General features: G+C 64.2%; 57 protein-coding genes and 2 pseudogenes (2 of these 59 only partly in view). 31 read left to right on the top strand and 28 right to left on the bottom strand.

Translation table 11 applies throughout. From position 1 onward, the window contains the following. A protein-coding gene (locus tag U5A82_RS21220; RefSeq protein WP_326292824.1) for a M61 family metallopeptidase crosses the window boundary here: on the top strand, positions 1-495 show its 3' end. The gene continues 1425 nt to the left of window position 1, outside the view; 495 of the gene's 1920 nt are visible here — the last part of the coding sequence; its start codon lies beyond the left edge, outside the window; the stop codon is at positions 493-495. Positions 496-532: 37 nt separating this feature from the next. Then, entirely contained in the window at positions 533-1075 is a 543-nt protein-coding gene (ppa, locus tag U5A82_RS21215; RefSeq protein WP_326292823.1) for an inorganic diphosphatase, read from the top strand. A gap of 133 nt (positions 1076-1208) precedes the next feature. Here the strand turns inward: ppa and U5A82_RS21775 are convergent, their stop codons facing one another. Together U5A82_RS21775 and U5A82_RS21210 are read right to left on the bottom strand one after the other, a co-directional pair. Next, positions 1209-1709 (bottom strand): aminotransferase class I/II-fold pyridoxal phosphate-dependent enzyme, encoded by a 501-nt coding sequence (locus U5A82_RS21775; protein WP_442802226.1) that lies wholly within the window; start codon positions 1707-1709, stop codon positions 1209-1211. Continuing rightward, positions 1595-2674, bottom strand: a complete 1080-nt coding sequence (locus U5A82_RS21210) for an aminotransferase-like domain-containing protein (RefSeq protein ID WP_442802198.1) — start codon at positions 2672-2674, stop codon at positions 1595-1597. The genes U5A82_RS21775 and U5A82_RS21210 overlap by 115 nt, the downstream gene beginning before the upstream one ends. An 89-nt stretch (positions 2675-2763) precedes the next feature. Between U5A82_RS21210 and yczE the strand changes: the two genes are divergently transcribed. Together yczE and U5A82_RS21200 are read left to right on the top strand one after the other, a co-directional pair. Then, positions 2764-3375, top strand: coding sequence for a membrane protein YczE (gene yczE, locus U5A82_RS21205; RefSeq protein WP_326292822.1), 612 nt, complete (start codon positions 2764-2766; stop codon positions 3373-3375). Positions 3376-3515: 140 nt separating this feature from the next. Beyond that, positions 3516-4727 (top strand): NHL repeat-containing protein, encoded by a 1212-nt coding sequence (locus U5A82_RS21200; RefSeq protein WP_326292821.1) that lies wholly within the window; start codon positions 3516-3518, stop codon positions 4725-4727. 4 nt (positions 4728-4731) lie between these two features. Here the strand turns inward: U5A82_RS21200 and U5A82_RS21195 are convergent, their stop codons facing one another. Continuing rightward, positions 4732-5226 carry a hypothetical protein gene (locus U5A82_RS21195; protein ID WP_326292820.1) on the bottom strand — a complete coding sequence of 165 codons (495 nt, stop codon included), beginning with the start codon at positions 5224-5226 and terminating at the stop codon, positions 4732-4734. 86 nt (positions 5227-5312) lie between these two features. Here U5A82_RS21195 and gyrB point away from each other — a divergent pair, with 86 nt between their 5' ends. Genes gyrB through U5A82_RS21175 form a run of 4 tightly spaced genes read left to right on the top strand, consistent with a single transcriptional unit; the run spans position 5313 to position 9685 of the window. Continuing rightward, complete coding sequence (gene gyrB, locus U5A82_RS21190; RefSeq protein ID WP_326292819.1) at positions 5313-7814, top strand: DNA topoisomerase (ATP-hydrolyzing) subunit B; 2502 nt, start codon at positions 5313-5315, stop codon at positions 7812-7814. Position 7815: 1 nt separating this feature from the next. After that, the gene (locus U5A82_RS21185) at positions 7816-8388 is read left to right on the top strand and encodes a DNA-3-methyladenine glycosylase I (RefSeq protein WP_326292818.1); all 573 of its coding nucleotides are present in this window, start codon (positions 7816-7818) and stop codon (positions 8386-8388) included. Further along, the gene (locus tag U5A82_RS21180; protein WP_326292817.1) at positions 8385-8900 is read left to right on the top strand and encodes a COG3650 family protein; all 516 of its coding nucleotides are present in this window, start codon (positions 8385-8387) and stop codon (positions 8898-8900) included. Before U5A82_RS21185 ends, U5A82_RS21180 begins: the two co-directional genes overlap by 4 nt. Before the next feature lie 38 nt (positions 8901-8938). After that, a complete protein-coding gene (locus U5A82_RS21175; protein WP_326292816.1) occupies positions 8939-9685 on the top strand; it encodes a DJ-1/PfpI family protein in 747 nt (248 codons plus the stop codon). 4 nt (positions 9686-9689) lie between these two features. On the opposite strand, the pseudogene U5A82_RS21170 reads toward U5A82_RS21175, so the two are convergent. After that, positions 9690-12100: pseudogene (locus U5A82_RS21170) on the bottom strand (ligase-associated DNA damage response DEXH box helicase). Positions 12101-12267: 167 nt separating this feature from the next. On the opposite strand from U5A82_RS21170, the gene U5A82_RS21165 reads away from it, so the two are divergent. The 3 genes from U5A82_RS21165 to U5A82_RS21155 all read left to right on the top strand — a co-directional run bounded on the left by U5A82_RS21165 (position 12268) and on the right by U5A82_RS21155 (position 14905). Continuing rightward, complete coding sequence (locus U5A82_RS21165) at positions 12268-12465, top strand: hypothetical protein (RefSeq protein ID WP_326292815.1); 198 nt, start codon at positions 12268-12270, stop codon at positions 12463-12465. Between the two features lie 136 nt (positions 12466-12601). Continuing rightward, positions 12602-13954: a cystathionine gamma-synthase family protein gene (locus tag U5A82_RS21160; protein WP_326292814.1), complete on the top strand. Its 1353-nt coding sequence runs from the start codon at positions 12602-12604 to the stop codon at positions 13952-13954. A gap of 3 nt (positions 13955-13957) precedes the next feature. Beyond that, positions 13958-14905, top strand: coding sequence for a 2-hydroxyacid dehydrogenase (locus U5A82_RS21155; protein ID WP_326292813.1), 948 nt, complete (start codon positions 13958-13960; stop codon positions 14903-14905). Between the two features lie 284 nt (positions 14906-15189). On the opposite strand, the gene U5A82_RS21150 is transcribed toward U5A82_RS21155, so the two are convergent. Continuing rightward, positions 15190-15924 (bottom strand): hypothetical protein, encoded by a 735-nt coding sequence (locus U5A82_RS21150; RefSeq protein ID WP_326292812.1) that lies wholly within the window; start codon positions 15922-15924, stop codon positions 15190-15192. Positions 15925-16168: 244 nt separating this feature from the next. On the opposite strand from U5A82_RS21150, the gene U5A82_RS21145 reads away from it, so the two are divergent. The 6 genes and pseudogenes from U5A82_RS21145 to U5A82_RS21120 all read left to right on the top strand — a co-directional run bounded on the left by U5A82_RS21145 (position 16169) and on the right by U5A82_RS21120 (position 23725). Then, positions 16169-16615: a DUF3576 domain-containing protein gene (locus tag U5A82_RS21145; protein WP_326292811.1), complete on the top strand. Its 447-nt coding sequence runs from the start codon at positions 16169-16171 to the stop codon at positions 16613-16615. 94 nt (positions 16616-16709) lie between these two features. Continuing rightward, entirely contained in the window at positions 16710-19286 is a 2577-nt protein-coding gene (leuS, locus tag U5A82_RS21140) for a leucine--tRNA ligase (RefSeq protein WP_326292810.1), read from the top strand. Between the two features lie 130 nt (positions 19287-19416). Further along, positions 19417-19916 (top strand): annotated as a pseudogene (lptE, locus tag U5A82_RS21135) (LPS assembly lipoprotein LptE). Then, the gene (gene holA / locus U5A82_RS21130; protein WP_326292809.1) at positions 19913-20953 is read left to right on the top strand and encodes a DNA polymerase III subunit delta; all 1041 of its coding nucleotides are present in this window, start codon (positions 19913-19915) and stop codon (positions 20951-20953) included. Before lptE ends, holA begins: the two are co-directional and overlap by 4 nt. 31 nt (positions 20954-20984) lie before the next feature. Then, positions 20985-21389, top strand: a complete 405-nt coding sequence (msrB, locus tag U5A82_RS21125) for a peptide-methionine (R)-S-oxide reductase MsrB (RefSeq protein WP_326292808.1) — start codon at positions 20985-20987, stop codon at positions 21387-21389. A gap of 227 nt (positions 21390-21616) precedes the next feature. Then, on the top strand, positions 21617-23725 hold the full coding sequence (locus U5A82_RS21120) for a transglycosylase domain-containing protein (protein ID WP_326292807.1): 2109 nt from the start codon (positions 21617-21619) through the stop codon (positions 23723-23725). Between the two features lie 42 nt (positions 23726-23767). Here U5A82_RS21120 and U5A82_RS21115 read toward each other — a convergent pair whose 3' ends face one another. After that, the gene (locus tag U5A82_RS21115) at positions 23768-24028 is read right to left on the bottom strand and encodes a hypothetical protein (RefSeq protein WP_326292806.1); all 261 of its coding nucleotides are present in this window, start codon (positions 24026-24028) and stop codon (positions 23768-23770) included. A gap of 211 nt (positions 24029-24239) precedes the next feature. Beyond that, positions 24240-25214, bottom strand: a complete 975-nt coding sequence (locus U5A82_RS21110) for an aspartyl protease family protein (RefSeq protein ID WP_442802225.1) — start codon at positions 25212-25214, stop codon at positions 24240-24242. Between the two features lie 303 nt (positions 25215-25517). On the opposite strand from U5A82_RS21110, the gene rho reads away from it, so the two are divergent. The 3 genes from rho to U5A82_RS21095 are packed head-to-tail and all read left to right on the top strand — an operon-like array spanning position 25518 to position 27796. Then, positions 25518-26774 carry a transcription termination factor Rho gene (gene rho, locus U5A82_RS21105; protein WP_326292805.1) on the top strand — a complete coding sequence of 419 codons (1257 nt, stop codon included), beginning with the start codon at positions 25518-25520 and terminating at the stop codon, positions 26772-26774. Between the two features lie 12 nt (positions 26775-26786). Beyond that, positions 26787-27077, top strand: a complete 291-nt coding sequence (locus U5A82_RS21100; protein ID WP_326292804.1) for an antibiotic biosynthesis monooxygenase family protein — start codon at positions 26787-26789, stop codon at positions 27075-27077. After that, positions 27074-27796 carry a YjbE family putative metal transport protein gene (locus tag U5A82_RS21095; RefSeq protein WP_326292803.1) on the top strand — a complete coding sequence of 241 codons (723 nt, stop codon included), beginning with the start codon at positions 27074-27076 and terminating at the stop codon, positions 27794-27796. The genes U5A82_RS21100 and U5A82_RS21095 overlap by 4 nt, the downstream gene beginning before the upstream one ends. A gap of 205 nt (positions 27797-28001) precedes the next feature. Here U5A82_RS21095 and U5A82_RS21090 read toward each other — a convergent pair whose 3' ends face one another. Both U5A82_RS21090 and U5A82_RS21085 read right to left on the bottom strand, forming a co-directional pair. Then, positions 28002-28970, bottom strand: a complete 969-nt coding sequence (locus U5A82_RS21090; RefSeq protein WP_326292802.1) for a quinone oxidoreductase family protein — start codon at positions 28968-28970, stop codon at positions 28002-28004. Further along, entirely contained in the window at positions 28970-29662 is a 693-nt protein-coding gene (locus U5A82_RS21085) for a dienelactone hydrolase family protein (RefSeq protein ID WP_326292801.1), read from the bottom strand. Before U5A82_RS21085 ends, U5A82_RS21090 begins: the two co-directional genes overlap by 1 nt. A 152-nt stretch (positions 29663-29814) precedes the next feature. On the opposite strand from U5A82_RS21085, the gene U5A82_RS21080 reads away from it, so the two are divergent. The 7 genes from U5A82_RS21080 (at position 29815) to pepN (ending at position 38311) form a co-directional block, all read left to right on the top strand. Further along, complete coding sequence (locus tag U5A82_RS21080; RefSeq protein ID WP_326292800.1) at positions 29815-30066, top strand: DUF6489 family protein; 252 nt, start codon at positions 29815-29817, stop codon at positions 30064-30066. A 5-nt stretch (positions 30067-30071) separates the two neighbouring features. Continuing rightward, on the top strand, positions 30072-31364 hold the full coding sequence (gene mnmE / locus U5A82_RS21075) for a tRNA uridine-5-carboxymethylaminomethyl(34) synthesis GTPase MnmE (RefSeq protein WP_326292799.1): 1293 nt from the start codon (positions 30072-30074) through the stop codon (positions 31362-31364). A 59-nt stretch (positions 31365-31423) separates the two neighbouring features. Further along, entirely contained in the window at positions 31424-33274 is a 1851-nt protein-coding gene (mnmG, locus tag U5A82_RS21070; protein ID WP_326292798.1) for a tRNA uridine-5-carboxymethylaminomethyl(34) synthesis enzyme MnmG, read from the top strand. After that, positions 33271-33915 (top strand): 16S rRNA (guanine(527)-N(7))-methyltransferase RsmG, encoded by a 645-nt coding sequence (gene rsmG, locus U5A82_RS21065; protein WP_326292797.1) that lies wholly within the window; start codon positions 33271-33273, stop codon positions 33913-33915. Before mnmG ends, rsmG begins: the two co-directional genes overlap by 4 nt. Then, positions 33912-34694 (top strand): ParA family protein, encoded by a 783-nt coding sequence (locus U5A82_RS21060; protein ID WP_326292796.1) that lies wholly within the window; start codon positions 33912-33914, stop codon positions 34692-34694. The genes rsmG and U5A82_RS21060 overlap by 4 nt, the downstream gene beginning before the upstream one ends. Continuing rightward, positions 34691-35632 carry a ParB/RepB/Spo0J family partition protein gene (locus U5A82_RS21055; RefSeq protein WP_326292795.1) on the top strand — a complete coding sequence of 314 codons (942 nt, stop codon included), beginning with the start codon at positions 34691-34693 and terminating at the stop codon, positions 35630-35632. The genes U5A82_RS21060 and U5A82_RS21055 overlap by 4 nt, the downstream gene beginning before the upstream one ends. Positions 35633-35710: 78 nt before the next feature. Then, positions 35711-38311: an aminopeptidase N gene (gene pepN, locus U5A82_RS21050; protein WP_326292794.1), complete on the top strand. Its 2601-nt coding sequence runs from the start codon at positions 35711-35713 to the stop codon at positions 38309-38311. Positions 38312-38442: 131 nt separating this feature from the next. Here the strand turns inward: pepN and U5A82_RS21045 are convergent, their stop codons facing one another. From U5A82_RS21045 to U5A82_RS21030, 4 genes are read right to left on the bottom strand one after another with little or no spacing between them, the layout of a single operon-like run. Beyond that, positions 38443-39069, bottom strand: a complete 627-nt coding sequence (locus U5A82_RS21045; protein ID WP_326292793.1) for an ABC-type transport auxiliary lipoprotein family protein — start codon at positions 39067-39069, stop codon at positions 38443-38445. A gap of 32 nt (positions 39070-39101) precedes the next feature. Further along, the gene (locus tag U5A82_RS21040) at positions 39102-40064 is read right to left on the bottom strand and encodes an MlaD family protein (RefSeq protein ID WP_326292792.1); all 963 of its coding nucleotides are present in this window, start codon (positions 40062-40064) and stop codon (positions 39102-39104) included. A 3-nt stretch (positions 40065-40067) separates the two neighbouring features. Then, positions 40068-40952 (bottom strand): ABC transporter ATP-binding protein, encoded by an 885-nt coding sequence (locus U5A82_RS21035; RefSeq protein ID WP_326292791.1) that lies wholly within the window; start codon positions 40950-40952, stop codon positions 40068-40070. Beyond that, positions 40952-42061, bottom strand: a complete 1110-nt coding sequence (locus tag U5A82_RS21030) for an ABC transporter permease (protein ID WP_326292790.1) — start codon at positions 42059-42061, stop codon at positions 40952-40954. Before U5A82_RS21030 ends, U5A82_RS21035 begins: the two co-directional genes overlap by 1 nt. A gap of 98 nt (positions 42062-42159) precedes the next feature. Between U5A82_RS21030 and U5A82_RS21025 the strand changes: the two genes are divergently transcribed. Beyond that, positions 42160-42837, top strand: a complete 678-nt coding sequence (locus U5A82_RS21025; RefSeq protein ID WP_326292789.1) for an HAD family hydrolase — start codon at positions 42160-42162, stop codon at positions 42835-42837. Positions 42838-42857: 20 nt separating this feature from the next. On the opposite strand, the gene U5A82_RS21020 is transcribed toward U5A82_RS21025, so the two are convergent. After that, the gene (locus U5A82_RS21020) at positions 42858-43424 is read right to left on the bottom strand and encodes a thiamine phosphate synthase (RefSeq protein ID WP_326292788.1); all 567 of its coding nucleotides are present in this window, start codon (positions 43422-43424) and stop codon (positions 42858-42860) included. 23 nt (positions 43425-43447) lie between these two features. Between U5A82_RS21020 and U5A82_RS21015 the strand changes: the two genes are divergently transcribed. Next, positions 43448-44185 (top strand): YggS family pyridoxal phosphate-dependent enzyme, encoded by a 738-nt coding sequence (locus tag U5A82_RS21015; RefSeq protein ID WP_326292787.1) that lies wholly within the window; start codon positions 43448-43450, stop codon positions 44183-44185. Here the strand turns inward: U5A82_RS21015 and U5A82_RS21010 are convergent. Together U5A82_RS21010 and pdeM are read right to left on the bottom strand one after the other, a co-directional pair. Beyond that, a complete protein-coding gene (locus U5A82_RS21010) occupies positions 44163-46988 on the bottom strand; it encodes a TonB-dependent receptor (protein ID WP_326292786.1) in 2826 nt (941 codons plus the stop codon). The genes U5A82_RS21015 and U5A82_RS21010 overlap by 23 nt on opposite strands. Positions 46989-47177: 189 nt before the next feature. Next, entirely contained in the window at positions 47178-47837 is a 660-nt protein-coding gene (gene pdeM, locus U5A82_RS21005) for a ligase-associated DNA damage response endonuclease PdeM (RefSeq protein WP_326292785.1), read from the bottom strand. A 66-nt stretch (positions 47838-47903) separates the two neighbouring features. On the opposite strand from pdeM, the gene trhO reads away from it, so the two are divergent. Then, complete coding sequence (gene trhO / locus U5A82_RS21000) at positions 47904-48731, top strand: oxygen-dependent tRNA uridine(34) hydroxylase TrhO (protein WP_326292784.1); 828 nt, start codon at positions 47904-47906, stop codon at positions 48729-48731. Between the two features lie 166 nt (positions 48732-48897). Here the strand turns inward: trhO and U5A82_RS20995 are convergent, their stop codons facing one another. From U5A82_RS20995 to U5A82_RS20980, 4 genes are read right to left on the bottom strand one after another with little or no spacing between them, the layout of a single operon-like run. Then, on the bottom strand, positions 48898-49158 hold the full coding sequence (locus U5A82_RS20995; protein WP_326292783.1) for a hypothetical protein: 261 nt from the start codon (positions 49156-49158) through the stop codon (positions 48898-48900). A 4-nt stretch (positions 49159-49162) separates the two neighbouring features. Beyond that, positions 49163-49879 carry a M48 family metallopeptidase gene (locus U5A82_RS20990; protein WP_326292782.1) on the bottom strand — a complete coding sequence of 239 codons (717 nt, stop codon included), beginning with the start codon at positions 49877-49879 and terminating at the stop codon, positions 49163-49165. Continuing rightward, complete coding sequence (locus U5A82_RS20985) at positions 49860-50297, bottom strand: YcgN family cysteine cluster protein (protein WP_326292781.1); 438 nt, start codon at positions 50295-50297, stop codon at positions 49860-49862. The genes U5A82_RS20990 and U5A82_RS20985 overlap by 20 nt, the downstream gene beginning before the upstream one ends. Continuing rightward, positions 50285-50980 (bottom strand): SCO family protein, encoded by a 696-nt coding sequence (locus U5A82_RS20980; protein ID WP_442802197.1) that lies wholly within the window; start codon positions 50978-50980, stop codon positions 50285-50287. Before U5A82_RS20980 ends, U5A82_RS20985 begins: the two co-directional genes overlap by 13 nt. A gap of 41 nt (positions 50981-51021) precedes the next feature. Here U5A82_RS20980 and U5A82_RS20975 point away from each other — a divergent pair, with 41 nt between their 5' ends. Continuing rightward, positions 51022-51633, top strand: a complete 612-nt coding sequence (locus U5A82_RS20975) for an ankyrin repeat domain-containing protein (protein ID WP_326292779.1) — start codon at positions 51022-51024, stop codon at positions 51631-51633. A gap of 47 nt (positions 51634-51680) precedes the next feature. On the opposite strand, the gene U5A82_RS20970 is transcribed toward U5A82_RS20975, so the two are convergent. The 8 genes from U5A82_RS20970 to coaE form a co-directional block, all read right to left on the bottom strand. Continuing rightward, positions 51681-52175, bottom strand: a complete 495-nt coding sequence (locus U5A82_RS20970; RefSeq protein WP_326292778.1) for an MmcB family DNA repair protein — start codon at positions 52173-52175, stop codon at positions 51681-51683. A 108-nt stretch (positions 52176-52283) separates the two neighbouring features. Continuing rightward, positions 52284-52949 (bottom strand): cell wall hydrolase, encoded by a 666-nt coding sequence (locus U5A82_RS20965; RefSeq protein ID WP_326292777.1) that lies wholly within the window; start codon positions 52947-52949, stop codon positions 52284-52286. A 174-nt stretch (positions 52950-53123) separates the two neighbouring features. After that, positions 53124-53477: a DUF1491 family protein gene (locus U5A82_RS20960; RefSeq protein WP_326292776.1), complete on the bottom strand. Its 354-nt coding sequence runs from the start codon at positions 53475-53477 to the stop codon at positions 53124-53126. Continuing rightward, the gene (locus U5A82_RS20955) at positions 53467-53937 is read right to left on the bottom strand and encodes a PaaI family thioesterase (RefSeq protein ID WP_326292775.1); all 471 of its coding nucleotides are present in this window, start codon (positions 53935-53937) and stop codon (positions 53467-53469) included. Before U5A82_RS20955 ends, U5A82_RS20960 begins: the two co-directional genes overlap by 11 nt. Further along, a complete protein-coding gene (locus U5A82_RS20950; RefSeq protein ID WP_326293014.1) occupies positions 53924-54391 on the bottom strand; it encodes a PTS sugar transporter subunit IIA in 468 nt (155 codons plus the stop codon). The genes U5A82_RS20955 and U5A82_RS20950 overlap by 14 nt, the downstream gene beginning before the upstream one ends. Positions 54392-54562: 171 nt before the next feature. Beyond that, complete coding sequence (hpf, locus tag U5A82_RS20945) at positions 54563-55159, bottom strand: ribosome hibernation-promoting factor, HPF/YfiA family (protein WP_326292774.1); 597 nt, start codon at positions 55157-55159, stop codon at positions 54563-54565. Positions 55160-55244: 85 nt separating this feature from the next. Further along, a complete protein-coding gene (gene dnaQ, locus U5A82_RS20940; protein WP_326292773.1) occupies positions 55245-55937 on the bottom strand; it encodes a DNA polymerase III subunit epsilon in 693 nt (230 codons plus the stop codon). Between the two features lie 33 nt (positions 55938-55970). Then, positions 55971-56063, bottom strand: the end of a protein-coding gene (coaE, locus tag U5A82_RS20935) for a dephospho-CoA kinase (RefSeq protein WP_326292772.1). The gene runs 501 nt beyond the window's last position; 93 of the gene's 594 nt are visible here — the last part of the coding sequence; its start codon lies off the right edge, out of view — the gene reads right to left on this strand; it ends in the stop codon at positions 55971-55973.

Below are 56063 nucleotides of genomic sequence, written 5' to 3'. Positions count from 1 at the left end.
GATGTCATCAAGACGCTGAACGCCATCGCGCCCTATGACTGGGCGGGCTTCTTCGGGAAATATGTCGATTCGACCACGAAGGAGACGCCCAAGGGCGGCTTCATCCTGGGCGGCTACAGCCTTGTCTATGGCGAGGAGCCGGGCGCAATCACCAAGGCGGCCGAGGGCGCGAACAAGATGGTCGACCAGAGTTTCGGGATCGGCGCGATCGTCAAGAATGACGGCGAAGTCAGCGGGGTCATCTGGGACAGCGCGGCGTTCAAGGCGGGCCTGGTGACGGGCGCGAAGATATTGGCGGTCAATGGCGACGAATTTTCGGGCGACGCATGGAAAGCGGCGATCAAGGCCAAGACGCCGATCCAGATTATCCTGAAACAAGACAAGTATTATCGCACTTTGACTCTCGATTATTCGGGCGGGCTGCGCTATCCGCGCCTCGACAAGACCGGGGAGGGTGAGGGCAGCCTCGACAAGCTGCTGAAGCCCAGAACGTGATGTATCCGCAACGCAACATGAATCAGAAGGCGTTTCCATGAATATCGAACTGATCCCGGTCGGCGACGATCCGCCCAACAGCCTGAACGTCATCATCGAAGTGCCGGTCGGCGGCGAGCCGGTGAAATATGAATTCGACAAGGCCAGCGGCGCGCTGTTCGTGGACCGCATTTTGCACACGCCGATGCGCTATCCCGCAAACTATGGATTCGTGCCGCACACGCTGTCGCCCGATGGCGATCCGCTGGACGCGCTGGTCATCGCGCGCTCGCCCTTCGTGCCCGGCTCGGTCGTGCGCGCGCGCCCGATCGCGGTGCTGAACCTGGAAGACGAAGCGGGCGGCGACGAAAAGCTGGTCTGCGTGCCCGACAACAAGACCTTCCCCTATTATGCGGACATCAGCGAGAAGGACGACCTGCCCGGCATCGTGATGGAGCAGATCGAGCATTTCTTCACCCATTATAAGGACTTGGAAAAGACCAAGTGGGTCCGCGTCGGCACCTGGGGCGGGGCGGACGACGCCAAGCAGATCACGCTGGAAGCGATCGCCCGCTATCAGGCGGCGAAGAAAAGCGAATGAGGTCGGTTTCTTTCGAGCTTTGAAAAGGCCGCGCGGAGCGATCCGCGCGGCCTTTTTTTATCATCGCTGTTTCCCGGCGAAGGCCGGGGTCCAGCCCGACGCTGGAACTGGACCCCGGCCTTCGCCGGGAACATTATATGAGACGATCCGCGTCCAGCGCCATGGCAAGCGAATCCCGGCCCTTGGGCATCCTGGCGTGGAGCCGCGCGTCGGCTTCGACCAGTCGCTCGACGCCCATGTCGAGTTGATCCTCGGGCAGGGTGAAGGGCAGACGCAGGAAGCGTTCGAACGCGCCGCTGACGCCGAAGCGCGGCCCTGCGGCGATGCGCACGCCCAGACTCTCCGCCAGCGCCGCGAGCGCCGTCGCCTCCGCGCGGGGCAGTTCGGCCCAGAGCGAGAGGCCGCCCGCAGGCGATTCGACGCGCCAATGGGGCAGGCGTCGCGCGATGAGGCCCAGCAGATGGTCGCGCCGCGCGCGCAGCAGGTCGGCCCGTTCGCCAAGTCCCACATCCGCGTCGATCAACTGGGCGACCGCAATCTGTTCGACCACGGGGCTGGCCATGTCCATCGTCGTGCGCAACCGGCCGAGCGCCGCAACCGTTTGCGGATCGGCGCGAATCCAGCCGACGCGCAGCCCGCCCCAGAAAATCTTGCTGGCCGATCCCAAAGTGATGACCTGACGCCCGGACAGGTCGTGCAACGCGACCGGCGGGGGGGCGCGAAGTCGAGGCCCATCGCGACCATCGTTTCATCGACGATCAACGGCGTGTGGCTGCGCGTGGCAGCCGCGACCAGCGCGCGGCGCGTGGCCGGGTCCATGCTGCGCCCGGTGGGATTGTGGAAATCGGCGATGACATAGGCGAAGCGCGGGCTGGTCTGGCGGAAGGCCGCCTCCATCGCGTCGACATCCCAGCCTTGGGCGGGCAGGCCGACCGGCACCGGCACGACATGGGCGCGTTGCAGCGCCTGGATCGCGTTATGATAGGTCGGATGGTCGATCACCACCCGGTCGCCCGGCCCGGCCAGCCATTTGAGCAACAGCGAAAAGCCCTGCTGCGCGCCGTTGGTGACCATGATCTGGTCGGGGCTGGTGGGGCAGCCGCGCCGTTCATAATGGGCCGCGATCGCCCGGCGCAGCACCATGATGCCCAGCGGATCGTAGCCGAGGTCGCTGAGATAGGCGGGCAAGGCCTCCACCGCATGGGCATAGGCGCGCGCAACGCCGGGCGCGGCGGGCAATGCGGCGTGGGTCCAGTTGAGCAGGTTGCCGCTGCTGCCGCTCAGATCGCGATCGTCCACGGGCGCTTCCGCCCGGCCCGGGGGCAGGCGGGTGACGCTGCCCGACCCCTGCCGACTTTCCAGAAAGCCCTCATCGCGCAGCCGATCGAAGGCCGCGGCCACGGTGGTGCGCGACAGGCCCAGCGCGGCGGCCAGTTCGCGTTCGCCCGGCAGCCGCACGTTCAGACCCACCCGCCCGTCCAGCACCAGCATCCGCAACGCCTGCGCCAGTTGGCGATAGGCGGGTTCGGCGCTGTCCTGTGCGCGCCAGGCGCCGAGCAGGCGGAGCAGGGATGGCGGACGGAGCAGCGAAGTGGACATGGCATAGATTCCATCAGGACGGTTGGTGAAGGCCATTTATCCCCGATTGGTCCTTTTTGAAAAGGCCAATTGTGCGGAAGAAGCATGGCATGATGCACCGCCACCACGCCCTTCGTTTATGGCAGCTCCTATGGGGCCTTGCCCTCTACGGCTTTTCCATGGCGCTGATGCTGCGCGCCCATCTGGGGCTCGATCCCTGGGACGTGCTGCACCAGGGGCTTGCTCCCAAATTGGGCCTCAGCTTCGGCATGACCGTCAATCTGGTCGGCGGACTTGTGCTGCTCCTGTGGTGGCCGCTGCGCCAGCGACCGGGCTTTGGCACGATCGCCAATATCCTGGTGATCGGGACTGCGGTGGACCTGTCGCTGATGATCCTGCCGACGCCCGAAGGTTACGTGCTGCGCGCAGCCTGGCTGGTCGCTGGGATCGTCCTCAACGGCATAGCGGGCGGGGCCTATATCGGTGCGGGCATGGGACCGGGGCCGCGCGACGGGCTGATGACGGGGCTGTGCCGCCACAACGGCTGGCCGGTCAAATGGGTCCGCACGGGCATAGAGATCGGCGTACTGGCGATCGGCTGGCTGCTGGGCGGCACGGTGGGGGTGGGCACCATCCTCTATGCCGCGACCATCGGCTGGATCGTCCATCACGCGCTGCCCTGGTTCCGCATCGCCGCCATCGAACGACAGACAAGCGCCTGATCCCGACGCCCCCTGACCGGTCGATGCGCCACGCGTCGGCCGGTCCTTTTTCCCTTGAAAATGGACGGATAGCCATTGACCGGGCGAGGCAGACGGGCAAGATCCGCCGCGCCGTTCCTCCGATCAAAGAGCATCTTTCCATGCGCCCCTTCCTCGCTATCGCCTTATTGCTACCCTTGACCGGCGCATCCACGCCATCGGAGCAGGCAGCACGACAGGCATCCGTTCAGGCGCTCGCCCCGCTCGCCTTCGAACAGGTCGCACCGGCCGGCACGAAGATGCCGCGGTTCAAGGTCGATGCCGCCTGGCCCGCCATGCCCGACGACTTGCTGCTGGGCCAGGTGAGCGGGGTGGCCGTGGGACCGGACGATTCGGTATGGGTCGTCCATCGCCCCAACAGCCTGACCGCGACCGATACGGGCTTGGCCCAAAGCCCGCCGATCGCCGCCTGCTGCAAGCCCGCGCCGCCGGTGGTGCGCTTCGGCAAGGACGGTCGCTATATCGGCGGCTGGGGCGGGGCGGACATCGCCCCCACGGTGGATGGCGTGAACCAGTGGCCGACCAGCCTGCACGGCATCTTCGTGGACAAGGACGGCTCCGTCTGGTTCGGCGGCAATGGGAAGGGCGATCATGTCGTCATGAACTATACCGCCGACGGTCGATATATTCGCAGCTTCGGGCGGCGGGAGAAGACCGGCGGCAATGATGCGACCGACCAGTTGGGCAATCCGTCAGACGTCAATCATTCGGACGGCATGGTCCTGATTTCGGACGGTTATGTGAACCGCCGGGTGATCGGCTTCGACGCGAAAAACAACGGCTACAAGGGGCGCTGGGGCGCCTATGGCAAGCCGCCCAGCGGGCCGGTGCTGAAGGGCGATTTCGACCAGAGCCATGCCGTCGACCCCAGCCGCGTCGCCGATCCCAAGGCCCCGATCTTCAACAGCATCGTCCATTGCGTGGTGCCGACGAAAGATGGCCATGTCTATGTCTGCGACCGCAACAACAACCGCGCGCAGCTGTTCAGGCGGGAGAAGAATGGCGGCCTCACCTTCGTCCGCGACTTGGCGATCGCGCCGGATACGGGCGGCACGCATACGGTCACCGACATCGCCTTTTCACCCGATCCGCAGCAGACCTATCTGTACGTCGCGGACATGATGAACGGGCGCGTCTGGATATTGCTGCGCAAGACGCACGAGGTGCTGGGCGCAGTCGGCCGGGTGGGACGGCAGGCGGGGCAATTCACCTGGCTGCACAGCATCGACACCGACAGCGAGGGGAATATCTACACCACCGAAGTGAATACGGGACGGCGGGTGCAGAAGCTGGTGTTTACCGGAATCGAATGAGGCGTCAGTCGCCGATCGACCGTATATAGGCACTGGCGACCCAGCCGCTGACGCAGGGACCGGCATAGGGCTGCTTGCGTTCCACGGGGGACGCGACGCCGCAATCCACGCTTTCCGCAGCTTCGCCCACGATGCGGGCGGGCGGCACGACGACGCCGAGCCATTTCTGATCGATGCTGCGGGTGCATAGCCAGGTGCGCTGCCCCTCTGCCAGGCGCGCAATTGCCTTTGCATCGTCGAAGGGCGCGGCGCGCAGGGCCAAGCCGCCCGGACCAGCGCGGGCGACCTGGCCCAGACCGCCGCAGGCATCGAGCCTGGCCCCGTCTTCGCCGATGATGACGGGCCGGGCGATCGGCGCATCCATGCGGGTTTCGGGCACGTCCGCGCGCGGCGCACCCGCAAGGGAGGAGTTGGGCAATTCCTCATAGACATCGTTGCTTTTGGAGCAGGCGCTCAGCAGCAGCAGCGAAGACAGAAGGAGGGCAGGGACGGTGCGCATGAAAGCCGTGATAGACCGCGCCTGTCCCCAGCGGAAGACGCCATGTTTCGCTTTAGTTTTGGGGGCGCTTTCCCTATATGCTCGGCATGAGCGAAGAACCCGTCAATACCCCGAACAACAATGAATATGGCGCCGACAGCATCAAGGTGCTCAAAGGCCTGGACGCCGTGCGGAAACGCCCCGGCATGTATATCGGCGATACCGACGATGGATCGGGCCTGCACCATATGGTGTTCGAGGTTTCGGACAACGCGATCGACGAAGCGCTGGCGGGCCATTGCGACCGCATCACCATCACGCTGAACCCCGACGGATCGGTCAGCGTCGAGGATAATGGGCGCGGCATTCCGACCGGCATCCACAAGGAAGAAGGCGTATCGGCGGCCGAGGTCATCATGACCCAGCTGCATGCGGGCGGGAAGTTCGAAAATACCAGCGACGACAATGCCTATAAGGTGTCGGGCGGCCTGCACGGCGTGGGCGTGTCGGTGGTCAACGCGCTGTCCGAATGGCTGGACCTCAACATCTGGCGCGATGGCAAGGAACATTGGATGCGCTTCGCCTATGGCGATGCGACCGCGCCGCTGAAAGTGATCGGCGATGCCCCGGAAGGGAAGAAGGGGACGCGCGTCACCTTCCTCGCGTCGACCGAAAAGACGCCCGGCGACGGCGGCACGTTCAAGAATCAGACCGAGTTCGACTTCGAAAAGCTGGAGCATCGCTATCGCGAGCTGGCCTTCCTCAACAGTGGCGTGCGCCTGTTCCTGGTCGATGCGCGCCATGAGGAAAAGAAGGAAATCGAGCTGTTCTACGAGGGCGGGATCGCGGCCTTCGTCAAATATCTCGACCGCAACAAGTCGGCGATGATGCCGGAGCCGATCGCGATTTCGGGCACGCGCGACGATGTGACGATCGACGTCGCGCTGGAGTGGAACGACTCCTATTATGAGAACGTCCTGTGCTTCACCAATAACATCCCGCAGCGCGACGGCGGCACCCATCTGGCCGCGTTCCGCGCGGCGCTGACCCGCACGCTCAACAATTATGCGGAAAAGTCGGGCGCGCTGAAGAAGGAGAAAGTCTCCCTCACCGGCGAGGATATGCGTGAGGGGCTGACCGCGATCGTATCGGTCAAGCTGCCCGATCCCAAATTCAGCTCGCAGACCAAGGACAAGCTGGTGTCTTCCGAAGTCCGCCAGCCGCTCGAAAGCCTGATGGCCGACAAGATGGCTGAATGGCTGGAAGAAAATCCGGCACATGGCAAGATGATCGTCCAGAAGGTGATCGACGCCGCCGCTGCCCGCGAGGCTGCCAAGAAGGCGCGCGAACTGACGCGGCGCAAGGGCGTGCTGGACATCGCATCGCTGCCCGGCAAGCTGGCCGACTGTCAGGAACGCGACCCCGCCAAGTCCGAACTGTTCCTGGTCGAAGGCGATTCGGCGGGCGGGTCGGCCAAGCAGGGCCGCAACCGGCATAATCAGGCGATCCTTCCTTTGAAGGGCAAGATCCTGAACGTCGAGCGCGCACGCTTCGACAAGATGCTGTCGTCCAAGGAAGTCGGCACGCTGATCCAGGCGATGGGCACCGGCATCCGGGACGATTTCAACCTGGAAAAGCTGCGCTACCACAAGATCGTCATCATGACCGACGCGGACGTCGACGGCGCGCATATCCGCACGCTGCTGCTGACCTTCTTCTATCGCCAGATGCCGCAGATCATCGAGGGCGGGCATCTCTATATCGCCCAGCCGCCGCTCTACAAGGCGACGCGCGGCCGGTCGGAAGTGTACCTCAAAAACGAAGCGGCGCTGGAGCAATATCTGGTCGACAATGGCGTCGAATCGATGGCGCTGGAAACCGGCAAGGGTCCGCGCACCGGCGAGGATCTGCGCAGCCTGATCGAACATGCGCGCCGGATGCGGGCGGTGATGCGCTATGTGCCGCGCCGCTACAATCCCGCGATTATCGAAGCGCTGAGCCTCAACGGCGCGCTCGACCCCGAACTGGATCAGGATAGCCAAGCCGAGCGGCTGGCGGCGACCGTCGCCTGGATGGGCGCGCAGGATGCCGAAGGGCGCTGGACCGGCAGCGTCGCGGAGGAAGGCGGCTTCCACTTCCAGCGCCTGTGGCGCGGCGTCACCGACCATCATGTGATCGAGGGCGGCTTCGTCGGATCGGCCGAGGCGCGCAAGCTGCACAGCATCGCGGCCGAAGATGCGGGCAGCTATCTGACGCCCAGCCGCCTGATCACGGTCAAGGCGCTGGCAGCCGAAGCAAGCGACGACGATCTGCCCGTCGCGCCGACCAAGGGCGCAATGGTGACCCGGCCGAGCGAACTGCTGGACGCCATCCTGGCGGCCGGGCGCAAAGGGCTGGCGATCCAGCGCTACAAGGGGCTGGGCGAGATGAATGCGGAACAGCTGTGGGAAACCACGCTGGACCCGGACAATCGCTCCATGCTGCGCGTCGAGGTCGAGCAGGCAGACGTGGCCGACGAAATCTTTACCCGGTTGATGGGCGACGTGGTCGAACCGCGCCGCGAGTTCATCCAGGACAATGCGCTGAACGTCGCCAATCTGGACGTCTGACATGACGGGTTCGGACCAGCCGCGTTGCGCCTGGGCCGGGACGGACCCGCTCTATTGCGCCTATCACGACCGCGAATGGGGCGTGCCCGAACGCGATTCGCGCATGTTGTGGGAAACGTTGATGCTGGAGGGGTTTCAGGCGGGCCTGTCCTGGATCACCATATTGCGCAAGCGAGAGGGGTTTCGCGCCGCCTTTGCCGGGTTCGATCCCGATACGGTGGCGGCCTTTGGCCCTGATGATGTCGAACGGCTGATGGGCGATCCTGGCATCGTGCGGGCGCGGGCGAAGATCGAAGCGACGATCGCGGGCGCGCGGATATTTTGCGCGATGCGCGATGCGGGCGAGGATTTCGCCACTTACGTCTGGTCCTTCGTCGACGGCGTCCCTCTGCGCGGCGATGGCATTACCGTGCCCGCCCAGACGGATTTATCCGCCGCCATATCCAAAGATCTGAAACGGCGCGGCTTCAAATTCGTCGGGCCCACGATCGTCTATGCCTGGATGCAGGCGATCGGCATGGTGAACGACCATGTCGCGGCCTGCTTCCGCCGGGATGCCGTGGCCGTGAGATGAGGCGGCCTTGGCTCATCCCCCTCTTCGCGATGATTACGGGCTGCGGCGACGATGCGCCGCCGCCGGTCAGTAATGCGGCAGAAGCCGTTACGGCCGCGCCGATCGTCAGCAACGCCGCGATTGATTCGCCAAGCATCGAAAATCATTTGGAAAAGGTTCCACGTGAAACAGGTAGAGAGACGCCCCAGGCGGAGGCGCGCCATATCCATCCTGACGCCGATCGCTACAGCGCCATCGGCACGGAGCCTTTCTGGGCCGTCACGGTCGAGGGATCGACCGTGACGCTGGAACGGCCGGACAAGCCGCCGCTCCGCTTTGCGGTGACGCGCAGCGACGATGTCAGGGCGATTCGCTATCTGGGCGCAGGCTTCACCATGACGCTGACCGAGGGGCCGTGCGGCGATGGCATGAGCGACGCGATCTGGTCCGACCGGGTGGCGATCGCATTTGGCGAAGGCACGCTCAAGGGATGTGGCGGCCTGCGCGAGGATATGCGGGATGACGCGCCCTGATCGTTTAGGATAGGATATCCCTGGCAAGGAGGCACGCCATGACCGACAAACGCCCAGATGCATCGCGCCGGACCCTGTTGATCGGCGGCGCCACGGCGCTCTCGCTGGCGGCCCTGTCCAAACCGTCCGAGGCTGCGATTTCCATCCAGCCACCCGTCCCGCCAAGCGGGCCGAAGAAAAAGCTGGGCATGGTTTTGTTCGACGGGTTCGAACTGCTCGACGTGTTCGGGCCGCTGGAAATGTTCGGGATGATCAAGGACCGGGTCGAGATCGTCATGATCGCGCAGAAGGCGGGTCCGATCAAGAGCGGTGCGGGGCCGTCCGCGCTCGCCGATGTCGGCCTTGCCGATGCGCCTCCCCTCGACATCGTGATGATCCCGGGCGGCATGGGCACGCGGCGGGAGGTCGACAATCCCGGCTTCATCGCGGCGATCAGGGCGTTGGCCGACGCCACACCGCAGGTCGCGACCATCTGCACCGGATCGGGATTGTTGGCCAAGTCCGGCCTGCTCGACGGCATCAAGGCCACCAGCAACAAAATGGCATGGAAATGGGCGACGGCCCAGGGCGCGAAGGTCGTCTGGCTGCCCAAGGCGCGGTGGGTCGAGGATGGGAAGTTCACATCCTCTTCCGGCATTTCGGCCGGGACGGACATGGCGCTGGCCCTGATCGCGAAACTCTATGGCAAGGACATGGCGCATTGGGTCACCCACCGCGCTGAATATCGCTGGAACGAGGATGCGACCGACGATCCCTTCGCGGCGATGAACGGCTTGCCCGGATAGGGGATCAGTCCGCGCGCATCGCTTCGGCGACCAGCGCTTCGGCCTCGATCAGTAGCGCGTCCTCCGCGGCGGACTGGGCGACATGCTCGCGGCCGATCAGGATCAGCACCGGCACCGCCAGCGGACTGACGCGGTCGAGCGTGACGTGCAGCATGGTCTGGCTGGCCCGATCGATGAGGTCGCCCAGGCGCCCGACATCGGTCATGCGTGCGCGCGCGTCGGCCCAGGCGGCCTTGAGCAACAGATGGTCGGGCTGATATTTGCGCAGCACGTCATAGATGAGGTCGGTGGAGAACGTGACCTGCCGCCCGGTCTTACGCTTGCCGGGATGCTGCCGCTCGATCAGGCCGGAAATCACCGCCACATCGCGGAAGGCGCGCTTCAAGAGACTCGACTGTTCGACCCAGTCGACAAATTCATGGTCGAGAATATCCGCAGAAAACAGGCTCTGCGGGTCGGTGATCGGTTTCAGCCCATAGACTGCCAGCGCATAGTCGTTGGAGACGAAGCCCAGCGGCATCAGGCCCTGGCTCTCCATTCGCCGGGTCAGCAGCATGCCGAGCGACTGGTGCGCGTTCCAGCCTTCGAAACTGTAGCAGACGAGATAATGGCGCCCTTCATGCGGGAAGGTTTCGATCAGAAGCTGGCCGGGCTGGGGGAGGGCGGAACGCAGTTTCTGCATCTCCAGCCAGTCCCGCACATCGGGCGGGAATCGCGGCCATTCCTGCGGTTCGGCCAGGAAATGGCGTACTCGGTCGGCCAGACGCGTGGACATCGCCATGCGGCTGCCGCCCCAACTGGGAATACGCGCCTGTTTGGACGTCGCGCGCACGGTCAGGTCCGACGTGTCCATCCGCACCACTTCCAGCGCCATGCCGGAAAAGAAGAAACTGTCGCCGGGACGCAATTGCGCGGCGAAGCCTTCCTCCACCGTACCGAGCTTGCGGCCATTGGCGAAGCGCACGGCGAGTGCGGGCTGATCGACAATGATGCCCGCGTTCAGCCTGTGCTGCTGGATGAAGCGGGGATGGGACACGCGCCAGCGCCCGTCTTCATCCTGCGCCAGCCGTTTGAACCGGTCATAGGCGCGCAGGGCATAGCCCCCCCTTCGATGAAATGCAGGACATGGTCGAACGCTTCTGCGGTCAGCGCGCTATAGGGGGTGGCGGAGCGTACTTCCTCCAGCAGTTCTTCCGCCCGGAATGGCCCGGCACAGGCCAGACCCATCACATGCTGGGCCAATACGTCCAGACTGCCAGGCCGGAAATCGTCGGCATCGCGCTCGCCCGCCTCCACCGCATCCAGCGCCGCGCGGGCCTCCAGATATTCGAACCGATTGCCGGGGATCAGGATCGCCTCGCTCGCCTGGTCGAGCCGGTGATTGGCGCGCCCGATCCGCTGGAGCAGGCGGGACGACCCCTTGGGCGCCCCCATCTGGATCACGCAATCGACATTGCCCCAGTCGACGCCCAGGTCCAGCGAAGCGGTCGCCACCAGCGCGCGCAGCTTGCCCGCCGCCATGGCCGATTCGACCTTCCGCCGTGCCTCGATCGACAGGCTGCCATGGTGGATGGCGATCGGCAGGTTCGCGTCGTTCGCCGACCAGAGTTCCTGAAAGATAAGTTCGGCCAGGCCCCGCGTGTTGCAAAAGACGAGCGTCGTCTGCCGCGCCTCTATCTCCGCCATCACCTGTTTGGCCGCATATTTGCCCGAATGGCCGGACCAGGGGACGCGCCCTTCGGGGATGAGGATGGCGACGTTCGGCGCCGCGCCCGCTTCGCCCAGCACCGCCGTTACCGTGTCGATATCCCCATCGGGCGCCAGCCAGGCCCGATAGGCGTCGATGTCCGCGACCGTGGCGGACAGCGCCACGCGGCGCAGCGCCGGATTGATCGTCTGCAAGCGCGCCATGGAAAGGCTCAGCAGATCGCCGCGCTTTTGCGTGGCGAAGGCGTGGACCTCATCCACGATCACCGTCTTCAGGTCCGAAAAGAGCAGGGCGGCATCGGGATAGCTGAGCAGGAGCGACAGCGATTCGGGCGTGGTCAGCAATATCTGCGGCGGGCGGACGCGCTGGCGCGCCTTGCGATCGGAGGGAGTATCGCCGGTGCGCGTTTCGACGCTGATCGGCAGCCCCATTTCCTCGATCGGGGTCAGCAGATTGCGGCGAACGTCCACCGCCAGCGCCTTCAAGGGGGAGACATAGAGGGTGTGCAGCCGATCCGTGGGATGGCTGATGAGGTCCGCCAGCGTCGGCAGGAAGCCCGCCAGCGTCTTGCCCGCGCCGGTTGGCGCGACCAGCAATGCATGGTCGCCCCGGTCCGCCGCCGCCAGCATGTCCAATTGGTGGGCGCGCGGCTGCCATCCGCGCGTCGCAAACCAGTCGTCGACGATGGCGGGGAGACAAAGCTGCATCGTCCGGATGTAGGTCGCCATGGTGCGTCTGTCACGGTCTGCCTGTTTTGCTATCCCGTTGCCGCGCTGTTAGATTGCGCAACGCCTTCACGCCGGTGCAGCGCCCTGCTTTTTGGAACCTATAAGGGGGCTGCACGATATAGGCTCAGCGAGAGAGGAAGTGGCCCATGACCGAGACTCACAGCCCAGCACCCACGCCGGATGTCCTGTTCGATATCTGGTTCATGCCTGCGGTCTTCTGGACGCAATGGTGGGGTTTCTATGCGCAGACGCTGAATGTCGCGCGGATTTGCCCGACGCATCCCGTGCCCACGCCTGACAAAGCCCCCGTTGATGTCGAAGTGGAGGAGGGGCTGGTCGCCTGATCCGGTGGCGAGCACGGAATAATCATATAGCGCCAAGAAATAATCTTACCCAGCCTCTGGCCCTTGGGTCCCACCCTGCATAGACTCCTGTTCATGACAGCGACGCAGCAGATGCCGCTACAGCAGGAGATATGATATGACCGGCGACACCCCGCCCGATCTTTCGCCCGATCTTTCGGAAGCCGACCTCACCGGCGTGGAAGCCCCGCGCAACCGCCGCCGCCCCAAGGCCCCGATCATGGAAATCGACGGCCGCAAATTGAAGCCCGCCACCTTGATGATGGGTCATGGCTATGACCCGACCCTATCGGAAGGGTCGCTCAAGCCGCCCATCTTCCTGACCTCCACTTTCGCTTTCGAAAGCGCGGCCGCAGGCAAGCGCCATTTTGAAGGCGTCACCGGCATCCGCCCTGGCGGGTCGGAAGGTCTGGTCTATTCCCGCTTCAACGGTCCCAATCAGGAGATTTGCGAGGATCGCCTGTCGGTCTGGGAAGAGGCGGAGGACGCGCTCCTCTTTTCCAGCGGCATGTCGGCGATCGCGACGACCTTGCTGGCGCTGGTCCAGCCCGGCGATGTCATCGTGCATAGCGCGCCGCTTTACGCTGCGACCGAATCGTTGATCGGACGCATATTGGGCAAGTTCGGGGTGCAATGGCTCGATTTCCCTGCGGGCGCGACCGAAGACGAGATTGGCGCGGTGATCGAAAAGGCCAAGGGATTGGGCCGTGTCGCCCTGCTCTATCTGGAAAGCCCGGCCAATCCTACCAACGTGCTGGTCGATGTGGAGGCCGTGGTCGCGCAGCGCGACTTGCGGTTCGCGGGCGACGCCCATGTGCCCCCGGTCGCGATCGACAACACGTTTCTGGGGCCATTGTGGCTCAAGCCCCTGGCCCATGGCGCCGACCTCGTGATCTACAGCCTGACCAAATATGCTGGCGGCCATAGCGATCTGGTCGCGGGCGGGGTGCTGGGCACCAACGCGCTGATCAACAGCATCCGCCTGATGCGCAACACGATCGGCACCATCCTTGACCCGCATAGCGCCTGGATGCTGCTGCGCAGCCTGGAGACGCTGGAATTGCGGATGAGCCGGGCGGGAGAGAATGCGCAGAAGGTCTGCACCTGGCTGAAGGACCAGCCGCAGGTGGAGAAGATCGTCTATCTGGGCTTTCCTGAAACCGAGAGGCAGGCCGACATCTATCGCCGCCATTGCACCGGCGCGGGATCGACCTTCTCGCTTTACCTGAGAGGCGGCGAAGCGGAAGCCTTCGCTTTTCTCGATGCGCTCAAAATCGCCAAGCTGGCCGTCAGTCTGGGCGGCACCGAGACGTTGGCCAGCCATCCCGCCGCAATGACCCACCTGTCCGTTCCCGCGGAGCGAAAGCAGGCACTGGGCATCGGCGACAATATGGTGCGCATCTCGATCGGCTGTGAGGATGCGGACGATCTGATCGCCGACTTCGCTCAGGCCTTGCGGCAGGTCGGTTGAGCCATGGGCCGTCCTTTGCTGTTGGTGGGCCAGCCCTTGCTGGCGCCGCTATTGCCGCTGTTGCGTGCGGATCATGACGTCATCGCCCTATGGGAGGAGCCTGCGGCCGATCGGTTGGGCGACGTCGATGCGCTGGTGTGGGCCGGGGAGTTTCCGCTGGGGCGCGACCTTCTGGATGCGATGCCAAGGCTGCGCCTCATCGCCTGCTTCACCGTGGGTTATGACGGCGTCGACCTCGACCTCGCGCGGCAACGCGGCATAGCCGTCTGCCATGCCGGCAATGCCAATGCGGAGGATGTCGCCGACCATGCCATCGGCCTGATGCTGGCCCACCGCCGCTGGATCGTGGGGGGCGATCGCCAGTTACGGGCCGGTGGCTGGACGATGGAGGCCAAAACGCGCACCCGGTCCATGGGCGGGGCGCGGTTGGGCATCGTCGGCATGGGTGCGATCGGCCTGGCGGTGGCGGTGCGCGCGCAGGCGATGAGGATGGCGATCGGCTGGTGGGGGCCACGACCCAAGCCGTCCCTTCCGTGGGTGCGCGCCGATAGCCTGGAGGCGCTGGCGCGGGATAGCGACATATTGGTGGTGGCCGCGCGTGCCGACGCCAGCAACCGGGGCATGATCGATGCCCGGATCATCGACGCGCTGGGGCCGGAGGGGTTGCTGGTCAATGTCGCGCGAGGGCAATTGGTGGCGGAGGCGGCCTTGATCGAAGCGCTGAAGGGCGGGCGGCTGGGTGGCGCGGCGCTGGACGTGTTCGATCCCGAGCCGACCGATCCGAAACGCTGGGCCGATGTGCCCCATGTCGTGCTGACGCCGCATACGGGTGGCGCGACGCATGAAGCGGTGGGGCGGATGGCGGCGACGTTGAAGGCGAATCTGGCCGCGCATTTTGCCGGTGCGCCGCTGCCTTCTCCGGTGCCGGAAATCGCACACGCCACCAGATGACCATGCCGGTGCCGGGTGCGGGAAAGCTAAAGACTCTCCCGCACCCGGCCTAGGACCAATCGACATTTAGCCCTGACGGCCTGCAAATGGCTGTTTTCCGTGCTTCCGGTGCTCACGTACTTTTAGTACGCTGCGCTCCGGGTCACGAAAAACAACCATTTTCGGCTCGTCATCATCTAAATGTCGATTGGTCCTAAAACAGGCGCGACTTTGCAAACGGGGTTCGACGGGCCGATCCACGAACCGCGCATCAATTCAATCGCAGGCATGCGACCGTCAGCGAATCAGAATTTGAAGATGGTGCCCAAATAGACGGCCTGGCTATCCCGACGGTCGTCCGTCATAGGCGTCAGGCGACCGGCCACGCTATTATTATAGCGTATGCCAGCGGTCACGTTCAGATTACGCGTCAGCGAATAGGAACTGGCCAGATCCAGCGAATAATCCCTGTCCGCCGTCGGGTTGCGCTCCGTCGAAGCTGGGCCAGCGTCGCGACGGTTTTCCAGCAGGACCTTGGTGCTGAAACGGTCCTTCTTGCCGTCGTTCAGCGAGAAATTCTTCGCATCGACCATCGTTTCGACCGAAACCGGGTCGAGCGCCTTGCGGCCCACCGCATCGGGCAGGGCGAACTTGCGCCAGTTATGCGCGCCGCTCAGGCTGAAAGCCATCGGCTTGATATCGATCGTATCGACCGCGCCATCGGGCACCGCATGATCGCCGCCCGCCGCGCGCACCATCACGGTGACGGAGCGCCGACCGCTCAGCGAACCGCTGGTCGGGGTGAAGCGGAAACCACGCTGACCTGCCGATGCTGCGATCTTCGCATAGGCGGCGGCAAGGCGCGGGTCTTTGATGGTCGGCGTGAAGGAGGAGATGCTGCCCAGTGCGCCAAGCGACACGGGCGCTTCAGCGCGCAGGCGAACAAGGTCGGTCGCCGCGCCGAACGCGGGAGACAGCATGAAGCCAGCGACGGCCAGCGCCGCGCCCGTTCCTGCCAAAATGCCCCTGTTCACACGCATGACCCGATTCTTTTCCCCGCCGTTATATATTGCATAACGCTTTACACCCGCAAAGCCGCCATTGGCTAGGGGCACAACGCCTTTTTGTCGGAGCTGTTGCATGGAATACACATAAGGCGATGCGAAAGAAGTGAGCGTTACCAAAGCAGCCTGACACGGCTTTGCATCGCGGCCCTTGCCCCAGCCCGCACGACCACTATAGAAGCGGGCAGTTTTTCGTCTTTTTCAAGCTAGGACATGCCTGATGGTCCGCCGCCTTCCCACCACTGCAACCGCCGGCCTGCTGCTGGCCGCGCTCCTACCGCTTGCCGCCTGCGGCGGCGGCGCCAAGGACCGGCCCAAGGCCGACCTGGCCGCGTCGAAGGTCACGACGATCGGCGTCAACGCCTATCTGTGGCGCGCCTCGCTGGACACATTGTCCTTCATGCCGATGGTGCAGACCGATTCGAACGGCGGCGTAATCGTCACCGACTGGTACGCCAATCCGAACACGCCGGGTGAGCGGATGAAGCTGACCGTGACGATCCTGGACCAGGATCTGCGCGCCGACGCGCTGCGTGTCGCCGCCAGCCGCCAGGTCAACCAGGGTGGCCAGTGGGTCGATGCGCCTGTAGCCGCCGCCACCGTGCAGAAGCTGGAGGAAGTGATCCTGACCAAGGCGCGCGACCTGCGCCGCACGGCGATCGGCTGATCCAACCCTTTCGGGCGTGACCGGCGCCCTGTTTCAAACCCTCCGGGCTGGGCTTTTTCAAGGTCCAGCCCGATCGCATTTGTAAGGACATGAGATGCAAAGGCGCTTCAACCCGCTGGAGGCCGACGCCCGCTGGCAGGCGACATGGGACAGCCAGCAGAGCTTCAAGGCCGACGACGCGTCGACCAAGCCGCGCAGCTATGTGCTGGAGATGTTTCCCTATCCGTCGGGCCGCATCCATATCGGCCATGTCCGCAACTATTCGATGGGCGACGTACTGGCGCGATTCCGCCGGATGACGGGGCATGAAGTGCTGCATCCGATGGGCTGGGACGCCTTTGGCATGCCGGCCGAAAATGCGGCGATGGAAAAGAAGGTGCATCCGGGCAACTGGACGCGCGAGAATATCGCCAACATGCGCGCGCAGTTGAAGAAGCTGGGCTTTGCCATCGACTGGAGCCGCGAACTCGCCACCTGCGAGCCGGACTATTATGGGCATGAACAGGCGCTGTTCCTGGATATGCTGGAAGCGGGCCTGGTCTATCGCAAGGAGTCGGCGGTCAATTGGGACCCGGTCGACATGACCGTGCTGGCGAACGAGCAGGTGATCGACGGGCGCGGCTGGCGGTCGGGCGCGCTGGTCGAGAAGCGCAAGCTCAGCCAGTGGTTCCTCAAGATCACCCAGTTCGCGGACGATCTCGTGGCGGGCCTGGCTACGCTGGACCAGTGGCCCGACAAGGTGAAGCTGATGCAGGAAAACTGGATCGGCAAGTCGGTCGGCCTGCAATTCAAGTTCGAAATGACGACCCCGCTTTTTGTCCTTGACGATCAGCAGCCCGATCGCTCGAACAACATGAGCGAGCCAGGGTATATTGAGGTATATTCGACGCGCCCTGACACAATTTTTGGCGCCAGCTTCGTAGCAATTGCTGCTGATCATCCCCTGGCTCAGCTTGTTGCTGCAGACAGTAACGATGCAGCGGCTTTTATTGTAAAGTGCAAGGAAGGCGGCACCACCGCCGCCGAACTGGAAACAGCCGAAAAGCTGGGATTCGACACCGGCCTGACGGTCGCGCATCCGTTCGACCCCGACTGGCAGCTGCCCGTCTTCATCGCCAATTTCGTGCTCATGGACTATGGCACCGGCGCGGTCATGGGCGTGCCTGCGCATGACCAGCGCGACCTGGACTTCGCGCGCAAATATATGTTGCCGGTCGAGCGCGTCGTCGCGCTGGAAGGGGAGGCCGACACGCCGATCCACGACGAAGCCTATACCGGCCCCGGCCATCTGGTGAACTCCCGCTTTCTGGATGGGATGAGCGTAGAAGCCGCCAAGGCCGCCGTCATCGCCCGCGCCGAATTGGAAGGCTGGGGCGCGGGCAAGACCGTGTTCCGCCTGCGCGACTGGGGCGTGTCGCGCCAGCGTTACTGGGGCACGCCGATCCCGGTGATCCATTGCGAAAGCTGCGGCCCGGTGGGCGTGCCCAAGGAGCAGTTGCCGGTCGTGCTGCCCGAAGACGTCAGCTTCGACATTCCCGGCAATCCGCTGGACCGCCACCCGACCTGGAAGCATGTGGACTGCCCAAGCTGCGGCCAGCCTGCCGTGCGCGAAACCGATACGCTCGATACCTTCGCCGATTCGAGCTGGTATTTCATCCGCTTCGCCAGCCAGCCCAAGGACAAGCCGTTCGATCGCGCCACGGTCGAACAATGGTTGCCGGTCGGCCAGTATATCGGCGGCGTGGAACATGCGATCCTGCATCTTCTCTACGCCCGTTTCTGGACCCGCGCGCTCCAGCATATGGGGCAGCTGGGTTTTGCCGAACCGTTTACCGGCCTGTTCACGCAGGGGATGGTGACGCATGAAACCTATAGCCGGGAGCAGGGCGAAGGGATGCCCCCCGTCTATTTCGCGCCCGGTGAGATCGCGCGTACGTCGGAAGGCGCGACGCTGATCGCCGACGCTGCACCGGTCGAGGTCGGCCGGGTCATCAAAATGTCCAAGTCCAAGAAGAATGTCGTCGATCCCGACGATATCATCGCCCAATATGGCGCGGATGCGGTGCGCTGGTTCATGCTGTCGGACAGCCCGCCCGAACGCGACCTGCCCTGGACCGAAGCCGGGATCGAAGGATCGTGGCGTTTCGTCAACCGCGTCTGGCGGCTGTTCGGGGAGGCGGATGCCAGCGCTGAGGGGCAGGACAAGGCTTTGGACCGCAAGCTGCACCAGACCGTCGACGGCGTGGCGAAGGATATCGAGGCGCTGGGCTTCAACAAGGCCGTCGCCAAGATCTACGAACTCACCAATGCGATCGAGAAGGCCAAGCCATCCGCATCGCGCACCGCCGCGATTCGTGCGCTGGCGCTGCTGGTCGCGCCGATGACCCCGCATCTGGCCGAGGAAGGCTGGGCGGAGATGGGCGGAGAGGGCCTGATCGCCGACGCGGCCTGGCCTGCAGTGGACCCGGCGCTGCTGGTCGATGATGAGGTCACCATCGCCTGCCAGGTGATGGGCAAGCTGCGCGACACCATCACCGTGCCCAAGGGAACGCCGAAGGACGAACTGGAAAAACTGGCCCTGGCCGCGCCCAATGTGATCCGCATCCTGGACGGCGCGACGCCCAAGAAGGTGATCGTGGTGCCGGACCGGCTGGTGAATCTGGTGATTTAACCCTCGAACGTGCTCCCGCGCAGGCGGGAGCCCAGTCCTGGCCTTGTGTCTTGATGATACAATGGGACTGGGCTCCTGCCTGCGCAGGAGCACGGTTCAATTTGGCTCCGACAGTGCTAAGGGAAGATATATGAAGCGCATCCTCCCCCTGTTCGCCATCCCGCTGCTCCTCACCGCATGTGGCCTGCGCCCCGTCTATGGCGGGGGGCGCATGGCGTGGTGGCGCAGGGGTTGGGCAATGTCACGGTCGAGCCGATCGAGGGCAAGGGCGGCTGGCTGATGCGCAATGCGCTGAACGACCGGTTGTCGGCCATGAGCCAGGGCAGCGGCCCGCGTTACAAGCTGGTGGTGAAGCTGGACGACAATATCAGCGGTTTCGGTCTGCGCGCCGACGCCGCCATCACCCGCGAGCGCCGTACGCTGCGCGCCCGCTATCAGCTGGTGGATGAAACGACCGGCGCGCAGTTGCTGGACGACACGGCCGGATCGGACGCCGGCATCGACGTGACGTCCAGCGAATATGCGACGATCGCGGCCGAGGATACGGCGCTGGAACGGCTGTCGCAAACGGTGGCGGACCAGATCGTCACGCGCCTGGCGCTCTTTTCGCGCAAGGCTGCCAATCCTTGAAGGCCAATCGCGGCCAGATCGAACGCGCGCTCGACGCGCCGGGTCAGGGGGCTGCGGCCGACATACAATTCTTCCTGCTCTACGGTCCCGATGAAGCGGGCAGCCAGTCGCTGGCCAAGCGGCTGGAGCGCGCCATGGGGCCGGGCGCGGAGCGGGTGGACCTGGACGGGCCGACCCTGCGCGACGATCCCGCCCGCCTGACCGACGAAGCCGCCGCCTTCTCCATGTTCGGGGACAAGCGCTGGGTCCGCATCAGCGGCATGGGCGAGGAATCGGTGCCCGCTTTGACCGCGCTTCTCGAAGCCGAAGCGGTTGGGAACCCGGTGATCGCGGTCGCCGGGGCGCTCAAAGCCACGTCGAAGCTGGTCAAGCTGGCGCTGGATCACAAAGCGGCGATGGCCTGCATATCCTACCAGCCCGATGCGCGCGAATCGGAACAGATCGCTGTCGGCATCGCGCGCGACGGCGGGTTGCGGCTGTCGTCCGACCTGGCCCGGCGGATCGTGGCGCTGGCCAATGGCGACCGGGCGCTGATGACAGGTGAGATCGAGAAGCTGATTCTCTATCTCGACGCCGCGCCCGACCGGCCAAGCGAAGCGACGGCGGAGGCGCTGGACGCCCTGTCCGCCGACAATCCCGATACGGAGGTCGGCCCGCTGGTCAACGCCGTGCTGGGCGGCGACCTGAAAACCATGCACCGCGAACTGACCAGTCTTGGCGAAACCGGCACCGCCATGGCGTCCGTTATTCGACCGCTGCTCAACCGCGCCATGCTGATCGCCCATATCCGCATCGATTTCGACGCCAGCGGGCGGCTGGAAGGCGCGGTGGAGGCGGCAGGCAAGGCGGTTTTCTGGAAGGAAAAGGGTCTGGTGTCGCGCCAGGTGAAGCTGTGGGACGCGCCCGGCATCGCACGCGTGCTCCAGCGGCTGCTGGAGGCGGAACGCGCCACCCGGTCGGGCCGGGGGACGGGCGATCTGATGGTCCGCCACGAACTGTTGACGATCGCGCGGCAGGCGGCGCGGGAGCGGGCTTGAAGCCCCGGGCGGACAGAACCATATAGACGCGATGGACAAGCTGACCCTGAGCGAAGCCGAATGGCGCGACCGCCTTTCCCCCGAACAATATCATGTGCTGCGCGAAGCGGGCACGGAACGCGCCTTTACCGGCAAATATAATGGCAACAAAGCGGACGGCGTCTATTTTTGCGCCGGTTGCGGCGCCGAACTGTTCGACGCGGAAGAAAAATATGACAGCGGATCGGGCTGGCCCAGCTTCACCGCGCCGGTCGATATCGACGCGGTCGAGGAAATTCGCGACGCCAGCCATGGCATGATCCGCACCGAAGTCCGTTGCGCCGCGTGCGAAGGCCATCTGGGCCATGTCTTCCCGGACGGCCCGGGCGTCAACGGCCTGCGTTATTGCATGAACAGCGCCAGCCTGGACTTCAAGCCGCGCGACGAGACGGAATAGCGCGGCCTCACCATGCCCCGTTCGGGCTGAGCCTGTCGAAGCCTCTTTCTTTATAGAAGCTTCAACAGGATCAGGGCGAAAACGTGGGTGGCGTTGTAGGACATGCTTGCCCATTCATCCCCGGTAAAGCGCCCATGCGCATGGAGGCCGCGACGGTCTTTTTCCGCGCCGGACGCATGATTTGCGCTGGCAGGGGCCGGGATTAGCGCGTATCCGGGGCGGCACAGATGGCAGGATCAGGCAAGAGCAAGGGCGCGCCGCGTGGCCGCGCGAAAACATGGGCGCTGCGCGGGCTGAAGATCGGCCTGGCGGCAGCGGTGGCCGGGCTGCTGGCCGTCGTCGTCGCGGTGGTGATCGCGATGCAATCCCTGCCCGACTATGACAGCCTGAAATCATCCCCCAACGGCCAAATGATCCGCGTCCACGCCGCCGATGGCAGCGTGATCGTGTCCCTGGGGCCGAGTTTCGGCCAATGGCTGCGCTTCGATCAGATTCCGCAGGTCATGGTCGACGCGATGGTGTCGACCGAGGACCGGCGCTTCTACCTGCACCCCGGCGTCGATCCGATCGGCATGGCGCGCGCTGCCTGGGTCGCGGTGGAGCGGCGCGGGTCGGGCCGCCGCTGGCAGGGCGCATCGACCATCACCCAGCAGGTGACGCGCAACATCTTCCTGAACAACAGCTATAGTTTCGGGCGCAAGATCCGCGAAATGGTGCTGGCGCTGGCGCTGGAACGCAAATTTACCAAGCGGCAGATCCTGGAACTCTACCTCAACAAGGTCTATTTCGGCGGCGGCGCCTATGGCATCGACGCGGCCAGCCGCAAATTTTTCGGCCACCCCGCCACCCGCCTGAGCCTGCCCGAAGCTGCGATCGTCGCTGGCCTGGTCAAGGCCCCATCCAGCTATTCCCCCACGGCGGACGCGGATGCCGCGATCGGCCGGGCCGGCGTCGTGCTGGACCTGATGCAGGCGAATGAGGCGATTTCCGCGTCGCAGCGCGCCGAGGTCGATCTGGCCAGCGTCAAGATGGCGCCAGAGCCGCCGCAGAACAGCGTGCGCTATTTCACCGACTGGGCGCTGCCCCAGCTCGACCTGCTGATCGACGAACCGAACGAACCGCTGGAAGTCTATACCACGATCGATTTGGGCATGCAGAACGCCGCGACCGCCGCGATCAAGGCCAATGTGCCGTCCGGCACGCAGGGCGCGATGGTCAGCCTGGATCGCGACGGCGCCGTGCGGGCGATGGTCGGCGGCCTGGATTATGTCACGTCCAACTATAATCGCGCCACTACCGCGACGCGCCAGCCCGGATCGGCATGGAAGATCTTCGTCTATATGGCCGCGCTGGAGGCTGGCTATACGCCCGACACCGGCGTCACCGATGAACCGGTGACGATCAACGGCTGGTCCCCCCGCAACAGCAGCGGGCGGTTTTCGGGCGACATCGATATCCGCACCGGCTTTGCCTATTCGATCAATACGGTCGCGGCGAAACTGGGTGTGGAGGTCGGCTTCCCGACCGTCGCCGACATGGCGCGCCGCTTTGGCATCACCACGCCGGTCAATACCCATCCGTCCATGGTGCTGGGGACGTCGGACGTGCGGCTGATCGACATGACCCGCGCCGCGGCTTCGATCGCGCGCAAGGGCATTGCGGTGACGCCTTACGGCATCACCAAGGTGACGACCGCCGACGATCGCCTGCTCTACAGCCATCAGGACGATGCCAGCCGCGTGCTGGTCGCCCCATGGGTCGCGGCGGGCATGACGGACCTGATGCAGACGGCAGTCAGCACCGGCACCGGCAAGGCAGCGCAGATCGGTCGCCCAGTGGCGGGCAAGACCGGCACGACGACCAGCAACAAGGATGGCTATTTCCTCGGTTTTTCCAGCGGCATCACCACCGGCGTCTGGATGGGCCGCGACGACGCCAAGGCGGTTGGCGGGCTGCAAGGCGGCCGTGCGCCTGCCCGGGCCTTTGCCGATTATATGAAGGTGGCCGTCGCCAAGCGCCCGGTCGAGCAGTTCGAAACCCAGGTGACGCTGCCCGAATGGCAGTTGGAGCCGGATGATGAGGCCTATTATGGCAGCCCCGATAACGGCATGGGCGGCATGATGGTCGATGAAAATGGCCTGCCGATCGAACGCCAGCGCCCCGAAGCCCGTGACAGGCAGGATGACGATCCGCAGATGGAGGTCGATCCGGAGGATCGCCCCCAGCAGGACCGACCGCAGCCCCCGCGTATCGACCAGCAGTGGATCGATAATGTGCTGGGTCGCGACCGTCAGCGGCAACAGCCCCCGACGACCCGGCCTACGCCCAATCCCTGACCGATCCGATCGGATCGACAGGGAGGGGCATGGCGGACGGCCTCAACGGCGCGCGATCTGGACGCGGGTCTTATGCTCGATGGTCAGGCCGTTGAGCGCCCATTCATTCTTCGAACGGCAATCCGCCGCAGGAACTTTCGAGCCGGTGACCGTTTCGCGGAAGCAATAGCGGTCGGTCTTCGGGTTGTAGGTGACGGTGGAACTGCCGAAGCGGCCCTCTGCACGGGCGAAAGCGGGGGTCGCAGTGGCCGAAACGGCGATGGTGGCGGCAACGACAGCGGCGGTGAGAGCGATGGTCTTCATGATGTTGGTCCTTCCCTGAATGACTGTGACGATCCGTTGTGGATCATGCCGACAGCTTTGCAGGGGCCGTGCCAGTTTGAGGAAACCGCTGAAAATCAGCCATTCTCGCCGATCGCGCCTCATCTTTGTAGAAAATATTTCCAATAATGTGGTGAAAATTCCCGAATAGTAAGGGTTAGTTCAACTTGATTCTAGAATCACGCTGATGGACTCACCCCTCAGTCCCGTTTTTCGCTGCAAAGCGCAGTCCCTTCGCCGCGCTGGCATCCGGTAAAAGGAAATCGACCTTCCCGCGCCCGAAGTCGATCGCCACGCGGTCGAAGATGCGGAGTGCGCTGATGCCCAGCAGCAAGGCAGGCTTGTCGCGCATACCCAATTCCGTGAACGGGCTGGCGTCGGCAAACAATAGCGGGACGTCCTTCAAGTTTACGCGTCCCATCCGCACCGACGCAATCCGTCCAACCTGCCCAGTCAGCAATCCACCCGTTACGCTAGTCAGCGTCGCTTCCATCATCGACGGCGCGCGCTTTTTGGAGATGAGCCGGTCGCGCAGCGCCAGATTGCCGATGCTGAAATTGGTGCCGGTGTCGAGCATGATGGCGACCTTCATCCCGTTCACGTCGGAATCCAGCAGGATCAACTGTCCCCGGCGGCGGCGCGCTTCCACCACGATCGTCTCGGGATCGACCGGGGGTCGACGCGCGGCGCTATTGGCGATTTCCATCCGGCCGGTGCGGAAATTGAGCGTCACCCGCTTGGCATGCAGGCTGTCCAGGCCCAGCAACCCGGGCGCGCCCAGATCCGCGCCCTCCAGCACCGGCGCTTCGATATCGTCGATCAGGCTGCCGCCGAAGCCCAGCCGCGGCAGGGCTACCGTCCGGGCCTGCGACCGTCCGGTCATGCTGATGATGGTCACGTCCGCGCGTGGCGGTAGCGCCAACGCCTGCGCCAGTTCGCGCGCGATGACGGTGCGCTGCGATCCGGTGTCGATGATGAAGTTCCACGGCCCCTTGCCGTCGATCGAGATGGGAATAGTCACGCGTGCATCGAGCGACGGAGCCGTTTGCACGACGGCAGGCGGGATGTCGGGGTCCAGCGACGGCGCCGGATCGCCGTTGGTCGGCGCTGCATCCTGGGCGGCGAGGGGCGGGCCGACTATCGCCATTGCGATACCCAGCAGGGCCATCGACGAGACTCCCCACCAGGCCGGGCGCCGTCTCATATCCTCATCCTTCCATCTTATGCCGCTCTTTTACCATGAAAGGTCCTTGTCGCGCCAGCAGCACTGCCCGCCTCATGTGGGCGGCCAAAAAGGCGATTTTCCCCTGCCGCCATCGCTCGTCCTGCCTTGACTTCCCTGCCGTGGCATCGCTAAACGCCTAGTCATTCATCCCGTCCGACCGGAACGGGACTTGACCGGCGTCCTGCCTGGTATCCATCCTTCCTTCTTCCGGCGCATTTCACCCTCTCGCCATCGGACCGATTCGCAATGCATCTCAAGGACCTCAAGAAAACAGCGCCCGCAGACCTCGTGCAGCTGGCCGAAGAGCTGGGCGTGGAAAGCGCATCGACGCTGCGCAAGCAGGACCTGATGTTCGCGATCCTGAAGGCCGAGGCGGAGAATGGCGAGCAGATCATGGGCGAGGGCACGATCGAGGTGCTGCCCGACGGCTTCGGCTTCCTGCGCAGCCCAGAGGCGAATTTCCTGGCCGGCCCGGACGATATCTATGTCTCCCCCAATCAGGTGCGCAAGTTCGGCCTGCGCACCGGCGACACGGTGGACGGCGAGATCCGCGCGCCCAAGGATGGCGAGCGCTATTTCGCTCTCACGAAGCTGACGACCGTCAATTTCGATGATCCCGATGTCGTCCGCCATCGCGTGAACTTCGACAATCTGACGCCGCTCTATCCCGAATCGAAGCTGACGCTGGACCCCTATGATCCGACCCAGAAGGACAAGTCGGCCCGCGTCATCGATATCGTCTCGCCGCAAGGCAAGGGCCAGCGTACGCTGATCGTCGCGCCACCCCGCGTCGGCAAGACGGTGATGCTCCAGAATATCGCCAAGGCGATCACCGACAATCATCCCGAAGTCTTCCTGATCGTCCTGCTGATCGACGAGCGCCCGGAAGAGGTCACCGACATGCAGCGCAGCGTGAAGGGCGAGGTCGTCTCCTCCACCTTCGACGAACCGGCCACTCGCCACGTCCAGGTCGCCGAAATGGTGATCGAAAAGGCCAAGCGCCTGGTCGAGCACAAGAAGGATGTCGTCATCCTGCTCGATTCGATCACGCGCCTGGGCCGTGCCTACAACACCGTGGTGCCGTCCTCGGGCAAGGTGCTGACCGGCGGCGTCGACGCCAACGCGCTCCAGCGCCCCAAGCGCTTCTTCGGCGCGGCGCGTAACATCGAGGAAGGCGGCTCGCTCTCCATCATCGCCACCGCGCTGATCGACACCGGCAGCCGCATGGACGAGGTCATCTTCGAGGAGTTCAAGGGCACCGGCAACTCCGAAATCGTGCTGGACCGCAAGGTCGCGGACAAGCGCATCTTCCCGGCGCTGGACGTCGGCAAGTCCGGCACCCGCAAGGAAGAACTGCTGGTCGACAAGCCCAAGCTTTCCAAGATGTGGGTGCTGCGTCGCATCCTGATGCAGATGGGCACGATCGATGCGATGGAGTTCCTGCTGGACAAGATGAAGGACAGCAAGACCAACGAAGACTTCTTCGATTCGATGAACCAGTAAGGATAGTGCATCATGGTTGTCGAGCAGGCGTTGCTTCAGGTCCGCCCCGGACAGGATGACGCCTTTCGACAGGCCATGACCAAGGCCAAGCCGCTAATCGCCGCATCCCCCGGTTTCATCGACCTGCAAGTTCGCCCCGCGCCGGAGGAACCCGGCTGCTATCTGTTGCTTGTGCATTGGGAAACGATCGCCGATCACAGGGATGGCTTTCGGCGCTCGGATCGCTATCAGCAATGGCGTGCGCTGCTTCATGGATTTTATGATCCGATGCCGCAGGTCCGCTATTTCGGAGACCCACTTTGATCGACCTGTTGACCACCGCAGCTGCTGCCGCTCAGGGGCTGGGTTCCCCCGCCGATATCTGGCAGCATATCATCAATGATTTCAGTAATATAACATCGCCAAGCGCCCTGGCCGCCTTTGGGCAGGTGCTGATGATCGACATCCTGCTGGCGGGCGACAACGCGATCGTCGTCGGCGCGCTTGCGGCAGGGCTACCCGCAGCGCAGCGGCAGAAGGTGATCCTGATCGGCATCATCGCCGCGCTGGTGCTGCGCATCGGCTTTGCGCTGGTGGTCAGTCAGTTGATGCAGATCGTCGGCCTGATCCTGGCGGGCGGCCTGCTGCTGCTGTGGGTCAGCTTCAAGATGTGGCGCGAACTCCATCCCAAGCGGGGCGGGGAGACGCCGGGCGATACCAGCGACGACGATGTGTCGGGCCTGCGCCCGGCCAAGAGCTTCGCCGCCGCCGCCTGGGCCGTGGCCGTCGCCGACGTCAGCATGAGCCTGGACAATGTGCTGGCCGTCGCGGGCGCCGCGAAGGACCATCCCGGGATTCTCATCATCGGGCTGATCCTGTCCGTTGCGCTGATGGGCGTCGCCGCCAACATCATCGCCAAATATATCGAGCGCTTCCGCTGGATCGCCTATATCGGCCTGGCCGTCATCGTCTATGTCGCGGTCAAGATGATCTATGAAGGGTTCGTCGACAATCAGGTCGGGATATTGACGCTGTTCGGCTGATCGGCCGGACGCGCAAAAAAGGGGGCGGAACCATACAGGTTCCGCCCCCCTTTTTTGCTAAAACTCCATCCGGCTCCGAGCAAAGACAAATAGACCCACTAGCCGCTAGACCAGCTTGTTCCCGGGCAAAGGCCGGGTCTAGAGCAGTCAACCGCTGCGCCAAGACACCCTGGACCCGGCCTTCGCCGGGGCACAGCATGCCCTGTTACGGCACCAGCACGGTAGCGCCGGTCGTCTGCCGCGCCTCCAATGCGCGATGCGCCTCTGCCGCATCGCTCAGCGCGAAACGCTGGCCGATGACCGCCTTCACCACGCCGCGCTGCATCCGGTCGAACAGGCGGTCGGCGGTATGCGCCAATGTGTCGGCCGTTGCGATATAGTCGAACAGGGTCGGGCGGGTGACGTAGAGCGAACCGCCCCGGCTGAGGTCCAGCAGGCTGACTGGTGGCACCGCACCCGATGCATTGCCATAGCTGACCATCAGCCCGCGCCGTTTGAGGCTGGCGAGCGAAGCGGCCCAGCTGTCCTTGCCGACGCCGTCATAGACCACATCAACGCCCTGACCGTCCGTCAGGTCGCGCACGCGCGCCGCGAGATCGTCGAACGGACCATGCAGGCTATGGTCCGCCTCTACGCGCGCCGCCTTTTCGGCGGACCCGCAATGGGCGATGACAATCACACCCTTGTCGCGCAGCCAGGGGACGAGGACGGAGCCGACGCCGCCCGCTGCGGCATGGACCAGCGCAACCTGCCCGGCCTGCAACGCGGTCGTGTCTTCGGCCAGATAGCAGGCGGTCATGCCTTTGAGCATCATCGCCGCCGCGTCCTGCGTCGACACGCCATCGGGGATGCGCACCACGCGATCGGCGGGAACGATGCGGTGGGTCGCATAAGCGCCCAGGCCGCTCGCGCAGCCCACCACATCGCCGATCGCGAAATCCGACACGCCCGGTCCCACGGCCACGACTCGTCCCGCGCCTTCCGATCCCAAAGCTGTCGGCAGGGGCGAGGGGTAGAGACCGGTGCGATAATAGGTATCGATGAAGTTGACGCCGATCCCATCCTGCGCGATCAGCAATTCGCCTTCACCGGGTGTGCCGGGATCGAATTCCTCCCGCACGATCACGTCCGGTCCGCCATGGCTGTGGGCGACCATCCGCCATGCGCCGCTCATCAGACGAGATGCTCGGCGAAGAAATCGGCGGTACGCCCGTCCGCCAGTTCGGCTGCGGCCGGATCGCGACGGTTGCCCGTCTCTGCGGCGAAGCCATGGTCCAGCCCTTCATAATCATGCAACGTCACATGGCGATTGTCGGCCAGCCCCGCATGCATTGCCTTTTGCGCATCGGGCAGAACGAAATGGTCCGCCGTCGGCACATGCAACAGCACAGGCTTGCCGATGGCCTTCTGCTCGTCCAGCAGACCGTCGATACCGACGCCATAATAGCCGACGAAGGCGTCGCCATCCGTACGGCAGGCGGCCATGAAGGCCAGTCGTCCGCCCAGGCAGTAACCGACCAGTCCGACCTTGTCGGCCCCGGCGGCGCGCGCCGCCTTGATCGTGGCCTCGATGTCGCGGATGGCCTGATCCTGGTTGAGCTTCTGCATCAGGCCGATCGCCGTCTGGAACTCTTCCGGCACATCGGCATCCAGTTCGACATGCGGTTCCTGCCGCCAGAACAGGTCGGGCGCATAGGCGACATAACCGGCCTTGGCCCAGCTATCGCATTTGGCGCGAATGCCTTCATTGACGCCGAAAATTTCCTGAATGACGATGATCGCCGCGCTCGCCTCCTCGGGTTTCGCCACATAGGCGTCGAACTGCGCATCGCCGTCCAGCGTTGTGATAGAAGTGAAGTCGCCCATGCCGATATCCTTGCCGCTGTGAGAATGGAGCGCATATTGGCCGATCCAGACGGAGGCGCAACCGCCTGCTACGTTTAAAAATTTGCGTTGATGCGGCCAATTGCGGCATGACGGACGCAGGAATGCTGAAGGCCGAAGGGAAGGGCAGGGACATGAAGGTAACCGTCGACGTGGACTGCACCCCGGCCGAAGCCCGCGCGTTTCTGGGGCTACCCGATGTTACGCCGATCCATGACAAATATATCAAGACGATGCTCGACGGCTTCGACGGCATCGGCAATGCCGAGCAGATGGAGACGCTGTTCAAGAGCTTCTCGCCCATGGGCGACGCGGGCATGCGCCTGTTCCAGCAGATGATGAACATGGGCCTGTCGAGCATGTCCGGCGGTAGCGACAAGAAATAAGCGTCATGTTGGATAGGGAAGGCGATACGATCTTCGCTCTGTCGAGCGGGGCGCCGCCCGCCGGTATTGCGGTCATCCGGGTGAGCGGACCGGGCGCTGGCCCTTCATTGTCGACGCTGGCGGGTCGTCTCCCGCCGCCGCGTGTCGCCAGCCTTGCTTTGTTGAAAGACCCCCGCGACGGCGCGCCGCTGGATCGTGCCTTGCTGCTCTGGCTGCCCGGTCCGACGACCGTGACCGGTGAGGACATGGCGGAGTTGCATTGCCATGGCGGACGCGCCGTCATCGTAGCGGTCGAGGCGGCGCTGGCCGCCATAGCCGGACTGCGCCGCGCCGACGCAGGCGAGTTTACCCGTCGCGCCTTTGCCCATGGCCGCATGGACCTGAATGCCGTGGAGGGCCTGTCCGACCTGCTCGCCGCCGAAACCCAAGCACAGCGGCGCGCGGCGCTGCTGATGGCGGAGGGGCATTTCTCACGGCGGATCGATGGTTGGCTGGGGCAACTGCTGGACCTGTCCGCCATGGCGGAAGCCGCGCTCGATTTTTCCGACGAGGATGATGTGCCTGACGAAGCGATCGAGCATCGCATCGGCGCGGGGATCGCGGCATTAGCGTCTGATATTGCTCTGGTCTTGGCCGCACCATCAGCAGAGCGGCTTCGCGACGGCGTTCGGGTCGTGCTGGCGGGACCGCCCAACGCCGGCAAGTCTACGTTGCTAAACTCACTAGTCGGTCGGGAGGCGGCGATTGTATCCGACATTGCCGGTACGACACGCGATCGGATCGAAGTGCCCGCAGCGATCGGCGGCACCGCTTTCCTCTTCACAGACACGGCCGGTTTGCGGGACGTGGCAGGCGACGCGATCGAGGCGATCGGGATCAACCGCGCACGTGCCGCCATGGACGCGGCGGATATCATCCTGTGGCTGGGCGATGCGCAAGACATGCCCAGCGCCGACGCGCTGCTGATCGCGGCGCAGAGCGATCGCGGTGATCTCGGACGCCCAGGTCTCCATGTGTCTGCAAGGACGATGGAGGGCATGGATGCTTTGGTTTCCGCATTGCAGATGCGCGCCGCGGCATTGCTGCCGGGGGAGGGCGACTACGCTCTACACGACCGTCAGAGACAGCGAGTTGGACAGTTGCTCGCCCATCTTGAAGCTGCCAGCGCGACCGGCGACCTGCTCGTGATTTCCGAGGATTTGCGGCAGGCGCGTCGCACCATCGACGCCCTGACCGGGCAGGCCAGCACCGAGGATATGCTCGATCGACTCTTTTCGGGTTTCTGCATCGGCAAATGACACTGTTCCACGTGGAACGCTTTTGACCATATACCCTTTCATCTGATAAGGGCCACGCCATGCAAACACGCTATGATGTGATCGTGGTCGGCGGCGGCCATGCGGGCTGCGAGGCCGCAGCGGCGGCTGCCCGCAAGGGAGCGGCGGTGGCGCTACTGACCTTCGCGCGCGATACGGTGGGCGCCATGTCCTGCAACCCGGCCATTGGAGGTCTGGGCAAGGGCCACCTGGTCCGCGAGGTGGATGCGCTGGACGGGTTGATCGCACGGGCGGCCGACGACGCCGCCATTCACTATCGCATGCTCAATAGCAGCAAGGGCGCGGCGGTGCAGGGACCGCGCATTCAGGCGGACCGCAAACGCTATCGCGCTGCGATTCACGCGATGCTCGATGCGCAAAGAGGGCTGGTGATTGTCGAGGGAGAGGCGGATAGTCTGTTGATCGAGGAAAGCGCCGTCGCGGGCGTCGTTCTGGCCGACGGGCGGACCCTCGTTGCACCATCCGTCGTGCTGGCGACCGGCACCTTTCTGGGCGGCAAATTGTTTCGTGGCGATGAGCGCGAGACGGGCGGGCGGATCGGCGAACGGGCTGCCAGCGCGCTGGGCGTCCAGCTTCGCACTTTGGGCCTGCCGATCGCGCGGCTCAAGACGGGGACGCCGCCGCGCCTCGACGGGCGCACCATCGATTGGGCGCGCCTCGAAACGCAGCAGTCCGATAGCGAAGGGTGGACGATGTCGCCCTTGTCCACCAAGCGCATCCTGCCCCAACTGGCTTGCGCCATCACGCGCACCAACGATGCGACCCATGCGATCATTCGTGAGGGCCTTGGTCGGTCGCCACTATTCAGCGGTGCGATCGAAGGGCGGGGACCGCGCTATTGTCCTTCCATTGAAGACAAGGTTCTACGTTTCGGCGATCGCGACGGGCATCAGGTTTTTTTGGAGCCGGAAGGGCTGGATGATGCGCTGGTCTATCCCAATGGCATCAGCACCTCGCTGCCGACCGATGTCCAGTTGGCGATGGTGCGCTCCATGCCTGGACTGGAACAAGTCGATATCGCCGTGCCGGGCTATGCCGTCGAATATGATCATGTCGATCCGCGCGCGCTGGATTCCACGCTGGAGGTCCGCCAATTGTCCGGCCTATTCTGTGCTGGGCAGATCAATGGCACGACGGGTTATGAGGAGGCTGCCGCCCAGGGGCTGATCGCGGGCATCAACGCCGCGGCGCGGGCGCGAACCGAAGCGCCGCTGATTCTCGATCGTGCGAGCAGCTATATCGGCGTGATGATCGATGATCTGGTTTTGCAGGGCGTCACCGAACCCTATCGCATGCTGACCGCTCGTGCCGAATATCGGCTCAGGCTCCGCGCGGACAATGCGGAAACGCGGCTTAGTCCTATCGGTCTGGCACATGGCGTTGTCGGGCCGGATCGCGCCGCGCGACTTGCCGCGCGGCAGGCGGTCCGGTCGGCTGTCGAGGCCGATCTTGCCAGAATGATGACCGCCAGTGAAATGGCGCGCGCGGGCGCGGCGGTGCGTCAGGATGGGGCGCGGCGCAGCCTATTCGAATGGGCGCGCTTCCCCGAAGTCGATCGCGCACGGCTGTGCGATCTGGCAACTTCGCTTCGTGATGCCCCGGCTGATCTACGGGACGAGATTTTGGAGGACGCGCATTACGCGCCCTACCTCCAGCGGCAGGACGCCGAAATCGCCGAACTGCGCCGCAATGAGCGGGTGAGCATCCCCGCCGATTTCGACTTCCATGTCATCGGAGGATTATCCACCGAGATGATTGAACGACTGGATGCCGCGCGGCCCGATACGCTGGCAGCGGCCGGCCGTATTCGCGGGATCACGCCTGCCGCGCTTGCGGCCATTTTGGTCCATGCGCGCCGGGTTGCTGCATGACCGAAGAAGAAGCACGCGCTTGGTTGCAAGCGCAGTTCGACGTTTCACGTGAAACATGGGACAGGCTGGAGCGCTATGTCGCCATCCTCCTATCGGCCATGGACGAACAAAATCTGATCGCAGAATCGACCCGCCCGCATGTCTGGGCGCGACATATCGTCGATTCTGCGCAGCTTCTGCCGCATGCCACGGACGCCGGGGAAGGGGCATGGCTGGATCTGGGCTCAGGCGCGGGCCTGCCTGGCATTGTCCTCGCCTGCCTGTCCGATCGCCCCTTGGTGATGGCGGAATCCCGGCGCAAGAGGATCGACTTTTTGAACTTCGTGATCGCGGAACTGCGATTGGCGCATGCGAGTGTTTTTGGCGGACGGGTGGAGATGATGCCCGCGACCGCCGCTGCCGTGATCAGCGCCCGCGCTTACGCGCCTCTGCCCAAGCTGTTCGACTCCGCGCGGCACCTTTCCGATAAAAAAAGCCTCTGGGTGCTGCCGAAGGGACGAAATGCGCAAAATGAACTGGAGGCGGCGCGTGCGACATGGCAAGGTAGGTTTCACGTGGAACCGAGCGTGACCGACGCGGATAGCGCCATCATCATCGCCCACGCCGTACACCCTGTCGCCAGAAGGAAAGGCCGAGGATGATCCGTATCGCCATCGCCAATCAGAAGGGCGGCGTGGGTAAGACCACTACCGCGATCAACCTTGCGACCGGCCTGGCCGCGACCGGGCTGCGTGTTTTGCTGGTGGATCTTGATCCGCAGGGTAACGCCTCGACGGGTCTTGGAGTCGGCCATGCCGACCGCGCCCAGTCCAGCTACGATCTGCTGGTCGGCAATTGCGCGCTGGACGACACCATCATCGCCACCCGTGTGCCCAAATTGGACCTGGTGCCCGCGACGCAGGATCTGTCGGGCTGCGAGATCGAGCTGATCGAATATGAAGAGCGTACGCACAGGCTGGAGCGGGTGCTGGCTGAGGCGCAACCAGGGCGGTGGGATATCTGCCTGATCGACTGCCCGCCGTCGCTGGGGCTGTTGACGATCAACGCCATGGTCGCGGCGCAATATCTGCTTGTCCCGCTGCAATGCGAATTTTTCGCGCTGGAGGGGTTGTCGCAACTACTCCAGACCGTCGAGCGTATCCGGGGTCGGTTCAACCCCGTGCTGTCCATCATGGGGGTGGCGCTCACCATGTATGATCGTCGCAACCGCCTGACCGATCAGGTCGCGGACGATGTGCGCGCCTGTCTGGGCGATCTGGTTTTCACTACGGTCATTCCGCGCAATGTGCGATTGTCCGAAGCGCCCAGCCATGGCGTGCCTGCCCTCATCTACGATTTCCGCTGTTCGGGATCGGAAGCCTATATGCGCCTGGCGCGTGAGTTGATCGCGCGCCTGCCCCGACAGGAGGTTGCCGCTTGAGCAACGACACCACCGATAAGCCGAAGATCGTCAAGCGCCCTCATGGTTTGGGCCGGGGCCTGTCCGCGCTGCTGGGCGACGCACCGCCGCGCGAGGAAACCGCCGCACCCAGCGCGATGCCTGCCAATGGCAAAGCCGTGCAAAGCATCGAGGTTGCCCTGATCCAACCACACCCGGAACAGCCGCGTCGTCATTTCGACGAAGGCGCGTTGCAGGAATTGGCGGACAGCATCGCCAAGCGCGGCATCATCCAGCCGATCATCGTGCGGCCCCACGGCGGCGGTTTTCAGATCATCGCTGGCGAACGGCGCTGGCGCGCTGCGCAGCGCGCGCAGATGCATCGCATACCCGCCATCGTCCGCGATTTCGACGAGCAGGAAACGCTCGAAATCGCGCTGATCGAGAATATCCAACGCGAAGATCTCAACCCGATCGAAGAGGCGGAAGCCTATCGCAAACTGATCGCCGAATTCCACCATAGTCAGGAAGCGCTGGGCCGGATCGTCGGCAAATCGCGCAGCCATGTCGCCAATCTCATGCGCTTGCTCGACCTGCCCAAGACGGTGCAGCAGCAGGTCATGGAAAGCCGGATCAGCATGGGCCATGCCCGCGCCTTGATCGGGGTGCCCGATTGCGAAGCGCTGGCACGGCAGGTGGAAGATAAGGGCCTTTCGGTCCGCGATACCGAACAGCTGGTGCGTCGGGTCAAGACGGGCGCAGAGGCTCCAACGGCCAAGCCCGGTCAGGCCGCTAATGGCGCCGCCCGAGACAAGGATCCGGACATCGCGGCGCTGGAACAGCATCTGGCCGATATATTGGGATTGAAGGTCGATATCGCGCATGAGGGTGGTTCGACTGGCGGTTCCTTGTCGCTGCGTTATTCCAATCTCGATCAGCTGGATATGCTATGCCAGCGGCTGTCGGGCGAGCGCATCTGAACGCGCTCTAGCGTAAACGGCATCACTAACCGGCAACTACCACTGGCCTTTTGACCCCTCGCTCCCTAGCTTGTGGGCATGGCCGACATGCTCTCCACCAACGCCGCTGCCCCTGCCGTCATTCGGCGTATGGACTATCGTCCGCCCGACTGGCTGGTGCCCGACATTGCGCTCGACTTCGATCTCGACCCGGCGCGGACATTGGTACGGGCGACCCTGTCGGTCACGCGTAATGGCGATCATGATCGGCCCCTGCGCCTCGACGGAGACGGCATCGTTCCGCTGACGGTGTGTGTGAATGGGCGCGTGTTGGCGCAGGACGAATGGCATCTGGAAGCAGGTGCGCTCATCATCGCCTTGCCGCAGGCGGCGCACAGCGTCGAAACGCTGGTCGAACTGTCGCCGGAGGGCAATAGCAAGCTGATGGGCCTCTATGCCAGCGGCGGGTTGCTCTGCACCCAGTGCGAGGCGGAGGGATTCCGGCGTATCACTTTCTTCCCCGATCGGCCTGATGTCCTGTCTCGCTATGTGGTGCGCATGGCGGCGGACAAGGTGCGCTTTCCCATATTGCTCGCCAATGGCGATCCGATTGCACAGGGCGACCTGCCCGATGACCGCCACTGGGCGCAATGGCGCGATCCTTTTCCCAAGCCCTGCTACCTCTTCGCGCTGGTCGCTGGCGACCTCGCCTGCAACGTCGATCGTTTCATCACGATGAGCGGGCGAGAAGTCGCGCTGGGTATCTGGGTGCGCGAAGCGGACCTGCCGCGCACGGATCATGCGATGCAGGCGCTCAAGAACAGCATGGCCTGGGACGAGCGCGTCTACGGCCGCGAATATGATCTGGACGTGTTCAACATCGTTGCCGTGGCCGACTTCAATTTCGGCGCGATGGAGAATAAGGGCCTCAACATCTTCAATTCGCGCTATATCTTGGCCGATCCTGAAACTGCTACGGATATCGACTATGATGGCGTCGAAGGCGTAGTGGCGCATGAATATTTCCACAACTGGTCCGGCAACCGCGTCACCTGTCGCGACTGGTTCCAACTGAGCCTGAAAGAAGGCTTCACCGTTTTTCGTGACCAGAATTTCTCGGCCGACATGGGCAGCCATGCGGTCAAGCGGATCGAGGATGTCCGCATTTTGCGCGCCGGCCAGTTCCAGGAGGATTCTGGCCCGCTCGCGCATCCGGTTCGCCCCGAATCCTATATGGAAATCAGTAACTTCTACACGGCGACCATCTACAATAAGGGCGCGGAATTGATCCGCATGATCGCGCTGATGCTTGGCCCGGAACGCTTCCGTACCGCCAGCGATCTCTATTTCGACCGGCATGACGGGGAGGCCGCCACCTGCGAGGATTTCGTTCTGGCGATGGAAGAGGGGGGGCAGATCGATTTGACCCAGTTCCGCCGCTGGTATGAAGAGGCCGGAACGCCCCATGTCCGCGCCCTCATCAGCCATGATCCCGTGACCCGGACCGTCGAGCTCACATTGGAGCAGAACATGCCGCCGACGCCGGGGCAGACCGACAAGCCCCCCATGGCGATCCCGCTGCGCACCGCGCTGTTCGATCCCATCACCGGCGATCATCGTGGCGACGAACTCTTGATGCTGACGGAGGAGCGGCAGAACTTCGTCTTTAGCGACTTCGCCAGCGCGCCGATTCTGTCGATCAATCGCGGCTTTTCCGCCCCCGTCATCGTGGAAACCAACCGCAGTCAGGCTGATCTCGCGTTCCTGTCGGCACATGACGACGATCCCTTCGCCCGCTATGAAGCGATGCAGCAGTTGATGGTCAATGTGCTGATCGGCGCGATCGCCGGCCAGGCGGTGGATGGCGATGCGGTGATAGACGCCGTCCGCAACACCATCACCGATCCGATGCTCGACCCTGCTTTCATCGCCGAGACGATTCGCCTGCCCAGCGAAGCCTATCTGGGCGACCAGATGCGGGTGGTCGATCCCGATGCGATCCATGGTGCTCGCGACGCCTTGCAACGCAGGATCGGCAGCGCGCTGGAGCCACTATGGCGCGACATCCACGCCCAAACCAAGGCCAACGGCTTTTCCCTGTCACCTGCCGCCAAAGGCGCGCGCAAGCTGCGCAACGTCGCGCTCCAATATCTGGTGGCATCAGGCGCGCAGGATGGCCCCGCCATCGCCTTCGCGCAGTTCGACGAGGCTGACAATATGACCGAGCGACAGGCCGCGCTCGCGACGCTGGCCAGCGGGACCAGCGCCGAACGGGAGGCGGCGCTCGACATTTTCTACAACCGTTATCGCGATGACGCGCTGACGCTGGACAAATGGTTCCAGACCCAAGCCTTTGCGCTGCATCCCGATACGGTGGATCTGGTCGCGCAGTTAAGCGCGCATCCAGACTTCACCATGGGCAACCCCAACCGGGTTCGGTCGCTGTTCGGGGCATTTGCAAGCAATCAATGGGCGTTCCACCATGGGTCGGGCAAGGGCTATCGCCTGATCGCCGACTGCATCATCGCGCTGGATAAGCTCAACCCGCAGACTGCGGCACGTCTGGTACCGCCATTAGGCCGATGGAAGCGGTTCGAGGCAGGGCGGGCCGACATGATGCAAGCGGAACTGCGCCGCATATTGGCCCAACTTGGCCTGTCCAAGGACGTGACCGAGCAGGCGAGCAAGAGTTTGGAATAAAAGGGCGCGCGCTCTCAGATGGCTTCGACGGAGTCTGCGACGAATGCCAGAGTCAATCTCAGCGATCTAGACTGGGCCCCGGCCTCCGCCGGGGAACAATATTATAGTCGGGTCTCGGCCGTGACCGGACCTCAGCTCTTTACCGTTGCCGCCCAGGCTGCGACATCGGCCGCCACCTTGTTCGCAGCGATGTTCAGCGGCACACCGATCGTGCCCGCCTCGATCTTGCCGTTCACCGGCGCGCTGGCGGTGAAGCGTTGTCGTGCGAGCGCGACGCCGTTCGGTGTGGTCAGCACCGCGTCATAGGTGACGATTGCGCTGTGGCTGGCATCGTCCAGCGTGAATGCGATGAGTTCGCCGCCCAGTCGCTGCCCGCCATCCCCCGACAACTGACCCGAATCCAGCACGACGCGATCGGTCGTCGCGGAGATGGTCTCAGCCAGCAGGCGGCGGAACAGGTGGCGGGGCGTATCGGCCCACTGTACCTTGGTGACATAGGCGACCGATGTCGGGCCCACTTGCACCGGTATGCGCACCGTATCCAGCAGCTTGGGCGCGTCGGGATCAGCGACGATCAGCGTCCGCCCACTGCCCGCAACGCGCGGGGCGCCGGACTGGACCTTCTGCGCGGCGTCGAGCGTCAGCAGTTGCGACGGTGGCTTGGCGCCGAAGGACACGCAGCCCGACAGGAGGACGGCAGCGGTCAGCGCAGCCAACGTGCCTAGCGGCTTTGCGCCGGGGTGTTTCACATGGAACATGGTCCGCGTCTTTCTCATCAGGGTATCGGGCATCATGGCTTATAGTCCGGCAGCTTGGGCGATCCGACCAGCGAACCCGCACCCTGCTGGTCGAGCTTTTCGGCGACGCCGCGGAAGGAGCGGGACATTTCGCGCAGGTCGTGAACCAGCTGGTTGACCTCAGGCATGGTCTGGGTGCTGAACGCCCTTACGCCCGGCTGCGCCTCGCTTATGGTCTTGTCCAGCGTTTCGATGCTGTGGGTCGCCGCTTGCACGCTCTTGCGCAGGTCGGCCATCAGGGGCTTGCCCTCGTCGGTCAGCATGGAATCGGTGGTCGCGGCCAGCTTGCCGATCTGTTCGACGGCGACGCCGGTCCGCTGCACCGCGATCCGGGCTTCGGCGAGGGTGGCGGCAATTTCAGGGCTGCGATCGGCCAGCGCGCCAGACACGCGCTCGACATTGGCGAGGATGCCCGCGATCGAACGCTGATTCTTGTCATCCAGCAATTCGGTCAGTCGCTCGGTCAGCGTCGAAATCCGCTCCAGCAATTGTGGCGCATTGTTGAGCAGTTCGCCCAGCGCACCCGGCTTGGTCGGTATCACCGGCACGCCATCGGGGCAGGCCGACGTCACATTATTGGCGGGGCAGGCGATCGGTGGCGCGCCCTTGACCGCGCCGTCCAGCACCACTTCGCTGACGCCGGTGAAGCCGACGCCCGCGATCGTCGCGGTCGTGCCCTGCAAGACCGGCGTGCCGTCCTTTACCGAGATACGGACCTTCACAAAGCTGGGGTCCTGTTTCCAAAGCTCGATATTTTCGACCTTGCCCGATGGCACACCGGCGTAATTCACGCTGGAGCCTTTGGCGAGGCCACTCACCGACTGCTTGAAAAAGATGTCATATTCCCTGTTCTCGCCATCGGAGATGCGCGAGAACCAGAAGGCAGCGGCCATGATCGCGGCCAACAGCAACAGCGTGACCGTGCCCACCAGCACATGATTGGAGCGGGTTTCCATATCCTATCGCCTTCCGTCCGGCGGGCTGAGCGCCGCCTTGTTCTGTGCACGGTCCTTTTCGCGGGCCACCGCCGCCGTAGCGGCCCGGCCGCGCGGACCGTTGAAATATTCCTGAATCCAGGGATGATCGGTCGCCAGCAGTTCGTCGATCGTGCCGACCGCCGTCACTTTTTTGTCCGCCAGCACCGCGACCCGGTCGCAGATCGAATAGAGTGTATCGAGGTCGTGGGTGATGAGGAAGACGGTCAGGCCCAGCGTCTGTTGCAGCTTGCGGGTCTGGTCGTCGAACGCCGCCGCACCGATCGGGTCGAGGCCCGCGGTCGGCTCGTCCAGGAACAGCAGATCCGGGTCCAGCGCCAGCGCGCGGGCCAGGCCGGCGCGCTTCTTCATGCCGCCCGACAGTTCGGCCGGATATTTCGGACCGGCTTCGGTCGGCAGGCCGGTCATGCGGATCTTGTAGGCGGCGATCTCGTCGCGCAATTGCGGGCCGATATTGGGATAATATTCGCGGATCGGCACTTCCACATTCTCGGCCACCGTCAACGTCGAAAACAGCGCGCCGCCCTGAAACAGCACGCCCCAGCGTTTGCGGATCGCCAGCGCTTCGTCATCGGACCGTCCGACCATCAATTCGCCGAAGACATGAACCTCGCCCGCGTCCGGCGTCTGCAATCCGATGATGGCGCGCATCAGCACCGACTTGCCGGTGCCCGACCCGCCGACCACGCCCAATATCTCGCCTCGGCGCACATCCAGGTCCAGCCCGTCATGCACCAGCTGATCGCCGAAGCTGTTGCGTAGGCCCCGTACCGAAATCGCGATTTCGGACGTTTCCAACGCCTGCTCGATCCGTTCTTCCTCGGCCTGGATGATGTCCTCTTCGCTCATCAGTTCCAGCCTACCCAGGTGAAGAAGACCGCAAAGAAGGCGTCGATCACGATGACCAGGAAAATCGCCTGAACCACCGCCGCCGTGGTGCGAATGCCGACTTCCTCGGCATTGCCCTTGACCTGCATGCCCTGGAAACAGCCCGACAGCGCGATGATGATGCCGAACACGGGCGCCTTGATCAGGCCTACCCACAGGTCGGTGATCGGCACGACTTCGCGCAGCCGCTGAAGGAAGGTGATAGGCGGAATCTCCAACGCGATCGCACAGAGGAAACCGCCACCGATCACGGCCATAACCGATGCGTAAAAGCCCAGCAAAGGCATCATGACAACCACGGCGAGCGTGCGGGGCAGCACCAGCGCTTCCATCGGCGACACGCCGATGGTGCGCATGGCGTCGATCTCCTCGGTCAGCTTCATCGTGCCCAACTGCGCCGCAAAAGCGGAGCCGGAACGGCCCGCGACCATGATCGCGGTCATCAGCACGCCCAGTTCGCGGAAGGTCAGGCGGCCGACCAGGTTGATCGTCAGCATCTCCATGCCGAACTGGCGCAGCTGCACCGATCCCTGTTGGGCGATGACGATACCGATAAGAAAACTCATAAGGCCGATGATACCCAGCGCCGATACGCCAACCACCTCGAACCGTTGCACCACGGCATTGATCCGGAACCGATGGGGATGCCGGATGACATTCCATGTCGCGATCAGCGTCGCGCCGAAAAATCCCAAGAGGCCCATCAGCGTCGCGCCCGATGCGATCACGGCTTCCCCGATCTGGCCGACGACGCGGCTGAGCGCCGGCACGGCATCCGGCCTGATCGGCATGGGCTCGTCCAGATCGCAGATCGCGTCGATCAGGCGCTGTTGCTCTTCGCCCGCGCCCGTAATGTCGCAACCCAGCCGCTCGGCGGTGCGGTGCACGGTCCAGGCGCCGATCGTATCCATATGGTCGACGTCCGACAGGTCGATCGCCGCGACCGGTTCCTGCAACGCGTCCAGTCGCCCGGGCAGATCGCCCAGGCAAGCGATGGCAAGCGATCCGGAAAGCCGGACCACGGTGCCGCCGTCACGCTTTTCTTCGGCAAGTTCGGCGGCTTTATTCATGGGATGGGATTAGTGATCCATTATCAGTTGCACGGCAAGCCGAAACGGCCCATCCGCAAGCCAGAACGAAGGGCAACGGGAAAAGTTTCGGACACGGTATGACGACCCACCGGCTTGCGATCTACGACATGGACCGTACGGTGACGTTCAGCGGCACCTATACCGGCTTTCTCATCCATGTGGCGCGGCGGATGGCGCCATGGCGGCTGGTCCTTTTCCCCTGCGTCATCCTGCTGATGCTGGCCTATGTTCTTAAACTCGTCACGCGCCAGCGGCTGAAGGAAGTCAATCAGGCGCTGATGATCGGCTTCAACGTCGAACGCGCGAAATTGATGCCGCATGTCGAAAGCTATGCCGACCGGGTGATCGCGGCAAATCTGCGCGCGGGCGCCGTGGCGCAGATCGCGCGCGACCGGGCGGACGGCTATACGCTGGTGCTGGCGACAGCCTCCTACCGCCTCTATGTCGAGCCGATCGCACGGCGGCTGGGCTTCGACGCAGTGATCGCGACGGACCATCTGAGCCAGGATCTACGCTATGTCCGCGCGAAGATCGCCGGGGAAAATTGCTACGACACCGGCAAGCTGCGCATGATCAAGGCGTGGATGGCGGCAGAAGCCATCGACCGGAGCCAGGCGCATATCCGCGCCTATTCCGATCATGTGTCGGACGCGCCGATGCTGGAATTCGCCGACATCCCCTTCGCCTCCAACCCGCACAAGCCGCTGGCGAAGCTGGCGGCGGAACGGGGCTGGACGCGCGTGGACTGGACCTGATTTCGAAGTCCCATGCTGGGTTAAAGCGTCAATCCGTCGATCGCCGCCCAACCATCCGCGCCTAGCCTGTCTAGCATCATGCGGTGCGCCTGACGCACCCCGCCCAACGCCATGACCGGTGCCTTGACCTGACGTGCCAGCGCCGCGAAGCGCACGCGCCCCAGAGCGCCCGCACCCGGATGCGATCGTGTCGGGAACAGCGGAGATACGAAGCAGAGATCGGCCCGCACGCGCCGCGCCGCGACCGCTTCTTGCGTATCATGCACGGCCCGGCTGCGCAGCATCGGGCGGGTCGACCCGCGCATATCACGCCCATGCACGCCGTCGGCCCGCCACGCCGCCCCCTCGCGCGCGGATCCTGCGAGCAGCAAAATCAGTCGCCGTCGCCGTGCGATCGCCCGCAGTGCCTCAAACAACGCTCGCCGCGCCGCGGGTTCGGTGCGATAATGGCGGAAGACGATCCCGCCATGCCCTTTGGGAAGGCGCGCTGCTGCCGCCAGCAGCGCCGCAGCCTCGACCCGCTCGTCGGTCATCAGCCAGAGGGCGGGCAGGGGAATGAAGCTTTTTTTGCGGTGGCGATTGCGCATAGCCATCGCCTATAGCAGCGCGCATGATGACAGACAGCCTTATGGAAGCGACCGACCGCCTAGCCACTCTGCGCGACAGCATCGGCCGCGCCGCCCGCCTGACGGATCGCAGCGCCGACGCGATCAATCTGATCGCCGTGTCGAAGACGCACGACGCCGACACAATCCGGCCGCTTCTGCATGCCGGGCAGCGCGCATTCGGCGAAAATCGCGTCCAGGAAACACAGGAGAAATGGCCCGCGTTGCGCGAAGAATTCTCCGGCATCGCACTGCATCTGGTCGGCCAGCTTCAATCCAACAAGGCGGCCGATGCCGTGGCGCTGTTCGATGTCATCCACAGCCTGGACCGTCCTTCGCTGCTGACCGCGCTGGCCAAGGCGATGGACGCGGCGGACAAGCGCGTCCCCTGTTTCATTCAAGTGAACATCGGGGCGGAGGATCAGAAGGGCGGTTGCTCCATCGCCGACACCCCCGCGCTGATCGCCGCCGCGCGTGCCGCGGACATTCCCGTGGCTGGCCTGATGTGCGTGCCGCCCGCCGATATCGAAGCCGCGCCGTTCTTCGCGCTGTTGGCGAAGATGGCGCGGGAAGAGGGGCTGGACCGCCTGTCGATGGGCATGTCGGGCGATTATGAGACGGCGATCATGCTGGGCGCGACCGACATCCGCGTCGGCACGGCGCTGTTCGGACAAAGACCATCCCCCGCTCGCCCCGTTCCGGCGAGCGGGAGAGGGATGCTCAGAAACTCCCGCGCAAAGTGATGCCATAGGTGCGCGGTTCGGCGAGATAGGCGGAGATCAGCTGGTTCGCCATGACCGCACGCGGATTGACGCCAAACTGGCCCGTGCTCGACGTGTCGGGACTGCTCGACTGAAGCGGGCTGGAGAAGGCGACCTGGGTATAATTCTGGTTGAAGATATTCTGGCCCCAGAATTCCACCGACCAGCGCTGGCTTGGCCCGCGCAGGCCCACGCGCGCATTCACCACCGCAAAGCCGTCCTGCCGCTTTTCGGGGAACAGGTCCGACCCGGTGTTGAAATCGCTGGTCATGCGCCCGTCGACGTAGAAGAGCGCCGAAAGGCCCGACGATCCGAGGTCCGGCGTCCAGGCCATGCTGGCGGTCGTGACGATCTGCGGCGCGTTGCTGTTGATCGCGCCGGGCAGCATGGACAGGGCAGGGTCCAGTGGCACGGCACCATTGCCGCTGCCGACCAAACGATTGGCGAACTTCGCACGCGCATAGGTCGCGCCGCCCGACACGCGGAAGTTGCGCGCGGGACTGACCGACGCTTCCAGTTCCACGCCCTGGCTGATCAGGCCCGGCCCTACATCGTCGCTGGCGCAGGTGCGCGCCGCCGACAGGGCGCCGTCGCATCCATTGATATTCTGCACAACGAAGCTGGTGCCGTTGAAGGTGTTCAGCTGGAAATTCTTGAACTCCTGGCGGAAGGCGGCGACGTTCACGCTCCATTTGGGCTGCACGAATTTCAGGCCGACTTCGAAACTGTCGACCTTTTCCGCAGCGAAGCGCAGGCTGGTGACATCGGCATTGGTGCGCGGCGCGAACACGGCGGGCACGGCGTTCAGGCCCGTCGATCCCAATTGGAAGCGGTCGAGGTTGAAGCCGCCCGCCTTATAGCCCTTGGAATAGCTGCCATAAAGCAGCAGCGGGTCGATCGGCTTCCAGGACAGCACCGCCGTGCCGGAAAATTCGCCGTCACTGATCCTGTCGTTCAGGTCGAGCGCGTTGAGGCTTGTCGATCCATTGCCCAGGCACCCTAAAGTCAGGATGCCGCCTGCCAGCGCCGATGCGCTGCCCAGCGCCGGATTGGTGGCGATGCCCGGCAGGCCCGACGCCTGCAACGCCGCGCAGGTCGCGTTATTGTTGTTGAAGTCGGACGAGAAGCGCTTGCTTTCATGGGTGTAGCGCAGGCCCAAGGTCAGATCGAGCCGGTTGGTGATGTGGACGATATTATGCGTGAACAGCGCCCAATTCTCACTCTTCTGCCGATAGAGCGAGGCGACGTCGCCCGTCCCTGACGGGATCGCCGCCAAGGCGCGGAGGCCGTTACCGAGGCCAGTCGAGATCGCTCCCGCCTGCGCGGCTGCAATCGCCGTCGCCTGCGCGGCGGGGACGCCCTGCGCGATCAGGCTGGCGCGGATCGCGGGCGCCAGTCCCGCATTCAACTGCGCCTGCGTGCCCGTGATGAGCGGCTGGGTGGCAAGGCCGCTGCCGCAGGCCGCCAGTTGCTCCGCAGTGAAATTACTGTTCAAACCCGCGCCCGCCATCAGGCGGCAGGCCGCGAACCGGCCATAATCCGCGCCGAAGCGGATATTGTCCTGCAAGGTCAGCCGTTCATTGGCGTAATAGCCGCCGACCAGCCAGTCGAGCTTGTCCGCGAAGGCCGATCCCTGCAGCCGCAATTCCTGGGTGAAGGTCTTGAACTGGCGATAGGTGTTGGGATCGCGATAGAGCAGGTCGGCGCGATTATAGTCGTAATCGCCATAATCGCGGGACTTGTAATCGCGGTAGGCGGTGATGCTGGTCAGCTTCGCCCCGCCGAAATCATAGTTGATCTCGCCCGATACGCCCCAATCCTTGAGCTTGCTGACATATTCGCGGCCCGGCGTGACATGCAGTTCGCGATCATAGGGGTCGGTAGGGATCATGCTGCCCTGGCCCGCCAGGATCGCCGCGATGCGGTTGAAAGGAGCAGTGTCATAGCCATTGCCCGCCGGACGCCGTTCGCGCGATTCGATATAGGCCGCGCCGCAGCAGCTTTCGTCGCGATTGGTATAATCGCCGATCAGGCGGATCGACAGCGCGTCGTTGGGCTCGATTAATGCCTGACCGCGCAGGAAATAGCGGTTGCGATCGTTGGTATCACCAACCTTGTTGCCCGCACCGTCGACCAGCTTGTAGAAACCGTCGCGCTTGCTCCAGACACCGTCCAGGCTGAGCGCGACGCCATCGGCGATCGGCCCCGTGATACGGCCCGACAGACGCCAGTAATCATAATTGCCGTATGTCGCCTCGGTCTTGAGGTGGAATGTGTTCTCCGGCGCCTTGCTGATGATGTTGATAAGGCCAGCCGACGCATTGCGGCCGAACAGCGTGCCCTGCGGCCCGCGCAGCACCTCCACCCGCTCGATCTCGCCCAGTTCGTTGAGGCCCGCACCGGTGCGCGAGCGATAGACGCCGTCGATGAACACCGCGACCGAGCTTTCCAGCCCAGGATTGTCGCCGACCGTGCCGATGCCGCGAATACGGGCCGACGCATTGGCTTCGGACCCGGTGGAGGACACAAGCAGCGAAGGGGCTAGCTGGTTGAGGGTGCGGATGTCGCTCGCGCCGCTATTCTGCATCGCGGCCGCGCCCACGGCCGATACCGCGATCGGCACGTCGGACAGGGGGCTGGCGCGGCGGGTGGCGGTGACGATGATGTTCGCATTGCCATCCTCGACGACGGGCTGGGGCGTCGCATCTTCCTGCGCCTGCGCGGTGGACGCACCCAGGACCAATGCAGCGATGGCGGCAGATGTCCAAAGACTCTTGTCTGTCATGATTGGTCTATCCTCTCCTGGCCTGCGCGACTTTTCGCCGCGTCGGGAATGGGGGTGATTATGCTGACACAGCAGGGCGAAGGCAAGAGAGCCTAGCTTTTCCGGGATTTTTAATGGGGTGCCGCGCAGAATGATCATGTCCTGTTGCCTATCGGCAACAGCTTAACATCTGCTTTCCGTAACGTCGCCTTACGATAAGGGAAAGCGCAGAAGTCGGTCGGCGACCGGCACCAAAGCGGCCGCGCCCGGCCCCACCGCCCGGCGAATCTCGCCATGCCCCGCATCCAGCCCCCCGGTCAGCGCGCCGAGCGCGGGCATGATCAGCTTCGTCGCCGATCCCACGAAGCAGCGCCGCGACACATGCCGACCGCGTAGCGACAGGCGCAGCTTGGGATGGAAATGGCCGGAGATTTCGGGACGCGGGTCGTCCGCTGCCGCCTCATGCCGCAGCCAGATGCCCTCGACCTGCGCTTCCGTCACCCGGCGACCACCCGGCATGGCCATAACACCGACGTCATGATTGCCCGTGATCCAGGTCCACTCCACCCGCTGCGTCAGCGCATGGAGCCGATCGCGGGCGCGAGGGTCCAGCCGCGCAGCCCCATCGGCGTCATGGAAACTGTCGCCAAGCGACCAGACCGCCTCCGCGCCGGTACGGTCCACCAGCGCCTCGATCACGTCCAGTGTCGCCTCGCTATCATGAGGCGGCAGAAACTGGCCGAAGCGCGCAAACCAGCTCGCCTTTTCGAAATGCAGGTCGGCGACCAGCAGCGCCCGCTGCGCCGGCCAGTAAAGCGCGGCTTCGGGCAGCGCCATAAAGGCATGACCTGCGAACGAAAGGGGAACCATGCCCCGCCTATGCGCCTCTACGCCGCCGCTTTCAAGAGGGGGCGCAAAGGCCTATAGGCGCTTGCCATGTCTGCTTACACCGTCGCCGCCCTCTATTGTTTCGCCCGCTTTCCCGATCCGGCCGCGGTCGCCGCCGACCTGCGCGCGCTCTGCGCCACGCTGGACACATGCGGCACGCTGATCCTGGCGGGGGAGGGGATCAACGGCACCGTCGCGGGCAGCGCGGACGCGATTGCCGCTCTGGTCGTGCATATCCGCGCGCTGCCGGGCTGCGCCGACGTGGATGTCAAATATTCCGGCGCGCAGGACGCCCCCTTTGCCCGGATGAAGGTGAAGGTGAAGGCGGAGATCGTGACGCTGGGCGTGGGCGACCTCGATCCGGCCACTCAGGCGGGCACGCATCTGGACCCGGTCGACTGGAATGCGCTGATAGCCGATCCCGACACCGTCGTCATCGACACGCGCAACGCCTATGAGGTTGCGGTGGGCACGTTCGAAGGCGCGATAGACCCGGAAACCCGGTCTTTCCGCGAATTTCCAGCCTGGTTCGACGCCTTCGCCGCCGACCTCAAGGCGCAGGGTCGTAGCCCCAAGATCGCGATGTTCTGCACCGGCGGCATACGCTGCGAAAAATCGACCGCGCTGGTGAAGGCGCGGGGCTTCGACGAGGTCTATCACCTCAAGGGGGGCATCCTGCGCTATCTGGAGGAAATGCCGCAAGCCGAGAGCCGCTGGCAGGGCGATTGCTATGTCTTTGACGAGCGGGTGACGGTGGGCCATGGCCTCAAGCCTGGCGACTACACCACCTGCCGCGCCTGTGGCCTGCCCCATCCGCACGACGCGGCGCATGATTGTGCCGGGGATGAGACCGGCGCCTGGCCGCATCGGGGGTAGACTATTTTTTCAGTCCAATTCAACCGTTCGTGCTGAGTAGGGACTGAGCTTGCCGAAGGCCCGTATCGAAGCACCCAGCGCAGCACGCGATCCCTCGATATGCCATTTCGACTTCGCTCAATAGCTACTCAGGACGAACGGAAGAGATCGAAAGTTGCGAAGCGGCCTAAACTGACATCTCCACCAATTCCGCTATTTCGAAATCATAGCGTTTCCAGCCCCGCATCTTTGCGCCATCTCCCGCCGCACCGCGCAATTTCTTCGCCTCGGCCAGCGAGCGCGTATGGCCCCAGAAAACCTCGGTCTTGCCATTGTCCAGCACCGCGACGATCCGCCAATAATGGGTGAAGGGATCGGCGGTCGGCCCGATCGTCTTCACATAGCCGTCCGCCATGGTGGCGGTCAGATAGCGTTTCCTGCGCGCCACGTCCTTACGCCCGATAGCGGTGCAGGCCCGCGCCATGCGCCCGCAGCCATTCGCGCGCGGGGCGGGGGTCCGCGCCATATATCCGCTTGTGCGCGGCATGAAAGGCCGGGCTGTGATCCATGTGCAGCAGATGCGCCAGCTCATGCGCCACCGTCGCGCGGCGCACCTCCGGCGGGCACAGGATCAGCCGCCAGCTATAGCGGATCGCGCCCGACGACGCGCAACTGCCCCAGCGGCTGCGGGTGTCTCCCACACCCACCGACGCGACGATCAGGCCATGTTCGCGCGCCAGCTCCTGGCTCTCCGTCTCCAGCACCGCCCGCGCCCGCATAATCAACCAGCGCTGCACCCGCGCGCCCACCGATTCCGCCGCGCCGCCCAGCAACAGTCGGTCGCCCTCCAATCGAATGGTGCGCGTCGCCCCCTCGACCCATTCTATTATGACCTCGCGCCCCTCCAGCGGGAACGCCGCTCCATGCTCCAACAGCGTGATGGCAGGCTGCTTCGCCATCTGCGCCCGGACCCAGCCTTCATGATCCTGCGCCCATCCCAGCGCCTTCTTCAGGTTCGCGCGGGTCGGCAGTGACAGGCGCAATGCCCCCCGCGCGCTGTCGATCGTCAATCGATAGGCCCGCGCCCGTGCCGACCGGCGCACCAGCACCGGCATCGCCACGCCGTCGATCAGGATCGTGGCATGCGGATCAGATTTCGCGGTCGACAAGATGATGTTCCCAGTCCCCGGCGTCGGCTTCCGCCACGGTCCAGCCGCGCACCAATTCCTGCGCGCGATGCACCGCCTCCCGATCGCCACAGACCAGATAATGCCAGTCGGGCAAGGGCAGCCCCTCTTCGCGCAATCGATAGGCGCAGGTGCGGGGCAACCAGCTGATCTGCTTCACCTTGGCCGGGGTCAGCCGCACGCAGTCGGGCACGAATTTGCGCCGGTCCTTGTAATTGGTGCATTGCCCGCTGTGGCGGTCGAGCAGCTTGCAGCAGACATTGGTCGGGTAGATGTGCCCCGTATCCTCATCCTCGGCCTTGTGCAGGCAGCATTTGCCGCACCCGTCGCACAAGGCTTCCCATTCGGCCTTGTCCAGCTTGTCGAGCGGTTTTTCCCAGAAGTGTTTCACTTGACCCATTTTTCAAGGAAGGCGGCGACCTTGTCGGGCGCGCCTTCATCCACGTCGGGCGTGCCGGGATCGTCCACCGGCACCAGCGCGACCGGCTTGCCGTCGCCATCGAACAGATAGGGCGTGCGGCTGTGGCTGATCAGATAGTCGCTCGCGGCCCCGCTCTTTTTAGACGCCTCTTCGGGATTGTAGATCACCACGAAATCCTTGGCGACCTTCGCGATCTGGTCCTTCGTGCCGGTGAGGCCGATCAGGCGCGGGTGGAACGCCGCGACATAGCTTTTCAGCACGGCGGGCGTGTCCCGCTGCGGATCGACGCTGATCAGCATCGGCTGGACTTTGGCGGCGAGGGCGGGCCTGGCCTTCTCGAACATCGCAAAGCCCTGCATGATCCGTTGCAGATCGATTGGGCAGACGTCCGGGCAATAGGTATAGCCGAAATAGACCAGCCGATACTCGCCCCTGAAATCGTCCCACTTGGTCGGCTTGCCGTCCTGGTTGGTCAGGGTGAAGGGCGCACCGATCCGCGCGCCGGTCAATTCACCCTGTTCGCTGTCCCCGCTTGATGCGTTCCCGCCAGCGCCCATATTGCAGGCAGCCAGCAGGGCCAGGACGGGCAGGGCCACACAGGACAGAGCCCGATAAGGCAGGATGGCGGCGGCGGCGTCTTTGTTCATGGCATGGCCAGCCATGCCCTGCTAGGACGCGATTTGCAAATGCAACGGGGCGCATGATGAAGACGAAGCTTTTTTCCACTCTCCTCGGTTCGATGGCGCTGGCGCTGCTGGTCCCGGCGCCTGCGCAGGCGCAATTTTCGGACAATTATAATTTCCTGAAGGCGGTGAAGGACAAGGACGGGCAGAAAGTGACCGACCTGATCCAGAAACCTGGCTCCACGGTGGTCAACAGCCGTGACGTCACCACCGGCGAAAACGCGCTGCATATCATCGTTGCCCGACGCGATTCGAGTTGGCTGTCCTTCCTGCTGGCCAAGGGCGCCAATCCCAACCTGACCGACAATGACGGCAACACCCCTTTGATGGACGCGGTGCAGGGCCGGTTCGAGGACGGCGTACGCACGCTGCTCAGCTTCAAGGCGCAGGTCGACAAGGCCAATGGCAGCGGCGAAACCCCGCTGATCCGTGCCGTGCAATTGCGCGATATCGGCATCGTCCGCCTGCTCGTGGCGCAGGGCGCCAACCCCACCAAGCGCGACAGCATCGCGGGCATGTCCGCGCGCGACTATGCCGAGCGGGACAACCGCACCCCCGGCCTGATCGAAGCGCTGGACGCCGCCAAGAGCGCCGCCAAGCCGACAGGGCCGGTGCAGGGACCAACCTTCTAAAAGGCAGGATGCGTCATTCGGGCCTCGCCTCGATGGCGCAAACAGCTTTACCAGCCCAGTTCCGCCGCATGATCCGGATCGCTGATCGCCGTCAGCCGCCGGGCCGCGCGGCGGGCGAAGCGCAGCGTCTCCGCCTTGCGCCGGGCGGCCGCCAGCGGTTCCACCGGGGCGGGGCGGACCAGTTCGGCATCATATTGATCCGCGACGATCAAGCCGGTGCGGGCGGGCCACAGCGCCTCGCTATCAAAGGGCGACAGGTCGAACCCGGCGGGCACCGCCCAGTAGAAACGGTCGCAATAATCGAAATAGTCGGGCCATTTCATGTCGCCCAACAGGTCCGCCCGGCTGCATTTGATCTCCACGATCGTCAGTCGCCCGGCGCCGTCGATCGCCATGATGTCGGCCCGTCGCCCATTGGGCAGCGGCACTTCCAATATGCCGCTCATGTCGTGGCGGAAAAATAGCCGCAACGTCCCCCGCGCCACGGCCATCGCCGTGCCGTCGGTCAGGGGAGAACAGCCGGTGATCTGGGCGCTTATCATGGCGGCACTTTAGAACAGGAAGAGAACAAAAGAAAAGGCCGATTCGGATATCCGAACCGGCCCACCATTCTCGCCATCGCGAACAGGCGCGTCACCCGCGCCCCACGCTCAGCGATAGAAGATGTGATTGTCGATCATAGCCAGCTTGGCCTTGCCCCAGCCCGGCGAAACGCGGCGGGCGTGGAAGAAGAGCGCGCCTTCCGCGCGGCTGTCCCAGCTGTCGTTCGCCGCGATCTGGGCGATGGCGACGGCTTCGCGCCAGCTGCGGCTTTCGGTGCGGACCGGCGGCATGCCATTGCCGCGCACGAAGCTGAACTGGCTGGGCTGGTAGACGACGCCGCACAGGCTGTTGGCGAACCGGCCCGACTTGGCGCGATTGATGATCACGCGGGCGACGGCCAGTTGGCCTTCCAGGCTTTCGCCCTTGGATTCGAAATAGACCGCACCGGCCAGGCACTGCATGTCGCCGTCCAGCTCCTCGGGCGCGCCTTGGGCGTCGACCAGAGCAGCGAGGCTGTTGGCCTGCGCATCGGTATCGGAAGAAAATTCGGAGTCGGCCCGATGGGCCGATGCCAGCGGCTGCGTGACTTCACGCGGCGCGGCGAAAATGACGGCGGACTGAGCGCCTGTCGCGGACGTTGCGGGGAACGTCTGGGGGAAGGAGGTGGACGTTGCGATCGATTCACCGGCGATCGACATGTCGGATGCAGAGACCGCTGCGGCAGCGGACAGGGCAAAGGCTGCGGCAATCGCAGCTTTCAAACGAAAACTCATTACAACTCAAAAACATGCGGTTCTTGGCCGGAAACGTCGTTTTAACCCATATTCTCTGACGTTCGGCCGCCCCCCGTCTGCGTGTTTACCGGCCCCGCCTCCCGTTGGGCGAACTCGGCAACCTGCGCGTTGGCGTGGGGGGCCTGTGCCGAAACCATATCGGCCTGTCAACGATCAGCAGAGTGTTTCCACGGCAAACCGTTCCGCTTCCGGGACGTCGAGTTCGATGACCCACAGGTCGGGGTCCGACCTGCGTCGCCGCGCGACATAGTCCGCCAGCGCTTGTCGTCCTTCCTCGGGGGCAGGACCACAGCGCATTAACGCATGACCCCCGGCAAAGTTCGATACCCGCTCGAACAGGCCGGTTTCCTGCCCTTTTTCAAGCGCCTGGACGAGAATCACGCCGCTGATGGCGTCGCCCTTGACCAGGATCGTGGCAAAGCCGCCCGCCGCCATAACCCGCCGCCGCAACGCGCCCACCAGCATCGCGCTGGTCAGGCGGGCCGACGGATCGGGGTCAGAAGACATAGCCGGGCAGCGAGGATAGCGGGAATTGCGATCGCATGAACGTGCCGGTGCCACGCCCGACCTCTTCGCCATCGGCATCGATCAGGCTGGCTTCGGCCACGTAGACGCGCCTCTTGCCGCTGATCCATCGGCCTTCCGCACGGATACGGCCCGGCGCAATCGGCCGGGTGAAGAGCAGGTTGAAGGCGGTGGTCAGCAGAAACCGATCGCTGACCAGGCTGTTGGCCGCATAGAAGGCGGCGTCGTCCAGCATCTTGAAATAGACCGTGCCATGCACCGCGCCGGCCGCGTGAAACTGGCTTTCATCGACGTCGAAATCGATGACCGAACGGCCCGCTTCGCTGATGGTCAGTTCCGACCGGAACAGGGTGTTGATCGGGGCGGAGCGATAGAGATTTTCCAGCGCGCGAAAATGCGCCGTCTCTCCGCTCGCGCCCGATGCGCCGTCAGGCTGCGTCACGCGCCTCGCCGCCTGCCAGCAGCGCGTGCAGCGCCTCGGTCGACTGCGCGCCGCGCAGGCGGACCACCTGGCCTTCGTCGCGCAGATAGCGGGACACGCGGGCCAGCGTCTTCAAATGTTCCGCACCGCTGTCGACCGGCGACAGCAAGGCGAAAACGACATCGACCGGCGCATCGTCCACCGCGTCGAACGGCACCGCCGGGTCCAGCAGCACGACCACGCCGCACATACGGGTCAGGCCCGCAATCTTGGCATGGGGAATGGCGACGCCGCCGCCGAAACCGGTCGACCCCAGCCGCTCGCGTTCAAACAGCGCGTCGCCGACCTCGTCCGCGTCCAGATCATAGGCGCAGGCGGCCAATGCGGCGATCTTCTGGAATAATTGTTTCTTGCCGTTCGCCGACAGGCCCGTGGCGAGCGCTTGCGCCGAAACGATGTCGTTGAAGTTGACCATGGTAAATCCGAAACGGCCGAGCTGCGCGGCCAAAATCTTCGCGCTATGCCTCGGGCAGTGAAAGCCCGGCCCCATAAGCCCCCTGCATCATCAGGTCAAGGCGATGGGGTTGGGGAAGGGGGGTGCGGCCCCATGGCGCCAGATGCGCCACAGGACCGCGACCCGTCCATTCTAGGCGCGCGGTTCGACCCAGCCGATCGTACCGTCATGCCGACGATAGACCATATTATAGGCCGACGTACCGGCATTGAGGAACAACAGCGCGTTGGTATTGCGCAGGTCCAGCATCATCACCGCGTCCGACACGCTGGCTTCGGGAATGTCGACGCGGGTTTCCGCGACGATCAGGGGCGCGTCGGCGGCCTCTTCATCCTCCTCCGCATTGCCCGCGAAGATGGTGTAGCCCGCGCCATCGATATCATCAATGCTGTAGCTGCTCGCCCGCTGCGCTTCGGCTGCAACCGCCTGACCATGGCGATCGCGCAATCGCCGCATATAGCGCACCAGCTGCCGTTCGATCTTGGTGGCCGCCTGATCGAAGGCGGGATGCGCCTCCTGCGCTTCGCCCGATCCCTTCAGGATCAGGCCGGTCATGACATGGCAGACGATATCGCAGTGGAAGGCGCCATGGGGTGCCTTACGAAAGGTCACCTGGGCAGAAATCGTGCGGGAGAAATATTTCTCGGCCATGGCCTCCAAACGATCGGTGACATGGCTCTTGAGAGCCTCGCCGGTTTCGACCTGATGCCCGGAAACACGAATATCCATATGCCTTCTCCTTATTTTTGCCCGGCCGCCAGGGAAGCGGCCCGGTGGATATGGAGGCAGGGAAAACCGGCTTGCGACCGGTCGTCTATGCCTCCTGCAACCAGAGCGGCTCTTTCAGCGTCGCGACAAACGCTGCATGCCGCTCCAGTTCCTGCGCGCTGGCCGTAAAGACCCGCGCAGGCCGCACAGGGCGAACCACGGTGGATGCCGTCAGTTCCGCCCCGACGATCTCTTTAGCCTCCTCCTGTGCCAGACCCAGGCCGATCTGACGGCCGCCGGTCAATTCGATATAGAGCTGCGCCAGCAGTTCCGCGTCGAGCAGCGCGCCATGCTTGACGCGATGGCTGCGATCGATGCCGTAGCGGGTGCAGAGCGCGTCCAGGCTGTGCTTGGCGCCCGGATGCAGGGTGCGGGCGATCGCGACCGTGTCGATCATCCGATCGAGCGACACCTCGCCATGGCCGCACCGCCGCAATTCATGATTGAGGAAGCCGAAATCGAACCGTGCATTATGCGCGACCAGCGGGCTGTCCTCCAAAAAGGCGAGCAGGTCGGCGGCCCCGGTGTGAAACAACGGCTTGTCCGACAGGAAATGGCTCGACAATCCATGCACCGCCTCGGCTGCGGCGGGCATGTCGCGCTGCGGATTATAATAAGCGTGGAAGGTGCGGCCGCTGGGCACGCGATTGATCAGTTCGATGCAGCCGATCTCGACCAGCCTGTCGCCGGATGCCGGATCGAATCCTGTCGTTTCGGTATCGAAAATAATCTCGCGCATCGCCCTCTTCGTTTCGACTCTGTGGGCCAACCCTTATCCACCTGTCTTCGCGCCAAGGCAAGCGACCAGACGGCGCACCTGCGCGCGCGTGTCGGAAAAGGTCGTACCGCTGTGGATGATATGATC

This window comes from Sphingobium sp. CR2-8 (genome assembly GCF_035818615.1).
Classification (GTDB): domain Bacteria; phylum Pseudomonadota; class Alphaproteobacteria; order Sphingomonadales; family Sphingomonadaceae; genus Sphingobium.
The sequence above is the reverse complement of the archived record's forward strand: the minus strand, read 5'-3'. Positions and strand labels throughout refer to the sequence as shown.

Bases quoted from the DNA above. Each gene is read 5' to 3' on its own strand.
- rsmG (WP_326292797.1), top strand. From the start codon at position 33,271: ATGACCGAAGAAGAAGCACGCGCTTGGTTGCAAGCGCAGTTCGACGTT.
- U5A82_RS21180 (WP_326292817.1), top strand. From the start codon at position 8,385: ATGAGGCGGCCTTGGCTCATCCCCCTCTTCGCGATGATTACGGGCTGC.
- trhO (WP_326292784.1), top strand. From the start codon at position 47,904: ATGTCTGCTTACACCGTCGCCGCCCTCTATTGTTTCGCCCGCTTTCCC.
- U5A82_RS21145 (WP_326292811.1), top strand. From the start codon at position 16,169: ATGGTCCGCCGCCTTCCCACCACTGCAACCGCCGGCCTGCTGCTGGCC.
- mnmG (WP_326292798.1), top strand. From the start codon at position 31,424: ATGCAAACACGCTATGATGTGATCGTGGTCGGCGGCGGCCATGCGGGC.
- U5A82_RS21110 (WP_442802225.1), bottom strand. From the start codon at position 25,214: ATGGCCCTGCTGGGTATCGCAATGGCGATAGTCGGCCCGCCCCTCGCC.
- U5A82_RS21010 (WP_326292786.1), bottom strand. From the start codon at position 46,988: ATGACAGACAAGAGTCTTTGGACATCTGCCGCCATCGCTGCATTGGTC.
- ppa (WP_326292823.1), top strand. From the start codon at position 533: ATGAATATCGAACTGATCCCGGTCGGCGACGATCCGCCCAACAGCCTG.
- U5A82_RS20970 (WP_326292778.1), bottom strand. From the start codon at position 52,175: ATGATAAGCGCCCAGATCACCGGCTGTTCTCCCCTGACCGACGGCACG.
- U5A82_RS21160 (WP_326292814.1), top strand. From the start codon at position 12,602: ATGACCGGCGACACCCCGCCCGATCTTTCGCCCGATCTTTCGGAAGCC.
- msrB (WP_326292808.1), top strand. From the start codon at position 20,985: ATGGACAAGCTGACCCTGAGCGAAGCCGAATGGCGCGACCGCCTTTCC.
- U5A82_RS20960 (WP_326292776.1), bottom strand. From the start codon at position 53,477: ATGTCTTCTGACCCCGATCCGTCGGCCCGCCTGACCAGCGCGATGCTG.
- rho (WP_326292805.1), top strand. From the start codon at position 25,518: ATGCATCTCAAGGACCTCAAGAAAACAGCGCCCGCAGACCTCGTGCAG.
- U5A82_RS21210 (WP_442802198.1), bottom strand. From the start codon at position 2,674: ATGTCCACTTCGCTGCTCCGTCCGCCATCCCTGCTCCGCCTGCTCGGC.
- U5A82_RS21185 (WP_326292818.1), top strand. From the start codon at position 7,816: ATGACGGGTTCGGACCAGCCGCGTTGCGCCTGGGCCGGGACGGACCCG.
- U5A82_RS21155 (WP_326292813.1), top strand. From the start codon at position 13,958: ATGGGCCGTCCTTTGCTGTTGGTGGGCCAGCCCTTGCTGGCGCCGCTA.
- U5A82_RS20950 (WP_326293014.1), bottom strand. From the start codon at position 54,391: ATGGTCAACTTCAACGACATCGTTTCGGCGCAAGCGCTCGCCACGGGC.
- U5A82_RS21085 (WP_326292801.1), bottom strand. From the start codon at position 29,662: ATGGGCGACTTCACTTCTATCACAACGCTGGACGGCGATGCGCAGTTC.
- dnaQ (WP_326292773.1), bottom strand. From the start codon at position 55,937: ATGCGCGAGATTATTTTCGATACCGAAACGACAGGATTCGATCCGGCA.
- U5A82_RS21120 (WP_326292807.1), top strand. From the start codon at position 21,617: ATGGCAGGATCAGGCAAGAGCAAGGGCGCGCCGCGTGGCCGCGCGAAA.
- U5A82_RS21195 (WP_326292820.1), bottom strand. From the start codon at position 5,226: ATGCGCACCGTCCCTGCCCTCCTTCTGTCTTCGCTGCTGCTGCTGAGC.
- U5A82_RS21115 (WP_326292806.1), bottom strand. From the start codon at position 24,028: ATGAAGACCATCGCTCTCACCGCCGCTGTCGTTGCCGCCACCATCGCC.
- U5A82_RS21040 (WP_326292792.1), bottom strand. From the start codon at position 40,064: ATGGAAACCCGCTCCAATCATGTGCTGGTGGGCACGGTCACGCTGTTG.
- gyrB (WP_326292819.1), top strand. From the start codon at position 5,313: ATGAGCGAAGAACCCGTCAATACCCCGAACAACAATGAATATGGCGCC.
- U5A82_RS21165 (WP_326292815.1), top strand. From the start codon at position 12,268: ATGACCGAGACTCACAGCCCAGCACCCACGCCGGATGTCCTGTTCGAT.
- U5A82_RS21030 (WP_326292790.1), bottom strand. From the start codon at position 42,061: ATGAATAAAGCCGCCGAACTTGCCGAAGAAAAGCGTGACGGCGGCACC.
- pdeM (WP_326292785.1), bottom strand. From the start codon at position 47,837: ATGGTTCCCCTTTCGTTCGCAGGTCATGCCTTTATGGCGCTGCCCGAA.
- U5A82_RS20985 (WP_326292781.1), bottom strand. From the start codon at position 50,297: ATGGGTCAAGTGAAACACTTCTGGGAAAAACCGCTCGACAAGCTGGAC.
- hpf (WP_326292774.1), bottom strand. From the start codon at position 55,159: ATGGATATTCGTGTTTCCGGGCATCAGGTCGAAACCGGCGAGGCTCTC.
- U5A82_RS21045 (WP_326292793.1), bottom strand. From the start codon at position 39,069: ATGTTCCATGTGAAACACCCCGGCGCAAAGCCGCTAGGCACGTTGGCT.
- U5A82_RS21100 (WP_326292804.1), top strand. From the start codon at position 26,787: ATGGTTGTCGAGCAGGCGTTGCTTCAGGTCCGCCCCGGACAGGATGAC.
- U5A82_RS21200 (WP_326292821.1), top strand. From the start codon at position 3,516: ATGCGCCCCTTCCTCGCTATCGCCTTATTGCTACCCTTGACCGGCGCA.
- U5A82_RS21025 (WP_326292789.1), top strand. From the start codon at position 42,160: ATGACGACCCACCGGCTTGCGATCTACGACATGGACCGTACGGTGACG.
- U5A82_RS21060 (WP_326292796.1), top strand. From the start codon at position 33,912: ATGATCCGTATCGCCATCGCCAATCAGAAGGGCGGCGTGGGTAAGACC.
- mnmE (WP_326292799.1), top strand. From the start codon at position 30,072: ATGTTGGATAGGGAAGGCGATACGATCTTCGCTCTGTCGAGCGGGGCG.
- U5A82_RS21150 (WP_326292812.1), bottom strand. From the start codon at position 15,924: ATGCGTGTGAACAGGGGCATTTTGGCAGGAACGGGCGCGGCGCTGGCC.
- U5A82_RS20965 (WP_326292777.1), bottom strand. From the start codon at position 52,949: ATGAGTTTTCGTTTGAAAGCTGCGATTGCCGCAGCCTTTGCCCTGTCC.
- U5A82_RS21090 (WP_326292802.1), bottom strand. From the start codon at position 28,970: ATGAGCGGCGCATGGCGGATGGTCGCCCACAGCCATGGCGGACCGGAC.
- yczE (WP_326292822.1), top strand. From the start codon at position 2,764: ATGATGCACCGCCACCACGCCCTTCGTTTATGGCAGCTCCTATGGGGC.
- U5A82_RS21175 (WP_326292816.1), top strand. From the start codon at position 8,939: ATGACCGACAAACGCCCAGATGCATCGCGCCGGACCCTGTTGATCGGC.
- U5A82_RS20980 (WP_442802197.1), bottom strand. From the start codon at position 50,980: ATGGCTGGCCATGCCATGAACAAAGACGCCGCCGCCGCCATCCTGCCT.
- leuS (WP_326292810.1), top strand. From the start codon at position 16,710: ATGCAAAGGCGCTTCAACCCGCTGGAGGCCGACGCCCGCTGGCAGGCG.
- U5A82_RS21035 (WP_326292791.1), bottom strand. From the start codon at position 40,952: ATGAGCGAAGAGGACATCATCCAGGCCGAGGAAGAACGGATCGAGCAG.
- U5A82_RS21015 (WP_326292787.1), top strand. From the start codon at position 43,448: ATGATGACAGACAGCCTTATGGAAGCGACCGACCGCCTAGCCACTCTG.
- pepN (WP_326292794.1), top strand. From the start codon at position 35,711: ATGGCCGACATGCTCTCCACCAACGCCGCTGCCCCTGCCGTCATTCGG.
- U5A82_RS21020 (WP_326292788.1), bottom strand. From the start codon at position 43,424: ATGCGCAATCGCCACCGCAAAAAAAGCTTCATTCCCCTGCCCGCCCTC.
- U5A82_RS20975 (WP_326292779.1), top strand. From the start codon at position 51,022: ATGAAGACGAAGCTTTTTTCCACTCTCCTCGGTTCGATGGCGCTGGCG.
- U5A82_RS21080 (WP_326292800.1), top strand. From the start codon at position 29,815: ATGAAGGTAACCGTCGACGTGGACTGCACCCCGGCCGAAGCCCGCGCG.